38 protein-coding genes and 1 other RNA gene (1 of these 39 cut by a window edge) are annotated in these 57,671 nt (G+C 33.7%); 18 read left to right on the forward strand and 21 right to left on the reverse strand.

Features of this window, described 5'->3' with window-relative positions; translation table 11 throughout:
* The 3 genes from JOOMADRAFT_RS10310 to recR form a co-directional block, all read right to left on the reverse strand.
* Positions 1-221, reverse strand: the beginning of a protein-coding gene (locus tag JOOMADRAFT_RS10310) for a 3'-5' exonuclease (RefSeq protein ID WP_008613106.1). 559 nt of this gene lie to the left of the window's left edge; the window shows 221 of its 780 coding nt (coding positions 1-221); its start codon is at positions 219-221; its stop codon lies beyond the left edge, outside the window.
* Between the two features lie 87 nt (positions 222-308).
* Positions 309-1,682, reverse strand: a complete 1,374-nt coding sequence (locus JOOMADRAFT_RS10315) for a dihydrolipoamide acetyltransferase family protein (protein WP_008613108.1) — start codon at positions 1,680-1,682, stop codon at positions 309-311.
* A 100-nt stretch (positions 1,683-1,782) separates the two neighbouring features.
* Positions 1,783-2,403, reverse strand: a complete 621-nt coding sequence (gene recR, locus JOOMADRAFT_RS10320) for a recombination mediator RecR (RefSeq protein WP_008613111.1) — start codon at positions 2,401-2,403, stop codon at positions 1,783-1,785.
* 79 nt (positions 2,404-2,482) lie between these two features.
* Here recR and JOOMADRAFT_RS10325 point away from each other — a divergent pair, with 79 nt between their 5' ends.
* Positions 2,483-3,964, forward strand: coding sequence for a sodium:solute symporter (locus JOOMADRAFT_RS10325; RefSeq protein WP_008613113.1), 1,482 nt, complete (start codon positions 2,483-2,485; stop codon positions 3,962-3,964).
* Here the strand turns inward: JOOMADRAFT_RS10325 and JOOMADRAFT_RS10330 are convergent.
* A complete protein-coding gene (locus tag JOOMADRAFT_RS10330; protein ID WP_008613115.1) occupies positions 3,948-4,307 on the reverse strand; it encodes a CoA-binding protein in 360 nt (119 codons plus the stop codon). The two genes, JOOMADRAFT_RS10325 and JOOMADRAFT_RS10330, sit on opposite strands and share 17 nt — an antisense overlap.
* Before the next feature lie 115 nt (positions 4,308-4,422).
* Between JOOMADRAFT_RS10330 and JOOMADRAFT_RS10335 the strand changes: the two genes are divergently transcribed.
* On the forward strand, positions 4,423-6,891 hold the full coding sequence (locus JOOMADRAFT_RS10335; RefSeq protein WP_008613117.1) for a TonB-dependent receptor domain-containing protein: 2,469 nt from the start codon (positions 4,423-4,425) through the stop codon (positions 6,889-6,891).
* Between the two features lie 348 nt (positions 6,892-7,239).
* Here the strand turns inward: JOOMADRAFT_RS10335 and nagB are convergent, their stop codons facing one another.
* A complete protein-coding gene (gene nagB / locus JOOMADRAFT_RS10340; RefSeq protein ID WP_008613119.1) occupies positions 7,240-9,177 on the reverse strand; it encodes a glucosamine-6-phosphate deaminase in 1,938 nt (645 codons plus the stop codon).
* A 96-nt stretch (positions 9,178-9,273) separates the two neighbouring features.
* Positions 9,274-10,023 (reverse strand): DeoR/GlpR family DNA-binding transcription regulator, encoded by a 750-nt coding sequence (locus JOOMADRAFT_RS10345; RefSeq protein WP_008613120.1) that lies wholly within the window; start codon positions 10,021-10,023, stop codon positions 9,274-9,276.
* 164 nt (positions 10,024-10,187) lie between these two features.
* Between JOOMADRAFT_RS10345 and JOOMADRAFT_RS10350 the strand changes: the two genes are divergently transcribed.
* From JOOMADRAFT_RS10350 to JOOMADRAFT_RS10370, 5 genes are read left to right on the forward strand one after another with little or no spacing between them, the layout of a single operon-like run.
* A complete protein-coding gene (locus JOOMADRAFT_RS10350; protein WP_008613122.1) occupies positions 10,188-13,244 on the forward strand; it encodes a SusC/RagA family TonB-linked outer membrane protein in 3,057 nt (1,018 codons plus the stop codon).
* A 10-nt stretch (positions 13,245-13,254) separates the two neighbouring features.
* Positions 13,255-14,529 carry a RagB/SusD family nutrient uptake outer membrane protein gene (locus tag JOOMADRAFT_RS10355; RefSeq protein ID WP_008613124.1) on the forward strand — a complete coding sequence of 425 codons (1,275 nt, stop codon included), beginning with the start codon at positions 13,255-13,257 and terminating at the stop codon, positions 14,527-14,529.
* Positions 14,530-14,580: 51 nt separating this feature from the next.
* A complete protein-coding gene (locus JOOMADRAFT_RS10360) occupies positions 14,581-15,768 on the forward strand; it encodes an exo-beta-N-acetylmuramidase NamZ family protein (protein WP_008613127.1) in 1,188 nt (395 codons plus the stop codon).
* A gap of 6 nt (positions 15,769-15,774) precedes the next feature.
* Positions 15,775-17,244, forward strand: coding sequence for a sodium:solute symporter (locus JOOMADRAFT_RS10365; protein WP_008613128.1), 1,470 nt, complete (start codon positions 15,775-15,777; stop codon positions 17,242-17,244).
* Positions 17,222-18,034 (forward strand): N-acetylmuramic acid 6-phosphate etherase, encoded by an 813-nt coding sequence (locus JOOMADRAFT_RS10370; protein ID WP_008613130.1) that lies wholly within the window; start codon positions 17,222-17,224, stop codon positions 18,032-18,034. Before JOOMADRAFT_RS10365 ends, JOOMADRAFT_RS10370 begins: the two co-directional genes overlap by 23 nt.
* A gap of 191 nt (positions 18,035-18,225) precedes the next feature.
* Here JOOMADRAFT_RS10370 and JOOMADRAFT_RS10375 read toward each other — a convergent pair whose 3' ends face one another.
* Both JOOMADRAFT_RS10375 and JOOMADRAFT_RS10380 read right to left on the reverse strand, forming a co-directional pair.
* Positions 18,226-19,233 carry a 3-oxoacyl-ACP synthase III family protein gene (locus JOOMADRAFT_RS10375; RefSeq protein WP_008613134.1) on the reverse strand — a complete coding sequence of 336 codons (1,008 nt, stop codon included), beginning with the start codon at positions 19,231-19,233 and terminating at the stop codon, positions 18,226-18,228.
* A 241-nt stretch (positions 19,234-19,474) separates the two neighbouring features.
* A complete protein-coding gene (locus JOOMADRAFT_RS10380; RefSeq protein ID WP_008613136.1) occupies positions 19,475-20,680 on the reverse strand; it encodes an NAD(P)-dependent oxidoreductase in 1,206 nt (401 codons plus the stop codon).
* An 804-nt stretch (positions 20,681-21,484) separates the two neighbouring features.
* Between JOOMADRAFT_RS10380 and ssrA the strand changes: the two genes are divergently transcribed.
* The 3 genes from ssrA (at position 21,485) to JOOMADRAFT_RS20170 (ending at position 23,916) form a co-directional block, all read left to right on the forward strand.
* Positions 21,485-21,885: a transfer-messenger RNA gene (ssrA, locus tag JOOMADRAFT_RS19905) on the forward strand.
* Positions 21,886-22,245: 360 nt separating this feature from the next.
* Positions 22,246-22,893 (forward strand): HTH domain-containing protein, encoded by a 648-nt coding sequence (locus JOOMADRAFT_RS10390; RefSeq protein WP_008613137.1) that lies wholly within the window; start codon positions 22,246-22,248, stop codon positions 22,891-22,893.
* Between the two features lie 879 nt (positions 22,894-23,772).
* Positions 23,773-23,916, forward strand: a complete 144-nt coding sequence (locus tag JOOMADRAFT_RS20170) for a hypothetical protein (protein ID WP_008613139.1) — start codon at positions 23,773-23,775, stop codon at positions 23,914-23,916.
* Between the two features lie 1,346 nt (positions 23,917-25,262).
* Here the strand turns inward: JOOMADRAFT_RS20170 and JOOMADRAFT_RS10400 are convergent.
* Genes JOOMADRAFT_RS10400 through JOOMADRAFT_RS10410 form a run of 3 tightly spaced genes read right to left on the reverse strand, consistent with a single transcriptional unit; the run spans position 25,263 to position 31,236 of the window.
* Positions 25,263-27,356 (reverse strand): alpha-L-fucosidase, encoded by a 2,094-nt coding sequence (locus tag JOOMADRAFT_RS10400; protein ID WP_008613150.1) that lies wholly within the window; start codon positions 27,354-27,356, stop codon positions 25,263-25,265.
* 12 nt (positions 27,357-27,368) lie between these two features.
* Positions 27,369-28,907 carry a sulfatase gene (locus tag JOOMADRAFT_RS10405; protein ID WP_008613151.1) on the reverse strand — a complete coding sequence of 513 codons (1,539 nt, stop codon included), beginning with the start codon at positions 28,905-28,907 and terminating at the stop codon, positions 27,369-27,371.
* Positions 28,891-31,236 carry a glycoside hydrolase family 95 protein gene (locus tag JOOMADRAFT_RS10410; protein ID WP_050989689.1) on the reverse strand — a complete coding sequence of 782 codons (2,346 nt, stop codon included), beginning with the start codon at positions 31,234-31,236 and terminating at the stop codon, positions 28,891-28,893. The genes JOOMADRAFT_RS10405 and JOOMADRAFT_RS10410 overlap by 17 nt, the downstream gene beginning before the upstream one ends.
* A gap of 168 nt (positions 31,237-31,404) precedes the next feature.
* Here JOOMADRAFT_RS10410 and JOOMADRAFT_RS10415 point away from each other — a divergent pair, with 168 nt between their 5' ends.
* The 7 genes from JOOMADRAFT_RS10415 to JOOMADRAFT_RS10445 all read left to right on the forward strand — a co-directional run bounded on the left by JOOMADRAFT_RS10415 (position 31,405) and on the right by JOOMADRAFT_RS10445 (position 43,061).
* Positions 31,405-32,595 carry a glycoside hydrolase family 88 protein gene (locus JOOMADRAFT_RS10415; RefSeq protein WP_008613153.1) on the forward strand — a complete coding sequence of 397 codons (1,191 nt, stop codon included), beginning with the start codon at positions 31,405-31,407 and terminating at the stop codon, positions 32,593-32,595.
* A 371-nt stretch (positions 32,596-32,966) separates the two neighbouring features.
* Positions 32,967-33,530 (forward strand): RNA polymerase sigma-70 factor, encoded by a 564-nt coding sequence (locus JOOMADRAFT_RS10420; RefSeq protein ID WP_008613154.1) that lies wholly within the window; start codon positions 32,967-32,969, stop codon positions 33,528-33,530.
* Between the two features lie 122 nt (positions 33,531-33,652).
* Positions 33,653-34,609, forward strand: a complete 957-nt coding sequence (locus tag JOOMADRAFT_RS10425) for a FecR family protein (protein WP_008613155.1) — start codon at positions 33,653-33,655, stop codon at positions 34,607-34,609.
* 395 nt (positions 34,610-35,004) lie between these two features.
* Entirely contained in the window at positions 35,005-38,193 is a 3,189-nt protein-coding gene (locus JOOMADRAFT_RS10430; RefSeq protein ID WP_169313489.1) for a SusC/RagA family TonB-linked outer membrane protein, read from the forward strand.
* 19 nt (positions 38,194-38,212) lie between these two features.
* Positions 38,213-39,955, forward strand: coding sequence for a RagB/SusD family nutrient uptake outer membrane protein (locus JOOMADRAFT_RS10435; protein ID WP_008613157.1), 1,743 nt, complete (start codon positions 38,213-38,215; stop codon positions 39,953-39,955).
* A gap of 185 nt (positions 39,956-40,140) precedes the next feature.
* Positions 40,141-41,280, forward strand: a complete 1,140-nt coding sequence (locus JOOMADRAFT_RS10440; protein ID WP_040879676.1) for an alkaline phosphatase — start codon at positions 40,141-40,143, stop codon at positions 41,278-41,280.
* Positions 41,281-41,282: 2 nt separating this feature from the next.
* A complete protein-coding gene (locus tag JOOMADRAFT_RS10445) occupies positions 41,283-43,061 on the forward strand; it encodes an alkaline phosphatase (RefSeq protein WP_008613159.1) in 1,779 nt (592 codons plus the stop codon).
* A gap of 246 nt (positions 43,062-43,307) precedes the next feature.
* On the opposite strand, the gene JOOMADRAFT_RS10450 is transcribed toward JOOMADRAFT_RS10445, so the two are convergent.
* Positions 43,308-44,669 (reverse strand): Gfo/Idh/MocA family protein, encoded by a 1,362-nt coding sequence (locus JOOMADRAFT_RS10450; protein ID WP_008613161.1) that lies wholly within the window; start codon positions 44,667-44,669, stop codon positions 43,308-43,310.
* A 220-nt stretch (positions 44,670-44,889) separates the two neighbouring features.
* Positions 44,890-47,493 (reverse strand): alkaline phosphatase D family protein, encoded by a 2,604-nt coding sequence (locus tag JOOMADRAFT_RS10455; protein ID WP_008613166.1) that lies wholly within the window; start codon positions 47,491-47,493, stop codon positions 44,890-44,892.
* A gap of 210 nt (positions 47,494-47,703) precedes the next feature.
* On the opposite strand from JOOMADRAFT_RS10455, the gene agaR reads away from it, so the two are divergent.
* The gene (gene agaR / locus JOOMADRAFT_RS10460) at positions 47,704-48,468 is read left to right on the forward strand and encodes a transcriptional repressor AgaR (RefSeq protein ID WP_008613187.1); all 765 of its coding nucleotides are present in this window, start codon (positions 47,704-47,706) and stop codon (positions 48,466-48,468) included.
* 71 nt (positions 48,469-48,539) lie between these two features.
* Here agaR and JOOMADRAFT_RS10465 read toward each other — a convergent pair whose 3' ends face one another.
* The 8 genes from JOOMADRAFT_RS10465 to JOOMADRAFT_RS20530 form a co-directional block, all read right to left on the reverse strand.
* Positions 48,540-49,850, reverse strand: a complete 1,311-nt coding sequence (locus JOOMADRAFT_RS10465; protein ID WP_008613189.1) for a BatD family protein — start codon at positions 49,848-49,850, stop codon at positions 48,540-48,542.
* Positions 49,834-51,555, reverse strand: a complete 1,722-nt coding sequence (locus JOOMADRAFT_RS10470; protein WP_008613190.1) for a VWA domain-containing protein — start codon at positions 51,553-51,555, stop codon at positions 49,834-49,836. The genes JOOMADRAFT_RS10465 and JOOMADRAFT_RS10470 overlap by 17 nt, the downstream gene beginning before the upstream one ends.
* Positions 51,548-52,555 (reverse strand): VWA domain-containing protein, encoded by a 1,008-nt coding sequence (locus JOOMADRAFT_RS10475; protein WP_008613205.1) that lies wholly within the window; start codon positions 52,553-52,555, stop codon positions 51,548-51,550. The genes JOOMADRAFT_RS10470 and JOOMADRAFT_RS10475 overlap by 8 nt, the downstream gene beginning before the upstream one ends.
* Entirely contained in the window at positions 52,548-53,024 is a 477-nt protein-coding gene (locus JOOMADRAFT_RS19695) for a DUF4381 domain-containing protein (RefSeq protein ID WP_008613207.1), read from the reverse strand. Before JOOMADRAFT_RS19695 ends, JOOMADRAFT_RS10475 begins: the two co-directional genes overlap by 8 nt.
* Entirely contained in the window at positions 53,021-53,962 is a 942-nt protein-coding gene (locus JOOMADRAFT_RS10485) for a DUF58 domain-containing protein (protein ID WP_008613209.1), read from the reverse strand. Before JOOMADRAFT_RS10485 ends, JOOMADRAFT_RS19695 begins: the two co-directional genes overlap by 4 nt.
* 336 nt (positions 53,963-54,298) lie before the next feature.
* Complete coding sequence (locus tag JOOMADRAFT_RS10490) at positions 54,299-55,264, reverse strand: AAA family ATPase (RefSeq protein WP_008613210.1); 966 nt, start codon at positions 55,262-55,264, stop codon at positions 54,299-54,301.
* A gap of 242 nt (positions 55,265-55,506) precedes the next feature.
* A complete protein-coding gene (locus JOOMADRAFT_RS20525) occupies positions 55,507-56,424 on the reverse strand; it encodes a sulfatase-like hydrolase/transferase (RefSeq protein WP_245547668.1) in 918 nt (305 codons plus the stop codon).
* 56 nt (positions 56,425-56,480) lie between these two features.
* Positions 56,481-57,014 (reverse strand): sulfatase-like hydrolase/transferase, encoded by a 534-nt coding sequence (locus tag JOOMADRAFT_RS20530; RefSeq protein ID WP_245547669.1) that lies wholly within the window; start codon positions 57,012-57,014, stop codon positions 56,481-56,483.
* Between the last annotated feature and the right edge of the window lie 657 nt (positions 57,015-57,671).

The following is a 57,671-nucleotide window of genomic DNA, read 5'->3' on the forward strand; positions in this document are numbered from 1 at the left end:
AAAGTAGGCTCATTAGCTACCTTTTCATCGGTAATTCCATGAATTGCAGACGATGCTGGTGGAATTGGCATCTCTGGATTGACCAGCCAAGTTTTACTTTCTTTATTTCCGTTTGGAAATACTTTTAATATTGATATTTCTACGACTCTATCTCTAGCTACATCAATTCCTGTAGTTTCCAAATCGAAAAAACAGATAGGTTTAGATAAATTTAATTCCATGATTTTATTTTGAAATTATAAAATTAGGGATTGAAAAAATAAAACCCTGAGTTTTCAGGGTTTTATTTTTTCAAAAGTTTATTTTCTTTATATTTCTTTATCGCCATCCCAAGCTTCGAGATACTCAGCAACTCTTTGTATGAATTGTCCTCCTAAAGCTCCATTTACTACACGATGGTCGTAACTATGAGACAAGAACATTTTATGTCTTATTCCTATAAAATCGCCTTCTGGAGTTTCAATAACTGCTGGTACTTTTCTAATGGCACCCAACGCTAAAATAGCAACTTGAGGTTGATTAATAATAGGAGTTCCCATTACGCTTCCAAAAGTCCCAACATTGGTTACTGTATAAGTTCCACCTTGGATTTCGTCTGGCTTAAGCTGATTTACACGTGCACGCCCTGCAAGGTCGTTTACACGCTTTGCCATTCCAACTAAATTTAACTGGTCTGCATTCTTAATTACTGGAACAATTAAATTCCCGTCTGGAAGCGCAGCCGCCATTCCTAAATTAATATTTTTCTTTTTGATGATTTTATCGCCATCAACAGAAATATTAATTAGCGGAAAATCTTTGATGGTTTTAGCAATTATTTGCATAAAAATTGGCGTAAAAGTAAGCTTCTCTCCTTCTCTTTTCTGAAACTCATTTTTTACTTTGTTTCTCCAATTCCAAATATTTGTTACATCTACCTCAATAAAGCTCTGTACATGTGCAGAAGTTTGAACACTCTGCACCATATGATGCGAAATTAATTTCCCCATTCGAGTCATCTCAATTACCTCATCTTGCCCATTTACAGAAACTGGAGATGCTTGTACTGTTTGTCCTACTGGAGGTGTAGGCTTGCTTTGCGACTCTACTTTTTTAGTAGGTTCTGGAGCTACAGATACTGGTTTAGTACTTGAAGCTGAGCCTCTATTTTCTAAATACTTTAAAATATCGTCTTTAGTAACTCGCCCATCCTTTCCTGTACCGCTAATAGTTTCTAATTCTCCTAGACTTATATTTTCTTCTTTAGCAATATTTTTCACCAAAGGAGAATAAAATCTTTCAGAATCATTAAAATCTGCTACTGGTGCAGAAACACTTTCTTTTATTGCTGAAATATTGTCTTCTAATTCATTAACAGACGTTCCATTCACTTCTTCTTTTTCTGTTTCTACAGCTGTTGAAGCGCTTTCCTCTGAAGCTTCTTTAACATCTTCATTCTCTCCTTCTGTTTCAATAATAGCCAGGACATCTCCAACTTTCGCAACAGCATCTACTTCAAAAAACTTCTCTACTAAAACTCCATCTACTTCACTTGGAACTTCAGAATCTACTTTATCGGTTGCAATTTCTAGTACCGCCTCATCTGCTTCAATGGTATCACCTACTTCTTTTAACCAAGAAGTTACCGTTGCTTCTGCGACACTTTCCCCCATTTGTGGGAGTTTTAATTCAATTCTTGCCATATCAATAATTTGTAGCTATTTTAAGTTGCTTATTTTGCGAAAATAATAAAAAATAAGCTTTTTCGTTATTAATTTTTCTTTATAATATCATAATTCTACGTTAATCACTTTTTAAAGAATTTTCAAAAGGTATTCTATGTAAAATACTTCTTCCTAAAGTAACCTCATCTGCATATTCCAATTCATCTCCAACCGCAATACCTCGCGCAATTGTAGATGTTACCACTTTATAAGGTTCCAACTGTTTAAAGATATAAAAATTGGTAGTATCTCCCTCCATTGTCGAGCTTAAAGCAAAAATTATTTCATCTACTTTTCCTTCTTTTACTTTTTCCACAAGGGTAGCAATATTCAAATCTAAAGGACCAATTCCGTCCATTGGAGATATTTTACCTCCCAAAACATGATAAATTCCACGGTATTGCCCTGTATTTTCAATAGCCATAACATCTCGGATATCTTCTACCACACACACCAATTTTTCTTGTCGCTTTGGGTTGGCACAAATTTCACATAATTCTACATCAGAAATATTATGACAGCTCTTACAAAACTTTACTTCTGTTTTAAGGGTTAAAAGTGAGGATGCCAAATTGGTAGTCTGACTTTCGGGTTGGCGCAATAAATGCAGTACTAAGCGAAGCGCAGTACGCTTTCCTATGCCTGGAAGCTGAGAAACTTCATAAACGGCACTTTCTAATAATTTAGATGAAAATTCCATTGTTGCGAAATTACAATTTTAAGTGTCATAAATAAATTTTATAACATAGTTTTGTATATTCATTTCAGAAAAAAATTACATGAAGCCTATTTATATCCTCCTAATCATTGCTGCTTACTTCGGAATTTTAATCTTAGTCTCCTTCTTAACAAGCAAAGATGAAGAAAGTAATGATAACTTTTTTAAAGCAAACCGACAATCGCCTTGGTATATTGTAGCCTTTGGGATGATTGGCGCCTCTCTTAGTGGGGTTACTTTTATTTCTGTACCCGGCTGGGTTGAAGAGTCTAAGTTTGGTTATATGCAGGTTGTTTTTGGCTATATTGTTGGGTATCTAATTATTGGAACTGTATTATTACCCCTATATTATAAACTAAACCTCACCTCTATTTACACGTATCTAGAAAAGAGATTTGGAAATAATAGCTATAAAACCGGCGCTTCTTTCTTTTTACTTTCTAGAATTGTTGGAGCTAGCTTTAGATTATTCCTTGTAGCCAATGTCTTACAAGTAATTATTTTTAATGAAATGGGCGTGCCTTTTTGGGCTACCGTAACGCTAACCATTATACTTATTTGGCTTTATACTTTTAAAAGCGGCATCAAAACTATTGTTTGGACCGATACGCTGCAAACTCTTTTTATGTTGATAGCATTAGGGGTTGCCATTGTTACTGTTTACAACGATTTAAATATTAGTGGCGAGACCATGGCAAATTATATTGCCTCAAGCGACTTATCTAAAATGTTCTTTTTTGACGATTTTAAAAGCGGAAATTACTTCTGGAAACAGTTTATTTCTGGAGCATTTATTTCTGTAGTAATGACAGGACTTGACCAAGATATGATGCAAAAAAATCTTACTTGTCGTTCTCTTAAAGATGCTCAAAAAAATATGTTCTGGTTCACAATTGTACTAACAGTAGTAAATTTTATTTTTTTATGTTTAGGATTGTTAATGACCGTTTACGCGCAACAGCTAGGTATTGATGCTCATAAAGACGATTTATTTGCTGTACTTGCTAAAGACTATCTAGGAATTGGCGTGTTTATATTTTTCTTAATTGGACTTATTGCAGCGGCATACAGTAGCGCAGACAGTGCTCTTACCTCTCTTACCACTTCATTTAGTGTTGATATTTTAAATATTGAAAAAAAATACAATGCTAAGAAACAGATTAGAATCAGAAAAAATATCCATGTTCTGTTTTCATTGGTTTTAATTCTAGTAATCATTGCCTTTAAATATATTATAAAAGACGAAAGCGTTATTGCTAAACTCTTTGTTTTTACTGGTTATACCTACGGTCCACTCCTGGGACTTTATAGCTTTGGACTTTTCACAAAACTTAAAGCAAACGATAAATGGGTGCCTTTTATAGCTATTTTATCTCCAATTTTAGCTTATGTAATAAGCACCTGGAGTAATACTCAGTTTGGATTTGATTTTGGTTTTTTTGTATTAATTCTCAATGGAGCTCTAACTTTTATAGGATTACTTCTTATCTCTAGTAAACCAACTTCAGCAGAAAAAGAAATTCTATTTAATACTGCCCAATAGAAAGCAAAACTAACGTACAAGCCACCTCATAATCAATATTATTTTTACGAAGCATTGCGTAAAAATCGGGGTTTTCTGTACCTGGATTAAAAATAATTCGGCTTGGATTTAAACCAATTATATACTCGTAATACTGTTCTTGATTTTTTGGATTTAAGTATAACGTAACGGTATCAATATTTTTATATTTTAAAAGCGCTGTATCTATTTCCACTCCTGCCACTTCTCCTTTTCTTAAACCAAATGCAACAACCTCATTACCAGCCGAAACCAATCTGTTTATCGCAATATTACTATATCTACTAGGCTTTAAAGAAGCGCCCATTACTAGTGTTTTCTTCATTTGTTAAATAATGTTAAAGATTTAATAAAGCTGTAACAGCTTGCTTAAACAGTCGTCAATTAGGTAACAGCTTAAATGAAATTAAACAAAAATCATCAATCAAAAAAATCAATCAATGAAACAATTCATTCTATGTTGCATGATAGCCTTATCAACTATCTTAAATGCACAAAACAGCGCTCCCAATACAAATTTTGCTAAGCTTGGGAGCGTTTCAGGAACTGTAATCGACAAATCACTTCAACAACCAATTCCATATGCTACTGTAGTTATAAAAAAAGAAGGAAATACAATTGTTGGAGGCATTACAAACGACGATGGTACTTTTGAACTTTCCAATATTGAAGAAGGATCCTATTTATTTGAAGTACAATTTATAGGATACAACACTTTTAGTAAAGCAATAACAATTTCAAAAGAAAATAGAAAAGTAGCCCTTGGAACTATTACTCTTGAAGAAAATATTACTGAGCTTGAAGGCGTAGATGTGGTTGCAGAACGCTCTAGTATTGAACAGAAAATTGACCGTAAAGTTATTAATGTTGGAAAAGATTTAACCACACAAGGAGCTACCGCTAGTGATATTATGAATAATATTCCATCACTAAATGTGGATCAACAAACAGGCGATTTATCTATGCGAGGAAATTCTAATGTTCGGGTTATGGTAGACGGAAAATTATCCAACGTCCCTGTTGCACAATTATTAAAACAAATCCCGTCAACATCTATCAAAAAGATAGAATTAATTACAAATCCTTCAGCAAAATATAACCCTGAGGGGATGAGCGGACTTATTAATATTGTATTGTATAAAGATGCTAATATTGGTTTTAATGGAAATTTAAATCTAGGGTTGTCTTATCAAGAGGAAGCTAAATTTAATAGTTCTATAGATTTAAATTACCGACGTGGAAAATTTAACTTTTACGGGAATTACGGAAACAATATTGGGAAATATGTGAACGATGGAAGAATAGAACGTTTTGACGATGAAGCATCTGCTAATTTTAATGAAAACCAGATTCAAAATTTTAATTTTTTCAATAATAACAAATCGCATTTATACAAATTAGGAGTTGACTTTTTCTTAGATGACAACAATACTATTTCTGTTTTTACAAATCAGAATATCTACGATGGAAAAGGCTCTGGAGACACAAGAATTACAAATATAGACCCATCGGTTGGAGACACACAACAATTATTTATAAGCAATAATTCCAACCAAAACGAACAATATAATTTTGATTATAAAAGAGATTTTGAGAAAGAAGGTCACAATATTGAATTGGAAGTGGATTACAGTAATTTTTCAGATGAAGAAAATGCAGATTTCAACTATTCTGGCGCAACAACTCAACCCGATTATTTAGATTTTGTTGATACAAGAAGACAACAGACTATTGCCAATTTAGATTATGTAAATCCGCTTTCTGAAAAGTCTAAATTAGAACTTGGAGTTGAAACTCGTAATTTTGAAACCAATGTAGATTACAATTCAACAGGATTTACTTTTAACAGTGGCGGACAACTCGTGCCTACCCCAAGTACAGAATTTATCTACGGAATGGATATCTATTCTGGGTATGCTACTTTTGGTCAGAATTTCGAAAAATGGAGCTATCAAGTTGGAGCTCGCTACGAAAATGTATCGGTTAAGGCAGACACTAATAGCGTTCGTAGTTTCACCGACAATTATTCACAATTATATCCTTCGGCTTTTGTAACTTATTCTCCTTCAGAAAAAAATCAGTTTCAAGTTAGTTATAGTAAAAGAGTAGATAGACCAGGACTTACACAGGTAAATCCTATTAGAGAATGGAGTACCCCAATTATTTCTTCTTATGGAAATGAAAGTCTAAAACCGCAATTTACAAACTCCTTTGAAACAAATTACACACGTAGATTGGAACACGGGAGTATTACTTTAGGGGTGTATTACAGAGCCATAAAAGACGAAATTAACAGAGCTTTATATATAGACCGATTGGATGTTTCAAAGCAAGTGCTTACCTATGATAATTTTGACGACACTGAAGCCTTCGGTTTTGAAATTTCAACAAATTATAAACCATTAGAATGGTGGAGCATTAACGGAAGTTTCGATTTATACTCGCAAACCCAACGTGGATTAACCGAACAATTAAACCCAAGCGACACCCCATCTGTGGATGATATTGTGGAAGAAAAAATTAAAGTTGAGAATGTGGCGTATAACGCTCGTTTGAATAATAATTTTACGATTACAAAAAAGCTCTCCCTTTCTTTATTTGGATTTTATAGAGGAGAAAACAAAGGAATTCAAATGAATGCACAACCCATGTATTTTGTAAATACAGGAGCACGTTACAGCTTTGCGCAAGGCAAAGGAACCTTTAGTTTAAATTTCAACGATATTTTCAATACTATGCAATTTAGATTTGAAGGAGAGCGTCCATACATGCAAGAAGGTGCTTTTAATTGGGAAAGCAGAACCATATTTGCTGGATTATCTTATCGATTTGGCGGTGGAAAAAACAGAAAAGTAGCACGTAAAAATAGAGACAATAACACTAAAGAAAGTAGCGGAGGTGGTTTCTAAAAAACCAACTCCCTCGAGGCAAGCCTACGAGCTACTCAAAGGAAAATAATTTAATCTGTTTCAACGTAGAGCCCTTCGGTTAACTCCAGGACAGGCTCTAGAAAATGAAACCCTCAATGAGGGATTTAATAGCGACGCATATTCTCATATAGTTGATGGTTAGTGTTATCTGCCCGCTATTAATAAAAGAAGCTGTTTTAAAAAGTAATCATTAGTTGTCAAACTGAGCTTATCGAAGTTTTAAACAACTAACACTCAAGGGCATCCTTCAACAAGTTCAGGATGATTTTAGAGTTTAGATTCTTTTTAGACAGCTTCTTGATTTTTTACATAATTGAATTGAAAATTCTAATAATCAAAACGTTTAAAAGCCTCTATGGCTGCATAATCCGACAATCCTAACTTACGGTAATGTGCTGCCGTTTTTTTATTTCTATCTTCTGCTCTAACCCAAAATTCTCGTAAGTCTTCTCCTTGAAATAAAACCCCATCTTTTTGAGTCTGATGGAAGAAAATAGCTTTTCGCTTTCTCAACACTTGGTCTGGACTCATTGGAACCGCCATATCTATCTCATGGATTTCCCATTCGTGCCAAGCACCTCTATACAACCACAACCAGCAATCGTCCATATAAGATTCAGACTTCAATTCGGCCATCGCTTTAAATACAGCATCCAAACATACTTTGTGAGTTCCATGCGGATCTGCTAAATCTCCTGCTGCATATACTTGATGTGGTTTAACTTCTGCAATTAAATTTTTTACAATATCAATATCTGCTTGCCCTAACGGACTTTTCTTTACAGCCCCAGTTTCATAAAAAGGAAGATTTAAAAAGTGCACCTGCGCATCTGGAACCTCAAAATAACGGGTAGCCGCAATAGACTCTCTTTTACGTATTAACCCTTTTAATTCTCTCACCTGTATCGGGTCAATCTCATTTTCTTTCTTCTGATTAATCCCTTCTACTACTGCTTTTAATTTTTCTAATTCTTCCCCCTGCGGAAGGAAATCCATTGCCACTTCAGCAAACTTTAAAGCATCGGCATTAGAAACAGCTATATTTCCGGAGGTTTGATATGCAATATGCACTTCATGTCCTTGTTGTACCAATCGGTCAAATGTACCTCCCATTGAGATTACATCGTCATCTGGATGCGGACTAAAAATAATAACACGTTTCTTTTCTGGAGATTTTCGTTCTGGCCTATTAGAATCATCAGCATTTGGTTTTCCTCCTGGCCAACCAGTAATAGTATGCTGCAATTGGTTAAACATTTCGATATTTAATTCATACGAAGAACCTTTTTCAGCAATTAAAGAAGCTAATCCATGTTCGTTATAATCTTTATCTGTAAGTTTTAATATAGATTTTTCTACTTTATCACAAAGCCAAACCACTGCTCTTTTAATCATTGGCGCTGTCCACTCCACTGTATCTACCAACCAAGGCGACTCAAATCTAGTAAGCATAGAAGCCGCTTCGGTATCCAAAACAAAAGTAGTATTTGGATGATCCTGAAGATAGGTAGCAGGAATCTGAGCTGTTTCTTCCCCTTCAATAGTTTGTTTTATAATCTCTGCTTTTTTATGCCCCCATCCTAAAAGCACAATTCGTTTTGCATTGGTAACCGTACCAACCCCCATTGTAATTGCTTTTTTAGGCACATTTTCAATCCCTAAAAACGAACTTGCAGCATCTTCTCTTGTTAACTGATCTAGCGTTATACTTCTGGTAGCCGAATTATAATGAGATCCAGGCTCATTAAATCCTATATGGCCCGTTCTACCAATTCCCAAAAGTTGGAAATCCAAACCACCACATGCTGCTATTTTTTCTTCGTAAGCCGCACAATAATCATTTACCTCCTCCTGTGAAATAGTTCCATCTGGAATATGAATTTGCGCTTCGGGAATATCTATATGATTAAATAAATTCTCATGCATGAAGTAATGATAACTATGAATACTACTTGGATTCATAGGTAAATATTCATCCAAATTAAAGGTGATTACATTTTTAAAACTCAACCCCTCTTCTTTGTGCATTTTTATTAATTCTTCATACACTCGAATTGGCGATGAACCCGTAGCAAGTCCTAAAACGCACTTTTCCCCTTTACTGTTTTTAGAGCGAATTAAATCGGCTATTTCTTTGGCTACAAGGTAAGAGGCTTTAGAAGATTTTTTAAAAACCACATTATGGATTTTTTCAAATCTACTATACTCATACGTTCCTACCTTGACATACTTAACACTTTGTACTTCGTCAGCGTTTGTTTTCATTGTCTTTACTTTTCTCTGGATGTATTAAAAATACTATTAAATAATAATTTCTACAATTTTAATTTGGTCAGTTTATTAAACACTTTCAAAAATAATTTACATTATTAATATCCCTGCGTTTTTATATGGCTGCAAGATACTATCGTTAGCGTCTATTTCTGTTACCAAGGTATTAATTTCCTCTAAGCCACATACACTATAATTTTGCCTAATGTTTAATTTATTTGAAGTTGCCAAAGCCACTACTTTGTCTGAAGCAGCAATCATGGCTTTTTTTACTAAAGATACTTCATACCCCTCATCGGTCAAACCATTTAATTCATTAATACTACTAACTCCTATAAAACAAATATCTGCCATTACTTGAGAAAGCGATTGCACCACATCGATCCCTACAGTAACCATCGATTTTTTATTGATCTTCCCTCCTATAAAAATAACCTCTACAGTTGGATGATCAGATAATTGCATAGCAATTGGCAAACTATAGGTATATACTGTTGCTTTTAATGTTTCTGGTAGTTGCTTTGCAAACATTAAATTTGTAGTTCCGCCACTTATTATAATTACCATTCCATCTTTCAATAACACTCCAGCTTTTTTAGCTATTGTATCTTTTTTATCCCTATTAAAGATAACCTCTTCATTATAATGATATAGTTTTTGAATAGTCGACACCGCTCCTCCATGCACCTTCATTACCAACCCTTTTTTATCGAGCTCATTTAAATCTCTTCGAATAGTATCCTCAGAAACATTTAGTTTTTGAGCTAAGTAGGTTGAAGTAACATTTCTATTTACCCTAACCTCCTCTATAATAAGATCTTGTCTTTCCTTTTTTTGCATACAAATTATAAATAACACGCTTTATTCATGCAAAAATATACGCATTAAATTAGTTTAAGTCCAAATTTACAGCTATAAATGCATTAAATATGCATTATTTAGCATTTTTTTTGCTTATATGAAAAATAAACTATACATTACTACTCTATTTAAAGGTCATAAAAATGAACAAACACTATTTAACATTCTTATCAGTATTACTTCTGATTATAAATTTTGCTATGGCTCAAGAGCGAACAATTAGCGGAATTGTTATTTCAGAAGACGACAATCAACCGCTTCCAGGAGCTAATGTATTGTTTAAAGGCACTACTATTGGTGCTGTGACGGACTTTGACGGGAAATTCTCTATAACTATTAGTGGAGAAGAGAAAATATTAGTAGTAAGCTACATTGGTTACTCTTCTAAAGAAATTACAATTGCTTTAGATCAAAACACTATTGAAGTGTATTTAAACAGCAACTCAAATGCTTTAGAGGAAGTAGTCGTAATGGGGTCGAGTGTATCACAATCTAGAAAGAAAATTGGGAATGCTATTACCACATTAAAATCTAAAGACATTACCAGTTCTCCCACGCCTAGTGTAACTGCAGCTATTCAAGGAAAAATTCCAGGAGCTCAAATTACACAAAATTCGGGAGATCCAGCTGGTGGATTTTCTATAAGATTAAGAGGTCCGAGTACTATTAGCGGTTCATCAGAACCACTATATGTAATTGATGGGGTAATTACTAGTAACTTAACTACCAATGTTACCAATTTAAATGTAGACGCTGGAGCAGCGCAGCCAGGACAAAACCGAATGGCAGATATCAATCCAAATGACATTGCCAGTATTAATATCTTAAACGGTTCTGCAGCTGCTGCTATTTATGGATCTAGAGCCTCCAATGGTGTTGTTATTATTAATACCAAACAAGGGCTTATGGGGAATGAAGAACCTGAATTTTATTTCAAAACTTCCGTTAATGTAAATACAGTTCGTAAAAAAGTACCTACAAATTTACGTGGCGAACAATTTGAAAGTGGTTTAGGAGAACGTCTTTGGCCAATTTTCGGAAAAGATGAAAATGGCAATCTTACACCCTATCAAAATCTTTCTTCAGAAAAATTTGATGTAACTCGTTACGACTATCAAGATTTAATTTTTGATACAGGCTATGGAACAGATAATTATTTATCAATGAGAGGTGGAGCTCCAAACATTGGTTATAATGCTTCTGTTGGATATACTACAAATCAAGGTATTATAAAAAACACAGACTTTAAAAGGCTCTCTACCCGATTGGGATTTAACCATAAAGTTACCGATTGGCTGTCTTATGATGTAGGCGCTTATTTTGCAAATAGCCAATCTAATGAAAAGCCAGATGGAAATGTGTTTTGGAGTCCAATTAACTCTGTTAATATTTCAAATAATATTTATGATGCTACACGAAGAGATGAAAATGGTAATTTAATGGCCGTAGAACCTACCCGAGTTAATCCGTTATCTATTATTGAAGATTTTGATATTAGTCAAGAAATTAACCGTTTTATTCCAAATTTAAAGGTAGCCATAAAACCCTTTGATTTTTTAACCATCAATCAAACATATGGAGCAGATATGTACACGCAAGTTGGTCATATTTACATTCCTGCCTATCCATATCCTGATGTAAATCCATCCTACTTTGACAAAGGGTATTTGTCCGATACCGAAGCCAAAATATTTAATTGGAATTATGATGCTACGGCTACTTTTGACTTTGATTTTTCTGATGAATTAAGTTCCGAAACTATTATTGGATATAATTTTCAATCAAGTAAATTAACACTAAACGGAACTCAAGGAAGAGATCTTAATGCAAATAATATTCCTACAGTCCCTTTAGAAGACAAACTATCGGAAGATAGGTTAGACATTTTTGGTTTTTTCCTTCAGGAATCCTTGGCTTATAAAGACAGGTATTTTTTAACTGTAGCTGGAAGAGTAGACGGAGCCACCAATTTTGCTCCCGATAATCGCACAAATTTCTATCCAAAAATTTCAGGTTCATACCTATTATCTAACGAACCTTTCTGGGAAAACAGTAATTTAAGTAACATTTTTAACTCTGTAAGACTTCGTTCTTCTTATGGACATGCAGGAAACCTAACTGCAATTTCTCCTTATGAACGTTTTGGAAGCTATTCAAGAAATAATTTTTTCGGCGTACAGAACACCCTAGTACAAGACAGTAGATTAGGAAATTTAGACCTAAAACCAGAGCGTACAAAAGAATTTGAAATTGGTACGGATGTAAATATGTTTAATAACAGAGTTTCTTTCTTATTTACTTATTACAATCAGAATATCTCAGATTTAATTGTAAGACGGGTTTTATCTCCTTCTGAAGGCGGACTAACGCGAACAGAAAATGTAGGAAATATGAAGAATCACGGTTATGAAGCTTACCTAAATGTAAGTCCTATAAAAAATGAAGATTGGCAATGGGATTTAAACTTTAATTTCAGCACTAATAAAAATGAAGTTACCAATACTAGTGGAGGGCCTATTTCTATTGCTACCGTAAGTGGAGCTTTACCACAGGTAAGAGAAGGAGAACCATTAGGTGTTTTTTACGGAACCTATTACGCTCAAAACACAGATGGTAGTTTACTATTAACTCCAGATGGGCTTCCTCAAACAGAAAGAGGGAATATAACTACTGGATTACCTCAACGAGATGCAAACGGACAACCAGTTGGAGATCAATTAAAAAAAGTTATTGGCGACCCCAATGCTGATTATATTCTTGCTTTTGGAACCAATCTTACCTACAAAAAACTCTCTTTTTCCATGCTCTGGGAATCGGTTCAAGGGTTTGATGTTTTTGATGCCGATAAGCGTACTCGTCAAGGAGTTGGGGTAGGTAAAATGGCTGAACAAGAGCTTACTGGAGAATTACCTAGAGGTTATATTGCCTCTATATATCCTATTGAAGAATTCAGAATTGAAGACGGTTCCTTCATCAAACTAAGAGAAATTTCTTTAAGCTATAAACTGGGAAGTCTTGGAAATGCCCTCAATAATGTTCTAATTTCAGTACAAGGTAGAAATCTCTTTTCATTTGATGATTTCTTTAGTTATGACCCTGAAACTAATGCTGGAGGGCAATCAAATCTCCTCCGCTCCGTAAATTTTGGAAATGCACCTATCCCAAGAACGTTTTCCTTATCTGTAAGTGCTAACTTTTAAAATAATGATTATGAAATCTATTAAATATACCTTAATAATATGCAGTTTTATCGTTTTTATATCTTGCGATAAAGAATATTTGGATCCTTATTCTGTATTAGATCCAACGCTCACCTCTAGTGTTGATGAGCAAATAATGCTCCTTAACGGCATGCAACAACAATGGAGCACCAATAGACCCAGTCCCATGTATACTACAGTAACAGCAGCAGGACTAAATACTGGAGAATTGCGATTGCTAAACCCTGGGAATGTTGGAGAAAATGAATTAGTAATTGGAGGCTCTACCGTTTCTGGAGACAATGAAGTTCTAATCAATATGTGGGGGCAAATTATGTTAATTAAAAAAGAAGCTACCACTATTATTGACAATGCAAATACTGCTACAGAAGATTCTCAAATAGCTAATTCCTTAAAAGCATATGCTCTTTTCTACCGCGCTCTTGCTCACGGAACTTTAATTCAGTTTTTTGAAAGTCTACCGCTTTCTATTCAGAAAAACGCCCCATTCAATACACGCACAGAAGTATTAAATAGTGCTTTAACCGATTTATCTACTTCTTTAGAATATATAAATAATGGATTATCTACTTCTGTAACTTCAGAATTGTTTAATTCTATCGACCTTAAAAATTCTGTATACGCCTTAACAGCCAGATATCATTTAATGTTAGGTAATAATATTGATGCCATCTCTGCTGCAAACAATGTTAATCTAAACACGTCATCTACTTGGATTTTTGAAGAAGCAAATCCAAATCCGCTAGCATTTTGGTTCTCATCAAATAATGTAAGTCAGGCAAAAGACAAAAACTTTGGTTTGCCATCTAATTTAGCTCCCAGCACAAACGATGGTCGCATTGATTTTTATGTTGATGGTCAGGAACCTGATTATTTTGTCAAAGGTTTTTTTACTTCGAATACTGATAAAATTCCTGTATATCTTCCAGGTGAAATGTATTTAATACAAGCAGAAGCTTATGCTCGAGAAGATAGATTAGAAGAGGCTACAATAAAACTGAACAAAGTAATAACAAAAACTCCTGCGCAAGATATTTATGGCGTAGCCGCTATGCTTCCTGCATATTCTGGAGAAATGACCAAAGAAGCTATTTTAGATGAAATTTATAAAAACAGAAGAATAGAACTTTATTTAAGTGGCTTATCATTAGAAGATTCCAGAAGATTTAACAGACCTACTACAGAAAGAAACAGAAATTATTATCCTTATCCTAACTCCGAAAGAGATAACAACACCCAAACTCCTCCAAATCCACAAAATTAATTTATGAAATCTTAATAGAAAGAAAAAAATGCCTAACTTAAATTTGATCGTATGAAAACAAATACTGGTTTGGATCGGTTGGTAAATGATACCTCTATCCAATCAAAATATCAAGGAAACGTAGCGCTTTTGTGCCACAATGCTTCTGTTGATGGTAAATTAAATCATGCTGCATTACTATTTAAGAATATTTTTGGCGACAGATTTATAAAACTATTTGGACCACAACACGGATTTTCTACAGATGCGCAGGATAATATGATTGAAACAAATCATTTTATACACCCATATTTCAATATCCCCGTATACTCTCTTTACTCTGAAACTCGAATTCCTACTGATGAAATGTTGGAAAACATCAATTATCTATTTATCGACTTGCAAGATGTTGGATGCAGAATGTATACCTATATATATACTGTAACGCATATATTAAATAAATGCGCAGAAAGAGATATTGAGATTGTTATATTGGATCGTCCCAACCCAATAAATGGGATTGACATTGAAGGAAATATTTTAGATGAAAAATTTTCATCCTTTATAGGTTTACATCCATTACCCGTTAGACATGGACTTACCATTGCAGAAGTTGCTCTTATGCACCAAGAATATTGGGCAAACAAAAAATGTAATCTTTCCATAATTTCCATGAAAAATTGGAATCGTACAATGTACTATAAAGACACTGGACTCTCATGGTTATTGCCGTCTCCAAATTTACCACGGGCTATTAGCACTCTTACATTTCCTACGACTGTACTTTTTGAAGGAACAAAATTAAGTGAAGGGCGCGGCACTACACAATCATTAGAAATTGTTGGAAGCCCAAAAATTGAAGCCTTTGGTTACTATAAAAATCATTTGGAAAAATCTTTCGCTAAATCTGGACTAAAAGGAGTCGTTTTAAGACCTATTACATTTTTACCCACTTTTCAAAAGAATATGAATAGAATATGTGGTGGGTTTCAAATTCATGTTACAGATTCACAAACATTCAAACCATGGAGAACAGGACAATTTCTTATGAAAGAATTTTATCATTATTTAGGAAAAGATTTTGAATGGAAAGAACCTCCTTACGAGTATGATTATAAAAATATGCCTATTGATATTATTAACGGAACCGATAAATTAAGAAAATGGGTAACCACTAATGGCACTATGGAAGATTTAGAAAACTTTGAAAATTTAAAGGAATACAAAACACAAATAGCATCCATTTTACTCTATAAATAATAACACATGAATACCTCTCTTTTCTTTACTATTTTTCTAGTCTATTTTGTAGTTCTAGTTGCCATTTCCTACATAGTCTCTAGAAAATCGGGAGCAGACGCATACTACACTGGAGATAGACAATCTCCTTGGCCATTGGTGGCTTATGGAATGATTGGCGCAGCTATGTCTGGTGTTACCTTTGTTTCGATCCCAGGAATGGTTTCTAACAATTACCTATACTATTTCCAATTTGTTATAGGAAATGTAATTGGCTACAGTTTTATAGTTTTTGTGCTTATTCCAATTTATTATAAGTTTAAATTAATTTCAATTTACACCTATTTATCAACTCGCTTTGGGTTTTATTCATACAAAACTGGCTCTCTACTTTTTATAATCTCACAATCTTTTGGCGCTGCATTACGACTCCTACTAGCCGTTAAAGTACTAGATTATGCTATGTTTGCTCCCATAGGGATTCCTTTCCCAATAACCGTGCTAATTATTTTAATCCTTATTTGGGTTTACACTAATAAATCGGGAATAAAAACAATTGTATGGACAGATACGCTTCAAACTACCTTTTTAATTGTTGCGGCAATCGTTTCTATTTTCGCTATAAAAAATGCATTAAATTTTTCTATTTCAGAAACCATAGACACTGTAACATCACATAAGTATTTTAAGGTTTTTGACTGGGATTCTAAATCTGGAAATAATTTTTTCAAACAAATAGTTTCAGGTATTTTAATTGCTATAGCCATGATGGGACTCGATCAAAATATCATGCAAAAAACGCTCACTTGTAAATCTAAAAGTGAGGCTCAAAAAAACGCATTGGTTTTTAGCTTTATCCTAGCAATTACCCAATTTCTCTTTTTAGGTTTAGGTATTTTACTTTATGTTTTTGCAGAAAACAAAGGCATTACACTCCCTATAAAAGAGGGTACTTTTATTAATACAGATGACCTCTTCCCTAAACTATCATTAAATTATTTTGGAATTGCAGCCGCTATTACTTTTATTTTAGGAATTACTGCCGCCGCTTTTTCTAGTGTTGATTCTGCTTTAACTGCTTTAACAACCTCTTTTACCCACGATTTTTTAAATATAGATAAGAAAACCCCTACAGAAAGAAAAAAAGCTAAAAACTTAACGCTCTTCGGGTTTAACATTATTGTGTTTGCTATTATCATGGCATTTGCTAATAGCACAGGAGACATTATTACCAGTATTTTTAAAGTTGCTGGATATACTTATGGTCCCCTCCTAGGACTCTTTCTCTTTGGAATTTTCAGTAAAGTAAACATTATAGACAAACTCGTGCCATTTATATGCATTATCGCTCCTGTTCTAACCTATATTTTAAATTACGTATTAATATATTATTACAGTTTTGATCTAGGATTTATGAATATTTTTATAAACGCCCTAATCACAATAGTATTCCTAATCTTAATCAAACCAAAACATGAGTCAGCAATTAATCACTGAAAACACTTCAGAATATAACAATTTAGAAAAAATGAGCACTCAAAAATTGCTCATCAATATAAACACAGAAGACAAAACAGTTCCAAATGCTATTGAAAAAGCTCTTCCCGAAATAGAAAAATTGGTAAATGCTGTATATAAAAAAATGAAAAAAGGAGGACGCTTATTCTATCTTGGAGCAGGTACAAGTGGCAGATTAGGAGTTCTTGATGCCTCCGAACTTCCACCAACGTACGGAGTATCCAAAGAATTAGTTATTGCACTTATTGCGGGAGGTGACATGGCATTACGAAATGCAGTTGAAAATGAAGAAGATAATACTGAAAAAGCATGGATAGAAATGCAGGAACATCTCATTTCTGATAAAGATGCTGTAATTGGTATTGCTGCCTCTGGAACTACCCCTTATGTAATTGGAGGTGTGCAAAAAGCCAATGAGAATAATATTACAACTGGTTGTATTACCTGCAATATGAACACCCCATTAGCTGCAAATGTAACTTATCCTGTTGAAGTAATTCTAGGGCCTGAATTTGTTACCGGAAGCACACGGATGAAAGCAGGAACTGCTCAGAAATTAATTTTAAACATGATCTCCACCGCTTTGATGATTAAAATGGGAAAGGTAAAAGACAATAAAATGATCAACATGCAACTTTCCAACAAAAAATTAGTAAAGCGAGGTATTAAAATGCTTATGGAAGATTTAAAAATTGATGAAAAAAAAGCAAAAGCCCTTTTAATGGAGCATCAAAGTGTAAAAAAAGCAATAGCAAACTTTAAAGGGTAGTTATTAGTTATTAGTTATTAGTTATTAGTTATTAGTTATTAGTTATTAGTTATTAGTTATTAGTTATTAGTTATTAGTTATTAGTTATTAGTTATTAGTTATTAGTTAAAAAAAAGCTTTTCTAAAACATCACAACAATATAACTCGATAACTTATTAACTTTTTTACTTTATAACTTTCAACTTAAAAATCTACCATTTAATAATAGCACTTCCCCATGTAAAACCACTTCCAAAGGCTGCTAGTACAACTGTATCTCCTTCTTTAACTTTTCCTTGCTCCCAAGCTTCAGTTAAAGCAATTGGAATAGAAGCTGCGGTTGTATTACCATATTTCATTATATTGTTATACACCTGATCATCGCTTAATTTAAATTTCTGCTGAATAAACTGCGAAATTCTCAAATTTGCTTGATGAGGGACTAACATATCGATATCTGCAGGAGTTAAATTATTTGCTTTCAATCCTTCGTTTATTACCTCACTAAAACGAACCACTGCATTTTTAAACACAAACTGTCCGTTCATATGTGGTAAATAAGAAGTATCATCAGGATTATTATCTTCTATAATATCTGTAACCCAGCGTTTTCCCATCCCTGGAGCAATTAATGCCAATTCCTCAGCATGCTCTCCTTCTGAATGGAGATGTGTGGATAAAATTCCTTTAGAAGTATCTTCTTCTCTACTTAAAACTGCTGCCCCAGCACCATCTCCAAAAATTACAGAAACCCCACGACCGCGAGTTGTCATATCCAAACCTGTAGAATGCACTTCTGACCCTATAACCAAAATGTTTTTATACATTCCAGTTTTAATAAATTGATCGGCTACAGAAATTGCATAAACAAAACCAGAACACTGATTTCTAACATCCAAGGCTCCAACAGTTTTTAAACCCAAGTCTCTTTGTACTAAAACTCCAGGTCCAGGAAAGTAGTAATCTGGACTTAAAGTGGCAAAAACAATAAAATCAATATCATTTTTATCAACCCCAGAACGCTCTATAGCTATTTTAGCAGCTTTCACACCCATAGTTGTTGTAGTGTCTTCCCCCCTAACCACATGACGACGCTCTTGAATACCAGTACGCTCTTGAATCCAAGCATCATTAGTATCCATTATTTTAGATAAATCGTTATTGGTTACTACATTATCAGGTACATAATACCCTAAACCTGTTATTTTTGAATTATACATCTGCAAGACCTTTCTTTAAAATAATATAAAATAATCGTTTTCTTTTGCGACTTTAACAAAATTAAGCATCGCAAGTTACGCATTATTAGTAACTCTTTAAAAAACTGTCTCCTAAAAGTAGTGTAAAAAGCTAGAATGAATCCTAAAAAATGCTCTTAAGGAAAAATTAGAAGTCATTTTACCTCTCTCACTAATCCTAAAGCATAATAAATCTTTAATAAGCCCTTTTAAATTAAGCTATTTACTCTTTTCCATATACATAATCTTGAAGGTAGCTGTATCTATCTGTAAGTTTTCCTTTAAAAGTCATACGTCCTCTTTCTAAAACCCCATCTTTATCATTATTAAAAAAAGCAGGAATTACAGCTGCAATAAAATTCTCTCCAAAGCCATCACTAGCGTCGGCTGGAAGTTCACACGGTAAATTATCTACCGCCATTACTGCAATGGCGTCTGCATCTCTAAAATCGGTTTCAAGTTCCGACTTCGGGTTATACCCATAAATTGGATCGGCTATAGTAGACGACCGAATTGTAGTTGCTACAGGACCATCGATATCACAACTTATATCTGCCACTACTTTTATTTTAAAATCTGTTTTTTTTGCATCCTCACGTGTAAATAAATATGGAGCTCCATCTCCATAAAAATGTCCTGCGATATAGAAATCGGTTACCGCTGCAAATCGCATAAAATTAGACTCATATTCTGATGGATTTTTATAAAAATTTATTATTTCTGAAAAAGCCCCGTCCTTACGTTTGTTGTAATCCAACACATCTATTTGGCAATATACAGCAACATCAAAATTGCTATCCAAATATTCTTTTACTGAAACTTCTTTTACGCCTTTGGCGTCCAACATTTCTTTAGCTCCATTACCTACACGACCGCTTCCAGTAAGCAATATTTTTATTGGTGGAAGAGGAATTCGTTTTAAAGCATCTATTAATGCTTGTTGGTTGGGAAGTGTGGTAGCTTTGGGTAATTCAAATAAATTGTATTTAAGTCCGTATGTTCTAAATCCATTATAAGCCCCTACAATGCCTGCATAACGTCCAAAAGCTACTAACCTTTGTCCGTTGCTATTTGTTATTACTTCATGGTCATATAATTCGATATTTTTTTCTAGAACTGCTTGAAGTAACGCTCTATTATAAGGTTGCTTTTTTATAGTGTGTGAAAAGAAAAAATATTTTTTATTCGGAATTAACGCAGCAATAGGCACTTCTTTTACTCCAAGAAGCACATCACATTGTTCCATATTCTCGGAAATTTTAAAACCTGCACTTTGGTAGTCATTATCCTTGAAAACTCTAATTTCTGATGATTCTACAATAATTTCTGCTGAAGGAAATTGTGTTTTGACAGCTTGACAGGCTTTAGGCGACAAAACTACTCTTCGATCAGGAGGTGTTTTACGTTCTTTGATAATTCCGAACTTCATACTAATTTGGTATAAATTTTGTTCTAATTTACACGGAAGGATGGAAATGTACAAGTTTCTTATGGATTAATACGAGGGCAAACTCACACTTTGTAAAAATCCATTTGAATCCCTCAAAGAGGGTCTTATTACCCAGAGCCTGTACTGAGACCAAAGGACTCTACGTCAAATGAATTAAACTTGTTTTTATTTTCAACGAACTTGAATATTCTTAAAACTGAAAAAATGAATTAGTTTTTCACATAAAAATAGTAGAAATAAGGTTCTAGTTTAGAATTACGTTGATTATTTGTTGGCTCTAATATCAACCCAAATGCTAGTGATTTCGTGCTTTTCATTTCTTTTGCTCGCCCAAAAGAAACGAAACAAAGAAAAAGGCACCTTATCCAATGAATTTTTTTGACAACTGGGTCGAAAAACCGTGCCCGAAACTCTGCGTCGCTGCACTCCTGATCTCAGAGCCTTCGGTCACTATTCTAGGAATAAGGGTTTTAGCTGCGCTAGCCATTAACGCTCTTTTAACTAGAGCCGAATAAAAGTATACGTTTGCCCTATGGATTAATAGAAATTGTATTACATTTGCACCCCGCATTAGGGATAGTAGCGACATCCTTTTTTATAATTGTCCCTTCGACAAGCTCAGGGTGACAATTTCACAACAAGCTCAAGGTGACAATTGTAAAAAAGATATAGCGAATAGCCCGACCCGAGCTTTTTTTTTTGCGAGGGAAATGCCCAAAAAATACATCCTAAAATTGCGGATGTTATAGCGATGAAAATTGCATAAAATAGTTCTTTGAATATGGGGTCGACTGGTTTTGACAGCGAGTCTAATGAAAGTGTAAGCATGCAGAGCGCTGGGATACAGCTCTTTAATCTCATATTTCACATTTTTTTAAATGGCGAGAATAACTACGCTCTTGCTGCCTAATCTGAATTTATAGTAAGATTTTGGCCACGTTCCCGCAAGGCGGGAAGGCGAGATGTCTCTGGGTAGCCCTTGTTGATGGCGACGCGTTTTGAGACACCATAAAAGTCAACATAGAAATGGTGTAGCTTCGGCACTGTTTTAAACTTTAAGAAGCTAAGCGTGTAGTGGGCGGTTTTTGGTCAGCTGCACGTCGACAATTGAACAAAAACTAAGCATGTAGAAAGCATTTTGATTGCTTGTTTGGACGGGAGTTCGAATCTCCCCGACTCCACTTTTTGGACGACAATCCATATCACAAACCCTGTAATCGTTTGATTTACAGGGTTTTTCATTTTTTATCACTTCATATAATAGCAAATGATACGGCACTAAACGATACCTATATGGATACCCCCTAAGCCTCATCAAAAATAGGTATCGCTAAACCAACAAAACACTTATATTCAGTATTTTACATTTGTTAAAGTATTTTTACTTTATATGGAAATTCTTGCCAAACTGACCCATGTAATCCTGCGAAAGTGACCCACTGAATCCTATTTAAAGTGACCCGGGTATTCCTGTCTAAATTGACCCACCTCTAGAAAGAGCATGTATTAAATAACTTGTATGGTTATAATCAAGAAAAATAACCATGGCAAACACACATTTAGACATGCGAAAAATCAAACAACTATATCGTTTACATACTCAAGGAGTTAGTAAGCGGAGCATCAGTAAACAACTTGGTATATCCAGGAATACTGTTCGCAAATACATCGAATTATTACTAAAGAGCAAGCTTACAAGTGAAGAGGTTGATAAGCTTGGTTTTGAAGATTTACGTATATTATTGCATATTGATGAGACCCACATAACGACTCGTCATGAGTATGTTTTTAAGTTATACCCAGAGGTAAGCAAACGCCTTAAAAAGGTTGGAGTTACTCGTTACATGATCTGGGAGGACTATTATCAAAATAAAAAGGTATTTATCTCTTATTCTAGATTTTGTCATTTGTATAGAGTTTGGTCTCGTACTCAAAATCCAGTCATGCGATTTAACCATAAGGCTGGGGATAAAATGTTTGTGGACTTCACAGGAAAGAAATTAGCTATCATAGATCCCGCTACTGGTTTACTAAAAGAAATGGAAGTATTTATTGCTGTACTAGGAGCAAGCGGCTATACCTATGTAGAAGCTTGTCGTTCACAAAAACGAGAGGATTTTATTGGGTGCATAGTAGGTGCATTACATTCAAACGCACCTTCATATTCTTTTATAGGCTCTCTAAAAGAATGATACTGCATATTTTCTATAAGAAATAAAGCTGCTTTATATTTAAGACTATCAGCAGGATTCTTACTGTAATGTTCCAGCACCTCTACCAATTCAGATTTGTTTTCTCTTGCCTTTTTCAAAGCCTTCAAAACACCATCCGGGTATTTATTTGTGCAAGATGTTAAAAATACTATCAAGCACAAACAGCAAACAGCGTTTTTAATTAAAGGATACCTCATTCAGTTATTTTTAGTTTAAAAGTCGTTATAGATTAGAGCCATTGTTTATTCAAACATAATTTTTTAGGATATGAGAGGATATAAATTATAATTCTTTTCATATAAATTATAGCTCATTACAGTAAAAACTACGCATTACATGAGTTATTCATAATTTTCCTAATTGTACAAGTCATTTGTAGAAGTATAACACTTACACCTTATTACTAAGAATATCAATAGCTTTATATGATTCGTTTTTGAAATAACTATTAAATATATGAATGAATAAAACCAATCAAGTTAATCAATATTATATGTTTTTTTGGGTATAGTCACAAAAAAGAGAGGCGTTTGTTTAGTTGTAATATCTTCCACATATAAGAAATTCACTAATTTTATTCTTCTCCTTCAACCACTCCTCATATGGTTCAAAAAATTTATGTAAGGAACAAATCCAAGAAATAACTGCTAAACACTCGAAGAATTCAAAAAAACACCAAAGTAAATTATGGAAAACCACAATCTAAAAACAAGATGGGTAGGACTCATAACGAAGTTAGTAAGCTTCACTAAACCTCCAACCATTACATTTTATATCCTGTATATCTTCTATATAGAGTAATTTAAAATCAAATTAAATCCCCTTGACGGTAGAATGAATATTGGTCCTAAAATTCTTATGAATTCACCATCAATAATTATTTTAGATGGGTTTGAAATTACTGAAAATTTAAAAGACTTCTATTTACACAATGTAGATGAAGTATATTACGAGCATCAGGGAGTTAATAAAAATAATGGAGGAACAATTTATATATATTGATTTAATGGTAAAAGAGATAATCTAAAAAAAATAACATCTACTGCAATGCCAAAAATTGGTTTTTCTAATTTTGAAAGATTCGTAACACCCATTTATGATAAAAAAAATAAAGCATTTACTTCTTATGGTATAATATTTTGGTCTCCAGAACTGAAGTTTAATGAAGATGGTAATATAATATCCAAAGAATATTATGAAAATTTAAATAAATTGCACTTATATCTTGAACTTAGGATTTATATTTTCTTAAGAAAGACTCTATTTAAAAATGGAATGACTAATTGTAAAAACCGAAACTATTGGTATCTGTTCGCTCAATCATTCTACATAATATATTTTTAAAATCCCAAATTCTAATTGCAGCATGATACCAAAATTACTAGTTGTAAGTATTGGCGCATCATTGATTACATCTAAAATAAATGAAACTATGGTATTGAGTTTATATTCTGGTAACAACTCCACAAAAAAATCAATTATATTGGAAAAATTAAAACATAAAAGTTACGATATCATTTTTCTATAATTTTAGTGAATTTTTTAATTGATATGTGATAATCAAATAATAAAAATCTTAGCATTTAAAATCATAACTAATTAATGAATTTACCAGAAATAAAGCTTCTTAAATGTTAAAGTTTGTTAAAAATGTTAAAATGAGACTTTTATGGATACCCACTAAAATACAGAGTCTCCAGTACCCTATAAACACTAGGAAAATACAATTTTAGTCGTTCTCCCCGACTCCACTTTTTGGACGACAATCCATATCATAAACCCTGTAATGAATTGATTTACAGGGTTTTTTATTATTTATCACTTTATATAATAGCAAATGATACGGCACTAAACGATACCTATATGGATACCCCCTTAATTCTCCAAAAAAAAGGTCTCGCTTTAATTATAAAATATTAATTTTCAAATAATTACAAATATTAAAGCGTTTTTAATTTTTATGGCTTTTGAATAGTTTTAGTCAATAAACCAGATTAAAATTTTCAATTATGAGAACGGATTACCATGTACATTTTTATATTAGAAAGACAAAAATTAAAAAAATGGCGTAGTTCAAGTAGATTTTAAGTGATCTAAAAAAGGAATGGCGCTACAAACTAAGTTTATAACGCCATTAAGAATCTTTTACAAAGAGATTTTTATTCGCACCAAGTACTTTAATAGGTTTATACAAGTTAATCGGATGGAAGTAAATTGTACATAAAGGAATTGAGATTATTATCTATTAAATTTCCCTTCTGAAAACCCCATAAATACTATTAAACTTTGATTATTATCCCTCCATGAAGAGAATCTTTATCATTGCAATTATAGAGACTCTCTTTTTATTAATTCAAAATAACTCCTATTTCTCCTATGGTAGTTTCTTTACTTTCTCCTGTTGTTTTATTGGCAATTAGTTTTATCCATTTTGCCTTGGTAGGAGCAAATACAACTTCTTGCTTAATTCTATTATTAACAATATTTCCAAATTCTCCTTGAGAGGTTTTCTTCCAGTTTTTTCCATCTGTAGATACTAAAAAAGTATAGTTAGTAATTAAACCATACGGAAACCTAGCCTGCATTGGCGTATATGTAAATCCTTTAATTATAAGTTCCTCTCCTAAATTTATTACCGTTTCTTGAGTCTTATTTATATTTTTATCGGAGCTCCAAAATGTATTCGGATCATTATCTATTATTTTGGCCGCCGCTTTTTCCCCAGATGTTACTCTGTCTATTATCCACTTTTGCTTTGTATATTCTAACTGGATTTTCTTGACCTCCGTTTTTTCTCCCGTTTCTGTATTGACAGATACATACTGTAACACAGTAGGATTTTTAACCATAAAAGGAGCTGTATAATTAATGCCAGAAGTAGTTGGTTTGGAGCCATCCAATGTATAATACACTTCTATAGCACGATCTTGGATATGCATTGCAACCTCTCCCTGCTTATTGCGAGTAACTTTTGGTAATACCAACAAGTTTGGTGCTTTATACAATGCTACCTTGGACAACGTAATTGCTCCTTTTGCTTTTTTAATAGAAACTCTTACTTTGGATGCCTCTACAGCTTCAAATCTTAAAATTCTTTTATAACCAATGGTGGTCTCTTTAGCTACACTTTTCCATTTATTATTTACAAAAACAGCCACTGTAAACTCTTGAATTCTTTGCCCTAAAGGAATATATTCTTGTAATAAAATTCTATTTACTGTAGTTGGTTTTTTAAATGTAAAAAGCAATTCTGCACTGGTTACAGCATCATCTGTAGCCCAATAGGTTTCTGTATTTTGATCTATTACATTTGGCACATCAAAATTCTCATTCTCCCCCCTAACGTTAGATGCCTTTATCTTTGCATTTATTGCCAAATCTTCGGCAAAATCTTTATCTAACTGTGTACGAAGTAACATTAATTGCTGCTGATCTAATTGGTGTACCAATCCACGTTTATCTACTGGCAAGTTCAATAAAAGTGAGGCATTTCTACCAACAGATTTGTAATATATATCGATTAATTCTTCCAGTGTCTTAACTTGATGATCTTCTGAAGCATGGTAATACCAACCTGGTCTAATAGATACGTCTGCCTCTGCTGGCAACCAATGTGTTCCATCTTCATGTCCGCCTCTTAATTCTTTGTATCTAGGCCATCCTGGGTAAATTTCATCTCTCCGCATGATACTCCAATTAGTAGCATTTGCCTTTCCATTTTCATTCCCTACCCAACGGATATCTGGTCCGCCATCGCTAAATATAACCGCATTGGGTTGCAATTCTCTAACAATATTAACCGCTTTATCCCATTGGTAATACGTTTTATTATCAATTTTCCGTGTCTCATTTGTTCCTCCATAATATCCAGAACCTCCATTTGCTCCATCAAACCAAACCTCAAAAATAGGACCATAATTAGTTAATAATTCGCGAAGCTGCTCATGAAAAATAGAAACATATTTTGCATCTCCATAATGCTCATTATTTCTATCCCAAGGCGACAAATAAACGCCAAACTTTAATCCATACTCTTTACAAGCCTCAGAAAGTTCTTTAATAATATCTCCCTCTCCATTTTTATAAGGTGAATTTTTTATAGAGTGTTCGGTGGTTTTTGTTGGCCATAGGCAAAACCCGTCATGATGCTTTGCGGTAATTATAATAGCTTTCATTCCTGCTTCTTTTGCTACTCTTGCCCATTGCCTCGTATCTAAATTTGTTGGGTTGAATTGTTCAGGACGCTCGCCTCCTAATCCCCATTCCATATCTGTAAACGTATTCATGTTAAAGTGAATAAAAGCGTAATACTCCAACTTTTGCCACTCTAATTGTCGAGCAGATGGTGTTGGTTCTACGGGAACTGGAGCTACTACTTTAGGCTTACATGAAAGTATTGTTATTATTAAAAATAGTAATATGGTTGTATTGGCAGGTCTCATTAGTTTGTTTTTTTATAACGTTTCGGCTGGGTATTTTACAGTCTTCTTTGTTTTTTTATCTATTGGTAATTGTGCTTTTACCTGTTTTAAATAATTAGTTAGCTCGCTTGCAAGCTCGCTAACTACTTTACGCTCCTTATGCGATAAATTGTTCTCTTCTCCAATATCATTAGGAATGTTATACAACTCAAAATGCTGGTCTTTATAAAAATAGATAAGCTTCCAATCTCCTTTTCTTATCATGCTTGAGGTTCCTATTCCAGGGCCATTTCCTCCCCATCTATTTGGATAATGCCAAAACAGGGATCTATTATTGGATGTTTTATTTTTCTTTATTAGCGGAACAAAACTTTTTCCATCAACTTGTTGTATCGTTTCTACTTTTTCTATTCCAGCCATTTCTAGTATTGTTGGAAAAAAATCTTCAATAATTAAATACTCATTTGTAACAGATTCAGGTTTTATCACTCTAGGCCATTTAACAAGCATTGGTTCTCTAATTCCTCCTTCATACATAGAACCTTTTCCACTTGCTAAGGGTTTGTTGTGTGTATGCAACTCGCCTCCTCTTTTGTGTGCACTTAATCCTCCATTATCCGACATGAACAAAATAATAGTGTTTTCAGCTAAATCATTTTCATCTAAATAATTCATAATATCACCTAAGCTTTTATCCATCCCCTCCACCATCGATGCGTATTTTGCTTCCTCCTCATCAAGTCCTTTATCTATATATTTCTGCAAATACCGATTATCTCCATATAATGGAATATGCACTGCATAGTGAGCCATGTATAAAAAGAAAGGTTTGCTTTTTACACTATCTAAAGCAATCAAGGCTTCCCGAGTTAGAGCCTCTGTTAAAAATATATCTTTGCCATAATATTTTTCAAGACCTGGCACATCATTTAGGTGTTTTTTGTCTCCATTATTCCCAAAATCTTCAGTACCTAAATAACTATGTGGAGAACCTGCTGCGTGCCCTGCTATATTAATAGTAAATCCAAGATTTAAAGGGTTTTCGCCTGGAGTGTCTATTGCTCCAAAGTGAGCTTTCCCTACATGAATTGTTTGGTACCCGTTATCTTTTAAAATTTGAGGTAACGTAGTGGCTAGCACTGTTCTTCCCACTCCTTCTTCAGGAGAAATTCCGTTAACGTTCCAAGCGGGAAAACTCAAGTCTTCATCTTCATAATCGGTTGCTTTATTTTTTTCTAATGTCCAATTTGTCACGCGGTGTCTAGCGGCATTCATCCCTGTCATAAAACTTACTCTTGTTGGCGAACAAACAGGTGTTGCGTAAGCCTGTGTAAACTTCATGCCCTCTTTTGCTAATCGTTCCATATTTGGCGTTTTATAGAGTTGATTAAAAGGTGTTTTCTTGTTCCAGAACGGGACAGATGTATCTTGCCAACCTAAATCATCTACCATAAAAACAACGATATTTGGTGGGTTTTCTTCTGATGAGTATTTTTCTACCTCTTGAGCATTCAGTTTAAAAAAGGTAATACTCAGTAAAACTAATAGCAACATTCTATTCCAAATTCCCATTGAGTTCTGTTTTCTGATTAGCAACTAAAGTAACTAATTGTTTTTTATTGTTGTATACTACTTCTACGTCTTTATTTTTTACTGAAAGTAAATGTAAAGAAACTAATTTTCCGTTATTCCAAGTAATATCAACCTCTATATTTCCTCTTGCTTTAAGCCCAGAAATAGTTCCCGATTTCCATTGCTTTGGGAGGGTTGGTAATATTCTAATAAATCCTTCGTGCGATTGCAATAAAAGCTCTGCTATTCCAGCTGTATAACCAAAATTCCCATCTATTTGAAAGGGCGGATGCTCATCAAATAAGTTTGGTGCAATTGATTTTTCAAAAAATTTATTGATATTTTCTTCAGCGGACATAGCATCCAATAAACGCGCATTGAAATTAATCATCCATACCCTACTCCAACCAGTTCCTTCTCCTCCATGCTCCAATCTGTATTCTATAGATTTTTGTGCTGCTTTAAAAGCATCTGGAGTTTCTGGTGTAATTTTATTTCCAGGATATAATGCGTACATATGAGAAATATGCCTGTGCCCTTTTTCTGCTTCTTCATAATTTTTATCCCACTCTAACACCCTTCCATCTGCTCCAATTTGAACCCCTGGACGTAGGTTTTCGGCTTTCTTTTTCACTTCTTTAATCAACTCATCATCTATAGCTAATATTTCTGAAGCACTTATTATGTTTCTAAAAACCTCCCCTATAATTTGTTGCCCCATAGCAGTCCCTCTTGAAACAGCAGCTGGTTTTCCATCGTTGGCTATATATGAATTTTCTGGAGAAGTCTCTGGATACGAAAACCATTCTTTTGTGCTTTCATCATATTGAAGCCAGTCGAGATAAAAAGTAGCCACCTCTTTTAAATAAGGATACCCCTGCTCTTTTAAAAACACTTCATCTTCTGTAAACAAATAATATCCCCAATAATGCTGGGCTAACCAACCAGCACCATGAATCCAAGCTCCCCAATATGGTGTTCTTGCTCTCATAAAAGCTGGTCCCCATAAATCGGTTGCATGATGCGACATAGACCCTCTATTAATTCCGTACTGTTTAGCAGTTTCTTTACCACGTATAATTAAACGATTTCCAAAATCAAAAAGAGGAAGCTCACATTCAGCTAAATTAGTTATAGGAGCCAACCAATAATTCATTTGCAAATTAATATTTAAATGATAATCGGCATTCCAAGGTGCTGTAATATGATTATTCCATATGCCTTGTAAATTTGCTGGATTTGTACCCTTTCTTGAAGAAGAAATTAATAAATATCTTCCATAATTGAATAAAGTTTCTTGTAAACCAACATCAACCACACCAGCTTTATAACGCTCTAAACGCTTATCTGTAGGGAACTCCTTATTAGAATTGTCTGTTTCAATATGCAGAGAAACTCTATTATACAAGTTTTTAAAATCTTGAATATGATTATTCACTAAAGCTTTATAACCTTTAGATTCGGCATTTTCAATAACAAGCTCAGCTTTCTCTATATAATCGGGATGATAATAGGATGTCTCGGTAGCAATAAGCAACAACACTTCTTTGGCATTTCTAACAGTTAACCTGTTTCCATTAGAAGTGATTATCCCAGATTTACTTTTAACCTTTAAGCGAGTTTGAAATTTAACTCCATTTTTAATAGGTGTTGGAACACTCTCTACAACTCCTCCCATTTGTGTAACTTCTCCATTCATCAACATTAATTGCTTTTCTGGAAAAGTAGCAACCTTTACTGTTTCAACCCCTTCATCTTTTGGCCTTGACATTTCAATATCGAAATCCATTCCATTTCGATTAGAAGTTTCTAATTTAATGACCAATACATTATCTGGTTGCGATGAAAAAGCTGTTTCTTTAAAAGTATTTCCATCCACACTATAAGAAACATAACTAGTTGCTTTCTCAAAATCCAAGCTTCGTTTATAATTAGTTACTTCCCCTCTGTTTTTAAAATGCAAAAATAAATCGCCTGCCGTTTGATGAGAACGAACTATATCCTGTCTTGAGAATTTATCTATAATTAGCGAATCTGCTTCATGTACTTTTCCTTCATCAATTAATTTCCTTATCAGAGCTAAATCTTCTGCTGTTCCTTTCGCATTAGATAAGTTAGGGCTTCCTGGCCACATAGAATCTTCATTTAATTGAAAATGTTCTGTTTCAATACCCCCATAAATCATCGCTCCCATTCTCCCATTTCCAACTGGCAAAGCTTCCATCCAAGTATCAGCAGGCTGAGAATACCATACCCCTGAATTGCTTTGACCTACAGCATTTAACGACATAATCATTATTGAAGTAATAAAAAGTATTCGTAACATCATTATTTATTAATTTGTTTTGATTAATTTTCATTTAATATACATAAAATAAATAATAATTTTCGATAAAATATACAATCGATTGTAAATTTTTGTGCTTTTTATATATATTTGATTATTATAAAGCAATAATATTTCTCTTATTTCTAACTATAAAAATAAATACTAGCCATGATTAAATCCTTAAACACCCTAATTACATTAGTACTCGTTGTAATTTTGAGCGCATGTAAAGAACAAAAAAAAGAAACAGAAACTGTAAAAAAAATGGATCTTACTGAAACCATTACAGAACAGTATAACAAAGCATATCCAGAGGTAAACAAACATATTGAAGATAAAAAGTTTATTCCACGTGCCATAAAAGAAGATTCGATAAAATTTGTTGGCGTATACGACTGGACAAGTGCATTTTACCCAGGTACATTATGGCATTTATATAAAATTACAGGGGATGAAAAATGGAAAGAACGCGCTACCTTATACACAGAAAAATTAGACACCATTCAATACTGGCAAGATAACCACGACGTTGGTTTTATGATTGAATGTAGTTTTGGAAACGGAATAAAGTATGGTAACAAAAATTACGAAGATGTAATTGTACAAGCCGCAAAATCGCTCTCTACTAGATTTAATAAAAATACAGGAGTTATAAAGTCTTGGGAATGGAGTAAAAAATGGGAATATCCAGTTATTATAGATAACATGATGAATTTGGAGTTATTATTTAATGCTACTAAAATTTCTGGCGACTCTACCTATTACAACATTGCAATTACTCATGCTAATACAACAATGAAGAATCATTTTAGAGATAATTTTAGTTCATACCACGTAGTAGATTACAATCCAAAAAATGGTAAAATAATTAAAAAGAACACACATCAAGGAATTAGCGACGATTCTGCATGGGCTCGTGGCCAAGCGTGGGGGCTTTATGGTTTTACAATGTGTTATAAAGAAACTCATAATGAAGCATATTTAAATCAAGCCAAAAACATTGCAGCATTTATAAAGAACAATCCTAATCTCCCGCAGGATAAAATTCCGTATTGGGACTATAATGCTCCTGCAGGGAATAACACTCCTAGAGATGCATCTGCAGCTGCAATTACAGCTTCTGCTCTTTATGATTTAGCTACTTATGTAGATCAAAATGAAGCTAACGAGTATATTTCTTTTGCTGATGAAATTATGACTAGCTTAGCTTCTCCAGCTTATTTAGCTAAAATAGGAACTAATAGCGGGTTTATGTTGATGCATTCTGTTGGAAGTAAACCTCATGGAGAGGAAGTTGATTCTCCTTTAAACTATGCAGATTATTACTTTACAGAAGCATTGATTAGAAAAAACAAATAAGACGGACACTACATACATCTTAAAATAAAAAATAGCCTTTAGGAAAAGCCTAAAGGCTATTTTTATGCTAAAAACTAATCTAAATAAATTCTTAATCAACTACCTCGGGGTTAACCTACAAGGGATTCAAAGGAAACAAATTTAATTCATTTTGACGCGGAGTCCTTCGGTAAACTCAGCACAGGCTCTGGGGAATTATACCCTCTATGAGGGATTAAATTTCTTTCATTCTAAAAATCAAATAATCAATTTCAATACAAACTCTCTAATCAATTTAAAACAAGCTATAAAAATGAACCTCTAAAATAGATTCATGAGAATTTACAATACCGTAATGTTGGCGATTTTCTATTTTGCTAGATTTGCTTCTCATGAAGAAGTCAACTCTCGATAAAATTCCTTTAAAAAATCTTGCTGAACTGATCTCAAAATCAGATAAGGAAGCTTTCAATACTTTGTTTGATCTACTATGGGATCCAATGTATACCTATGCTACTTCTATAATAATGGACACGGCAATTGCAAAAGATTTAGTGCAAGAAGTATGGATTGATTATTGGCAACGAAGAGAATATGTAGAAGTTCAAAATATAAAATCTTATTTATACAAAGCCATTCGTTACCGTTGTTACAACAACCTCAGAAATTCTAAGTTTAATAAAATTCAAATAGAAACTGCTAGTTCTATTACGGTAAATCCTGATGTTGAATTAGATGAAAACGTAATTGCATTAGAAAATAAGATCTATCAATCTATTCAAGCACTTCCAGAGCGATGTCAGGAGATTTTTAGATTAAGTCGCGTTAATTTTATGAGCAATAAAGAAATTGCAAATCAATTAAATATCTCACAACGATCGGTTGAAAATCAAATTTCATTAGCATTGAGTAAACTCCGAAAAGATTTGTCCATTGTTAAGTTTCTGCTGTTTTAAACTCTTCAATTTTAACTAATAGTTAACAGAATATTAGAGAGGTTAAGAAATTATTAACCCTCACTTTTTTACTGTGCGTACATGTGTGTTTTTGGTACTTATAACTGAATACCAACAAAACAATGACAGAAAAAGAGATTAAAACCTTAATGAAGAAGTATCTCAACGGTACTATTTCCGACAAAGAGGAAACTTTACTAGAAGAATTTGATAGTAAGCTCATTCTAAAGAATAAAGACACTTTCCGTAATGAAGAAGATAAACAGCGGATTCGCCATGCTATTAGTAAGAATCCTAAAGGCAAACATAACAATTCTTCTTTTAGCAACTTGGCAAAAGTTGCAGCTTCTATAGTTGTACTTTTTGGTTTAGGATATCTCTTTTTTATGATTGCCCCAATAAATAATGCTAAAGAAATACCCGTAGAAGAAGTGGTACTTCAAACAGAATGGGGACAAAAAATGAATCTTACTCTGCCAGATGGTACTCAAGTTCATTTAAATTCTGGAACTACTATAAAATTTCCAAAAAAATTTAGTGCATACAGCAGAGAGGTCAAACTAGATGGTGAAGCTTTTTTTGAGGTCGCCAAAAATCCTAATAAACCTTTTATTATACAAACAGGAGAAGTAAATACCATGGTTCATGGAACTTCCTTCAATATAAATAATTATGACGATAAAGACCGTGTAGAAGTTACAGTAGCTACCGGAAAAGTAGAAGTAAGTTCCAACGAAGAAAAAGTATTTCTTACTCAAAATGACCAAGCAATATTTGATAGAACTACTAAAAACATTACAAAAGAGCACGTAAATGCAGCCGATTATTTGTATTGGAAAAAAGGGATTATCAATTTTAAAGATGCTCCTTTAGCTGAGGCTTTAGAAGCTTTAGAGCGCTGGTATGGAGTATCATTTATAGTTAAAAATGAAAAAGTGAAACGATGTCATATTACTGCTTCGTTTAATAATGAAATTTTAACCGTCGTTTTAGAAAGTATCATCTATGCAAAAAAAGGATTGCAATTTGAATATATAGAAGATAATAAAATCATGATAAAAGGAAAATGTACAGACTAAATCAACTCCCTAGAGACAAACCCATGAAGTAATCAACTACCTCGAGGCAAGCCTGCGAGGTATTCAAAGGAGAATAAAACCCTCAATGAGGGATTTAAATGAAACAATTATAAATCACTCAACGCATCGTTCTTAGATAAACTCAGAACAAGCTTTGAGAAATTAAACCATCATAAAAGGTTCAAATAAAAATCCATTATCAGCCTATGAAATAAAATCAACAATAAAACACAAAATAAAAAAGGCAGTCTGAGACACTTTGGCGAGCGGAAACAGACTACCTAAAGTTAACAATTACAAATAATAATCATTAAACGTTATGCTAAATTATGAATTCAATAACTATTAAACAATTAATCAAATTGACATTTCAATCATTTTGCTTTCTTATAATTATGTCACTCTTAAATCCTGTGCTAGCTGCAGATGCACGAGGACAAAAACTTGATCATTATAAAGTGGATTTCACTTTAAATAATGCATCAGTTGTAGAAGTTTTGCATCAAATTGAAAAGCAAACAGGCTTTAAGTTTGTGTATGATAGAAAAGTTAATCGTTTGCAAAACATTTACAATGTTTCTTACCACGACAGGTCCCTACGTACTGTTTTGGAGATTATGGCAAAAGAAGAAAACCTAACTTTTAGAAGAATCAATAAAACAATTTCTATCAATGTAAAACAAAAAGTTCCCGTTAGAGTTGTAGAAGTTGATTATAAAACCGTTACAGGATTAATTACCGACGAAAATGGAGTTCCATTGGCTGGAGCTACTGTTCTAGAAAAGGGAACTCTAAATGGTACTACTACAGATTTTGATGGAAATTTTTCATTAGAAGTAGAAGAGGGTGCTATATTAGAAGTTTCTTACATAGGCTACATAACAAAAGAAGTAGCCACAAATGTAAATGAAGATATTACGGTTCAATTAAGTCCAGATGAGACTCAATTAGAAGATGTAGTAGTGGTAGGTTACGGAACTCAGAAAAGAACAGACATTACAGGGTCTATTGGTTCTGTAAATAATGAAGATTTTAACAAAGGGCTGGTTACAAATCCAGGACAGTTATTGCAAGGAAAAGTAGCTGGTGTAAATGTTTCTGTTGTAAGCGGAGAGCCTGGTGCTACACAAGATGTTATTATTCGTGGTGTAGGAAGTTTACGTTCTGGCACTACTCCTCTCTATGTAATAGATGGTTTTGCATTAGATAATTCGGTTACAGGGGTAGCCACCAATCCATTAAACTTTATCAATTCTCAAGACATTGAAAAAATTGATGTTTTAAAAGACGCTTCGGCTACTGCTATTTATGGAGCTAGAGGAGCAAATGGAGTTATTGTAATTACTACAAAAAATGGTAAAGGCAATAAAGGACAAATGGATTTAAGTGTTGCATCTGGCTTTTCAACCCTTACCAACAAAGTGGATGTATTTAGCGCTAATGAATTTCGTGAGCAGGTTGTTGCTGCTGGTGGTAATTTACAAGATGGCGGAGCTAATACCGATTGGCAAGACGAATTAAGCAGAACTGCTTATTCTAAAAACATTAATTTCTCGTTAAGTAATTCCTCCGATAATTTTTCATACCGTGCTTCTTTAGGAGTAAATGACCAAGAAGGGGTTTTAAGAGGAAATGATTTACAACTGTATTCGGGGCGTTTAAATCTTACTCAAAAAGCATTTGATAACAAATTAACAGTAGAGTACAATTTAACGGCAAATAGAATTGAAAATTCAAGAGCAGATGCTCAAGCTATCGTTGGAGATATGTTACAGTTAAATCCTACGTTACCATTGTATACAGACGGAAAGCCAACGCTCTTAGAAAACAGATTAAATCCGTTAACAAGAGAAGAAATTTATAGCGATAAAGCTATAAATAATAGAATTTTGGCAAACATTGCTCCTTCTGTTAAAATAACAAAAGGATTAACCTATAAATTAAGTTTAGGGGTTGACTACTCTTCTACAAATAGAGATGTTCAATATAAACCATATACTTTATTAGAAGATTATGTAAATGGAACTTTAAACTCAATTTACACTTCTAATAAAAATACCTTAATTGAAAATACATTAACGTATAATCTTTTTAAAGAAAAACATAATTTAACGTTTTTAGCGGGGCATACGTATCAAGAAACCTTTGTAGAGCAAAAGAGTTTTGAGTTAGAAGGCTTTTCTGACAATGGTATCGATCCAAAATATCAAGATCAAATTAGCGGAGAAAGCACCCCAACATACATGAATACTTTTGCTGTTAAAAATGAATTACAGTCGTTCTTCGGAAGGGTAAACTACGCATTTGATGATAAGTATTTACTTACAGCAACTATGCGTGCCGATGGTTCTTCTAAATTTGGAGACAACAATAAGTACGGATATTTCCCTTCTGTTGCCGTTGGATGGAATTTAATGAACGAAGAATTTCTAGTAAATTCTACTACTGTTAGCAACCTTAAATTACGTGCTAGTTGGGGTAAAACTGGAAATCAGGAAATCCCTTCTAAAATAACAAAATTAAGTTACACAGACAGTAAAGGAGGGAACGATAGTTACCCAATAAACGGAAATGAAAATTCAATTGAAGATTATCCATATGGTACCATTTTTACAAGATTGGCTAATCCTGACATTCAATGGGAAGTTTCTACACAAACTGATGTTGGATTGGATTTTGGTTTTTTCAATAATAAATTAACAGGAGCCATAGACTACTTTAATAAAGTATCTGAAAATATCTTATTGGAGGTTACTCCTGCAGATCCTGTGCAGCCAACAGATAGATATTGGACTAATATTCCAGATATGGAAATTAAAAACAACGGAATTGAATTCACTATAGATTATAATGGAACTATAGGAAACGATTTTGAATTCAATCTAGGAGGTAATATAGCGTATACCGATAATAAAGTGGAAAACTCTCCATACAAAGTATTAACCACAGGAGCAGCACAAGGTGCAGGTCAAACCGATGCTACCATCAATGGTAATATCAATGGAGAGCCTATTGGTTCTTTTTACATGCAAGAATTTATGGGTATTGGAGCAGATGGATTAAGCATCTTATCAGATGATCGTAGGGTAGTAGGTAGTGCTTTACCAGATATTGTATATGCCTTTTATTTAAACCTAAATTATAAAAACTTTGATTTAGGAATTAATTTCAACGGAGTTTCTGGAAATAAGGTGTACAACCATACTGCTATGTCTTTGTTTGGAAAAGGACTTCTAGCATCTAATTTTAACACTACAGATTTAGCAACGCAATATCCTAATGAAGATACTACCAATTCAAATACAGTATCGACTCGTTATTTAGAAGATGGAGATTTCCTACGTTTAAATAATACTACTATTGGCTACAATTTAAAGCCAGAACTCATAGGAATGGGAGAATGGATTAAGAGCATTAGATTTTCTGTTACTGGTCAAAACTTATTTGTGATTTCCAAGTATAGTGGTTTTGATCCTGAAATTAACTCCAACCTAACATTAGATGGAATTCAAACTTTTGGTATTGATTATTTCAGTTACCCAAAAACAAGAACTCTTTTATTCGGTTTAAATGTATCATTCTAATCAAAAAAAATACTTGAAAATGAAGAATAGAATTATAATAGCACTTTTCGGAATCAGCTTATTTTCAAATATAAGTTGTACCGACCTTAACGAAGAAGTTATAGACGAGTCTTTAGACGGAAGCGGACAAGCAGAAGCTGTAAGTGGTGCAATAGCACCTGCTTATGGACAAATAGCATGGACTTGGAGGCATACAAATTATTACGGACTACAATTAATTCCTTCTGATGAAGCTATATTGCCATATCGAGGCGGAACAGATTGGTATGACAACGGTAAATTTTTAGATGCGCATACGCATGATATTTCCCCAAGTAATGATTTAGTAGGAAGTTCTTGGAATGAAGTTACCAAAAATATCTCTAGAACCCTTTCGGCAATTGAAGTTTTAAAACCTTTAGCAGAAGCTGGAGATGCAGAAGCCGAAGGAGCCTTGCATGAAATGATTGCGCTTCGAGCTTATTTAAACATGTTAACATTAGATAGCTGGGGAATTGCTTTCAAAAAAGAAACTTCAGAAGAACTTTCTGAAATTTTACGAGGACAAGAAGCTATAAACTATATCGAAAGTGAATTAATTTCAGTAGTAGACATTATTAATACAAATAAAGCGCCTGGGAGAATGTCTCAAGCCGCTGTTTGGGGACTTTTAGCTAGGTTATATCTTAATGCTGCGGTGTATAGAGATCCTTACGGAACTCCACAATTTTCGCAAGAAGATATGAAAATGGTTGTTCAGTATACAGATAATATTATTAACTCTGGAAAATTCTCTTTTTCACCAGAATATTTTGATTTATTTAATGATGACAATCATGATAACCCTGAACTAATATTTGCATTAGATCAACGTGGTGTTTTAAACAATGAACATAGCCGTTGGGCATATTGGTCGCTTGCAGGATCTTGGTTTCCTAGACCAGAGCATCCAAGTGCCGATGGTACAGATGGTCCAGCAATTACCTCAGATTTTTACCAAACTTGGGTAGATGCCTACGGAAATGTAGATCCAGCAGAGGCAGATGCTAGGTTTTATAAGAAAAATCAAGATATTCCTGTAGCACTTCAAGATTTAACTGGCTTATCTCCTTTAAATGATGAAGCTCATTATTATTGTATGGCAGCCGAAGATTTTGAAATCGATAGAGGAATTATTCGTGGCGTAATTTGGGGACCAAGAAAAGATGATAATGGGTCTTTTTATACGTGTGATGGAGGTTACAGAATTTATCCAGTTAAACAAACAAAAGGAAATGGACCAGATAAGGATGTTGCCTATGTAAACCATACCTTAAAAGTTGATTTTTCCAACCAAGGGCGTTTGCATGCAGCAGGATATAGAGCCTCAAAATATCAGTTTAGTCACACGTCTCCAAACGGAAACAATTACAGTAGTGTAGACCTTGTTTTAATGCGTTATGCGGAGATATATTTAATGAGAGCAGAAGCAAAATTAAGATTAGGAGATAATGCAGGGGCTTTGGCAGATGTAAACAAGGTAAGAACCTCTAGAACGGCACGTGCACCTATTCCAGCAGCTCTAGCAGCTATAGATTTGGAATCGTTATATAGAGAGCGTGGATTTGAATTATACTGGGAAGGCTTTAGACGTGGAGACCAAATTCGTTTTGGTCATTATGAAGATGCTTGGACAGAAAAAACAAGTAGCGATGTTCACCACCGTCTCTTTCCTATCCCGCAAGATGCTATTGATGGAGCTTCCAATATTTCTGGATACATAGAGCAAAATGCAGGATACTAAAAATAATAAATCAACTACCTCAGGGCAAGTTCAAGAGGTATTCAAAAGAAAATAATTTAATCCATTTGGATGTAGAGCCCTTCGGTAAACTTAGGGCAGGCTCTGGGGAATTAATCTATTTAATGAGAGCAACAAGTTGTATTAATAGCTTGTTGTTCTCATTCATTTTAAATCAATTAAAAAATATGAAATTTTCAATTCAAACAATAGTACTTCTACTAGTGTCTTTAAACACTATTGGTTGTGCAACAAAAGAAAATAAAAAAGAAGTTGAAAAAGAAAAAGTAGGTAACGAAATAGCTCAAACTCCTAATATCATACTAATGGTAGGCGATGGAATGGGGATTTCTCAAATATCTACAGCTTTTTACTTTGGTGAAAGTACTCCTAATTTTGAACAATTTTCGGAAATCGGCTTAATGAAGACTTCAAGTACAAGTCATACTATTACAGATTCTGCCGCTGGAGCTACTGCATTTGCAACAGGAGAACGCACCTACAATAGAGCTATTGGAGTTTCTAAAGATACTGTTGCTGTTCCTACAATTTTGGAACAATTAAAAGAGGAAAACTATCAAACTGGCTTAATTAGCTTAACATCTATTACCCATGCTACTCCAGCTAGCTTTTATGCGCATGTAAAAGATCGAGATATGCATGAGGAAATAGCAGAACAAATGACCAAAGGGAAGGTTGATTTTTTTGCTGGTGGAGGATTGGATTTTTTCACCAAACGAAAAGATGGAAAAAATTTGTATCAAGAAATGCAGCAAAATGGTTTTCAGATGGATTCTGTAAACCTAATCTCTTTTAATGCTGATAAAAAAAATGGATATCTGTTAGCTGCCGATGCTTTCCCATCTAAAACGCAAGGAAGAGAAGGTTTTCTTCAAGAAGCTACAAAATTATCTTTGGATTATTTTGACGCTAAAAAACAACCATTTTTTTTAATGGTAGAAGGTTCTTTTATAGACTGGGGAGGTCATGCTAAAGATGCTGATATGATGGTTCAAGAAGTATTGGATTTTGACAAAACATTGGGGATTGTATTAAACTATATAAAAGAAAATCCAAATACGTTATTAGTGGTAACAGCCGACCATGAAACTGGTGGAGCTAGTGTAGGAAAATATTATGATGTAGGTGCTAATGGAAAAAAAGTAGAAAATCCAGAAAAGGTAGCAGTTTCCTTTAATACCGATCAACATACGGGACAATTAATTCCAGTTTTTGCTAAAGGCATTGGAGCAGAAAATTTTCAAGGAATTTATCAGAATAATGAAATTTATCATAAAATGTTTCAAGCAATAAATAAAAAGAAATAGCTATGAATAAAATGATAAGATTAACAATTATCTGCCTATTATTTCACTTTTCCTTAAATGCTCAGGAGCAATATCTAGTACATTCTCATAACGATTACAAACAAGAACTTCCCTTTTGGTATGCATACAGTAATGGAGCTACCTCCATTGAAGTTGATGTTTTTCTGAAAGATCAAACGCTTTTTGTAACTCATAGCGAAGATGAAATTTCGGAAAGTGCAACGCTTGAGTCGGTCTATTTAGATAGATTAAATGCTTTGTTACTATCGGGAGAATTAAGAGAATTACAGCTACTTATAGATTTTAAATCGGAGGCTTATACAACCATCAATAAATTAGTTGACGTACTCAAGGAGTATCCAGCCCTTTTAAAATCTAATAAAATTCGTTTTGTTATTTCGGGCAACAAACCAAAGTCAGAGGACTACATTAAGTACCCTGATTATATAATGTTTGACCATCAAAACTTAAATAATTTAGAAGAAATAGATTTAAGTAAAGTAGCCTTAATAAGCGCTAATTATAAAGATTATTCGGTATGGAATGGTTATGGAAGAATGGTTGCTTCGGAAGCAAAACAGGTAAAAAACGTTATTGAAAAAGCACATAATATCTCTAAACCGATTCGTTTTTGGGCTACGCCTGATACCAAAACAGCTTGGTTGCGGTTATCTAATCTTGGGGTAAATTATATCAATACAGATAAACCTGCACTTGCTAATCAATATTTAAAAGCTATTGAAAAGAATACATACCATTTAGCTAACAAAGTTAAAACCTATCAGCCTAAGTATGATTATGATGAAGATGCACAACCTCAAAACATCATTTTAATGATAGGAGATGGAAACGGACTTGCGCAAATATCGGCAACTATGATTGCCAATCGTGGGGAGCTTACAGTTACTAAAATTAAAAACATAGGTTTGGTAAAAACAGCTTCAGAAGATAACTTAATAACCGATTCTGCTGCAGGTGCAACAGCTATGGCTACAGGGGTTAAAACTAATAATCGTGCTATAGGAGTAGATTCAGAAGGAAAAAAACTGAATAATTTAATAAACATTACCAAGGCTTCTAATTTTAATACCGCTATAGTTTCTACAGATGCTATTTATGGAGCTACCCCCTCATCTTTCTTTGCGCATCGAACAGAAAGAGACGACACCAAAGGGCTTGTTACTGATTTAAAAGGTAGTAAACTAGATTTTTTTATAGCTGGAGGAAGAAATCAGGAAAAAAATATAGAGAAGGAATTTAAAACTGAAAGGTTGGAGACTTTTTCAGATTTCGATGGACAAACAGCTATTTATATAGGAGAGGAAAAAGCGCCTACAATGAGTAAAGGAAGAGAGAATACTTTTCCTACAGCGCTAAAAAAGGCACTAAAAGTATTGGATAGCAAAGAAAAACCATTTTTTTTAATGGCTGAAGGAGCTCAGATTGATAATGGAGGACACTCCAATAACATCAAAGGAATTATAGAAGAAATGCTTGATTTTGATCAGGCAATAGCAGAAGCATTACGATTTGCAGATGCTAATAAAAACACATTAGTATTAATTACTGCGGATCATGAAACTTCTGGGTTAGGAATTGTTGGAGGTAATATAGAAGGTACGGTGCAAGCAGATTTTCTAACTGTAGACCATACTGGAATTATGGTTCCTTTGTTTGCTTATGGTCCACAAGCAGATAAGTTTACAGGTATTTATGAAAACACCATGATTTTTAAAAAAATATTGGAGGTTTTAGCCATTAAAACATTAATGTCCGAATAAACATGCAATTTATTGTTTAAGCAAACGAAGAAAAAAAACTAAAATAGAGAAATGATATCGCTTTTAAAGCTAGAAGGAGTTATATTAAATTTCATAAAAACATAGAGTCTTAAAAGGATTTAGAAGATTGATTGTCAGAAAAATATTCAATATTTTTCTGACAAATAAAAAAGCGAATGATGATTAATCATTCGCTTTTTTTAAGCTAACTGCACAATAAACTTCTAACAAAAAATAATCAATAAATTAGTACCTATATTCCTCTTTCATCCAATCAAAAGGTTTTCTTGCAATCCATTGCCCTCTTGTAAAATCTGGAAAATCTTGAGGCTCTCCATTATTTGCAATAGAAGCCTCAGAAAGTGGTGTAATAGCACTCCAAGCAGCTGCATCATACGCATCCATTGGCGGCGCAATATTATCTATTGCAGATTCCACAAAAGCTTTCATTACAAAATAATCCATTCCGCCATGTCCTGCTCCTGTTGCTATTTTACCATATTTTTTCCAGATTGGATGGTCGTATTTCTCTAACCATGCATCTGCCTCATCCCATTTATGCGGCTCAGATTTCCCTTCTATATAAATTCTATTTCCATCTACTTCCCACAAACCATTTACACCTTGCACTCTAAACCCTAAAGAATAAGGTCTTGGAGAATTAGTATCGTGAGTTATTATAATTGTCTCTCCATTAGCAGTTTCTACTGTTGAAGTAATAATATCTCCTTGCTTAAATTTTACACTAGCATTAGGATGATCTGCGCCTCCTTCATTAACTATATATCTATTTAAACCTCTTGCTTTGGTTGCATGAGAAGTTAAAGAAACAAATCTATTCCCTCTATTAATATCTGTCATTGCAGCAATAGGTCCAACACCATGTGTTGGATAGGTATCTCCATTTCTGGAAACCGAATGTTGTGTTCTCCATTTTGCTTCAGAAAGAGCCTTCTCTCCAAACTCTACACCGCCACCATATGGTTGCTTTCCGTTATTAAATTTTACAGCTCTTAAATCATGTTGATAGCCGCATCTAAAATGTAAAAGCTCTCCAAAAACATTCTGTTTTACCATATTTAATACCGCCAAAACATCCCGACGGTAATTTACATTTTCAAGAATCATTAAGTGAGAGCCTGTTTCTTCTGAAGTATTAACTAAATCCCAACATTCTTCAATGGTTTGCGCCGCAGAGACTTCAAGTCCTGTATACTTACCAGCTTTCATAGAATCTACCGCCATTTTAGTATGCCAAAGCCAAGGCGTAGCAATTATTACAGCATCTATGCTCTCCAATTGAAGCATATTACGATAATCGTAATCATCTTTTCCAAACACTTGTGGTTTCTTCTGTCCAGCTTCAGTAATTTTTTTTGTTGCAATATCTATTCTATTTGGATCTACATCACAAATAGCAACCACTTCAACATCGTCTCTTAATAATGCATTATTTAAATGATTAGTCCCTCGAAGTCCAACCCCGATAAATGCTAATTTTAATTTTTCGTTTTTGCTAGAAGCGTATCCAAAAGATAGGTTTGGAGCAAGAGAAATACCTGCGCCTACAACAGCTGATTTTCTTATAAAATCTCTTCTTGAATTCATAATTTAGGTTTTTTATAATATCACTTTACTTTTTTGAAGAACTTAATGCTTTTTTATTAAAATGAAGCTATAAGTAAATAATTTATTTTCATTTTGCTTCGACAATATAGAAAATTACTTTCTAAGATGAAAATAAAAAATAAATTTTAAGATTTTAATTAAAAATATTCAGCAACAAAAAACATTTATTCTATACCCTAGAGCCTATTATAACTTTCTATTATATTTTAACCGATGTTTTATTGATTACTAATGCTGTTAATAAATGTTCTTCTGTTTTATCTTCTTTTTCAAAATACAAAATCACCTTATGTACTCCTTCTTTAAAAGTCTTTAATTGAAACGTATTAGAATTTGGTTTATAGGCATATATCAATTCATCTGCATCATACAACTTTACTAACGGAATCTCTTTCTCAGATTCTACAATTAACTCTGGCAACAAATACTCGTTTTCTTTAGCATAGCAGTCGTATTGATTAATTGTTATTGGCCATCCTGGATATTGTTCTTCTCTATTTACTCTAACGTCAACAAATCTTGGCCAACATTCCGTTTTAATACTTCGCTCTTTTTTATTAAAAGTTACCATTCCATAACCAGTAGCTCTATTGTATAAAACTGCTGGTTTTAAATCTGTTTGATATGGATTTCCAGCTCCTAGCACGGACATTTTATTCCCAAAACCATCAATATGATTTCCTAAAAAAGCTGGCTTCTTATAGGTATGGTCTTTAACATTTTCTATTGGCGGCCAAAATCTTCTTGGCCAAATATTATTTAATGCAGGCCCTGCAAACGCATAACCACTGTCTCCAAATTCTTCCAATCCATATTTAACAAAACTCGCCATATGTTGATCTCCAGCAATATGAAAAGCAAAAGCTTTTCTAATAATGCGTACCGCTTTATCTCTTTTATTAGCTGGCCACCCATTAGAATCCATATCTGCAGTCATTGCATCTCCTAAAATATATTCTTCTTTTTGCGGAATTTTAAGCTCAGGAACAACAGCATCTGTTCTCGCTTCTTTCGGAAGTGTTGCTACAGTAGCCAAATTGGTTTGAGATAAAACTACTTTTATTTGCGTATCATCATTCCAATCTTGCACCCATTCTTCAAGAAAATCCTCTTGACGTTTCCCTAAAAGTTCAGCATCCAAATCTTTATACTTTTTGATATCAAAATTCTCATTCTGAATCCATCCATTCCAAATGTCAGCCTCTTTTGGCACAACATGCATGGGAGCCGATTTAAACTTTCTATCTTCTAAAATTGCAAAACTTAATCCTGCATATTTCCATTGGGTATAATACACGCCTATTCCTTGTTTTACAGAGCGGGCATCATAAGGGTCTGGTAAATGACTAGTTTGAGTAAATTGAATCATATTGATCCATTCTGGAGACATTTTATACCCTCCTGAATCTTGAGAAGATGCTCCAAAACCTTTAGAAGTATCTGCTACAGCACCTCCTTCTCCCCATACATTTCCATGATATACATCATGATCATCTGGAATTATAGCACAAGGTTTATGTCTAAAAAGTTCTCGATAAGACCACCCAAATAGTAGCCATTTCCGAAGATATTCAATACATAAATCATCAAAGTCTCCTTCATACATAACTCCATATCCTCCTGTGGCTTCATAGAATTGATCTCCTAAGAACAAGATAATATCTGGATCTAAATAAGAAACATTATTACATACATCCTGATCTGGAAAGCCATAATGAAAATTACAACTAAACACTCCTGCCTTAACTTCGTTTTTATCAAGAGGCTCTTTAGCTATAGTACCATCATAAAAATACTGATGAACTTGATTTCTAAGAGGTAACTCTACCAAAACTCTATATGGAATATCTTGCGTTTCCTTCCAATGTTCAATTATAAAATTATTAGCTCGTCCTGGGTTTGAGTTTGTTTGCGTCTCTACAGTTTGCCATTCCCCATCTCGCTTAAACTGCAATATTACTTTATGATTAGGGATCTTTTCAAAAGGAGTTAATTGAGTTGTCAACTTCAATTTTTCTTTATGCAAAGTATACTGAGCAAAGCATATAGGACCATACAATTGCTCTTCACTATAGTTTAACCCTGTAGAAGTTACTTTCCAATTAGAAAAGGAAGCGGTTTTATTTTTAACTGCTTTTTTATGTTGCGTGTGAACTACTAAAGAAAAATTTCCATTAACTTTTTCAGCTTCTACCATACTTTCTACGGAAGCGATTTCTATAGAGGAGCTATCTATAGCGCTTACATTTAGCTTATAATAGCCATTTTTGTAGGTTGCTTTGAGCTTTAATTTCAAACTATCTGGAATTTGAAGCAAATTTGTCTTAAAAACTTCCTCTCCAATAATAAAATCCCCGCCTCCTGTTAGTCCAACTGGCAGTCCTTTCCCAAATACTGAAGCAGATCTATAATCGTTGAACTGCCCTCTTACTCCAATTTTAAATCCAATAAAAGCTTTTGTATTTCCTTTTATCTCAGAAGACAATACATTAATCTCTACTTCTTGCTCAAAATTATCTGTATTATCTCCCTTCTGGATAGTTAATAAATTTAAATTCCTATCCGTTCCAGAAACTATACATACTGCCCTTCCATTTTCAATAACCCAATCCTGCATCCGGTTTGCCCAGTATTCTGGACCTACCCACTTCATATCAAACCAATTATTCCAATTACTTTTAAAATTGACTTCTTTTATTCCGCCAAAAAAATTCAAAACATTACTATTTAATGGTCTAGTCATTCCAATAGCAGGTAAAATAGCTCCTAATGAAAATGTTTTAAGATAGTTCCTTCTATTCATAATTAATATTAACTTCTTGAAGCTACTAATATAAAACAATCCTTAAAAAATAGCATATCAACAAAAAATATATTTCGAATTATTTCTTTTTAAATTCACTTACTTCATGAATCGAAAATATTAATTTACTTTTTCATTAACTTTTATTTCTTTTTTATGTAGAATTTATTGTTTATTTTTATTTTTGATAAAGTCATTAATACCATTACAGTGAAAAAAACAGCAGTTAGAAGATCCTTAATTCTAAAGGAATTAGATGAGTACGGTCAAGTAAGCGTAAACGACCTAAGCAAAGCTTTAGGTGTAAGTGAAGTTACTATTAGAAACGATCTCGATAGATTAGAAAAAAACAAACTTCTTATCCGTGCACATGGAGGAGCTTTTAAAACAAGTAATATTGCTTTAACCGTTAGTGAAAAAAAGAAAATTAATCTTGATGTAAAAAGGTTGATTGGAAAAAAAGCAGTAAGCCTTATTGGAGATGATGAAAGTATAATTCTAGATTCTGGAACTACCACATTTGAAATCTCCAACAACCTTGCAGAAATTCAAAACTTAACTGTAATTAGTAACGCACTAGACATTGTAAATAATCTTTCGCAATATAAAAACTTACAAGTTTTTATGCCAGGGGGGTATTTAAAAGAGTTTTCCATGTCGTTGGTGGGACCAATGGCAGAAAGAAACTTAAAGCAACTGTATTGTAATAAGCTTTTTCTAGGGGTTGACGGAATCAAACCAAACTTAGGTGTTTTTACACATCATGTGGAAGAAGCGTACCTCAACCAATTAATGATTGAAATTTCTGATGAAGTTATTGTTGTGGCAGATTCCTCTAAATTTAAAAGAAGCGGACTTGCATTTATTTCTAATTTTGATAAAATCGATAAAATTATAACCGACTCCAATATTGACGAAAGTCATATTAAAGAACTTGAAAACCATAATGTAGAAGTCATTCTTGCAGATAAATAAAAAATATTTAAGCAAATCCTCTCAAACAAAAAGAGGATTTGCTTAAATATTTCCTTCCCACATCAATAATATTAAGGATTAATCCATTTCTTATCCAGCGATATTGTATTTCTATTCAAGTAATTTTTTCTGATATTTTTTAATTTATGAACACTTAAAGACGAGGCTATATTGGCTACATCTACTTCGTTTTTAACATCATATTTTTGAAGCAAATATTGAGCACTCGGCTCTTCTATATCTATTTCGTCAATCCAACGATACAGCGCATTCATAACCTTAGTTTTATCATTACTTCCAACCGTCCTTTTCAATTTATTAAAATAATATAACTCTGAATTCTTATATGCTTTTCTGCGCTTAATTATGTACTTAATGATTCTTCTTAGTAGAAAAACAACAACTAACAAACTTATTATCAAAATAATACACGCTATAATAAATTCTTTTATAGAGAGCCCTAAAATTGTATAAGGTCTCTCTTCTGAAACTTCTTCAGAAATTTGTACCTCTTGAAGTTTTAAAGAATCTCTCACACTATCCAACATTCCTAAATCTGGATTTGCTGCTACTTCAATAGTTACAGCTTTCAATGTTTTTTTATAAAGCTTTTTTTGGAATGGATGGTACCATGTAAATACCTTTTCTGGAATGGTTATTGTCCCTTCTTTTTCAAACAAATAGCGTACAGATTCTGTACGTTGCGCACTTATATATGTTTTAGACTTATAGTTATCTATAGTTCCACGCCCAGGGTACATACTAACATTTGGAAGGGTATCCCATACTGCTGGCGGAATTAATTCTGCAACAGTACCTCCTGCCTTTCTGGTAATTGTACGCTCCAAAACATCGCCCACTTTTGCTTTTTTTGTATTTCCAAACCAATGTTCAGAAACCGTTAAACTGGAGGCTACTAACCAATCCGAATGCTTAAAATTTGGTGGAATTGGCTTTACTTTAATCAATTTTTCTGAGGTCTTTACCACATGTTTTATCCCTTTATACCCCCCAGGAGCAGGCGATTCAACTTCAATCTCCAAAGCAGGAAATGTAACATTGTCTTCACTAAAAGGGAAAACATTATAGATAAGCTCCACCCCAGCAAAATTCTTCCCATTCCTCTGAAAAGATTTACTAACAGGTCGAAAGTATACCGAAAAAGCACCATTTACTTTTATATTTCCTAAATCTAGTCCCTTAGTAAACCAAGTAGATGTATATACGGTAACACTAACTTGTACAGGCTCTCCTACATATACACTGGATTTATTTAAACGTGCTTCTCCCCATATTTGCTGCGCAGTTAAACTTTGTAAACTAAGTACCACAAACAGCAAGAAAAGTAATTTTTTTACTAACATACTACCACACTTCTTCATTGGATTTTGGTTTTATGTTATACTTTTTTACCTGATATTTAAATTTTCGCTGTAAAAACAATGTAGGATCATCGTCTACTTTACGCATCAAAATTTTACTATCGTCCTGCGGGATTGATGCTTTAATATCATCCGGAACTTCATCTAATTCTTTTCCTTTATGAATATTTGAATTTACTGTTTCTTCCTGACGCTCTTTTTTCATATCCTCCTTACTAGCTTCTTGCCCACCTCCACTTAAATCTTCAGGACTCTTATTCTGAGTATTCTTAGGATTCTTTTCATCTTTTGATTCCTGAGCATTTTCAACAGACAATTGGTCTTCTTCAGGAAGAACTTGCATCAATTTTTGTCGGTTTACTTTTGCGGCTTCCAAAGAGGGATCTTTTTCAACCGCTATATTAAAAGCCAATTCTGCGGCGGCATAATCGCCATTTTTAAAATATGAAAGTCCTAAATTATAAGCCCCCATAGCGGTGGTATCTTTTGAAAAAGAATTAATAGCAGCTTCATAATCTCCTGCTTTAAAATAAGCAACTCCTTTCCTCAAGGGGTCTTTATACACATCTGCGGCTTCTTTAAAATCCCCTTTATTGCTCAAGCGTTGTCCTTGATAGTCTTTAGTATACCATAAGTCAGAAAAATTAGAAGTATCATCGTTACACGAAACCAAGAGCAAAAATGTAAGAGAATACAGCACCCATCCTTTTCTAAACCATAACAATAACAATACAGCCATTGGAATAATAAACAATAATCCTACATCTCGCCAATCATTATCTTTTTCTTCATTTTTCTCTGTAAACTCTAAGTTTTTACTGATGTTTTTTGCAATTAACTCCACATCACTATCGTCCAGCGTTAATTGTTGAACTGTAATTCCTTCTATTTCATTCAAACTAGCCATCAATGTAGCATCTAGACTTGACCGAACTGTTTTACCATCTTTTCCTTTTATGAAACCTTTACCTCTGGCTGAAGGAATTTCGGCTCCTCCAGGAGTGCTCATCGGAAGTATTACAATTTTATTTTTAGAATTCTTCGCAAAATTGCTTAAAACACCTCTTTCCTTTTCCCGAAAATCATCTGAAAACACAACAATTGTACCTGGCGCTTTTGTAACCTTTGTTAAAGAATCGCCTAAAATTAAAGCGGCTTCCAAATCTGAACCTGGAAAAGGCATTGTGGAAGGTTTTAACCCTTCAATATGACTGTTTATAATTTCATAATCCTTTGTAAGCGGTACAATAGTATGAGCAGTTCCAGCAAATCCTACGAGCGCCATTCGGGCTCTAGGATTGTATTTTATTAAATCTTTTATTTTAAATTTTGCTCGTTCTAATCTGTTGGGTTGAATATCATCGGCCATCATGCTTTGAGAGATATCTAACAACACTACCATTGGAGTTTCTAATTTCTGACCTGGCACTTCAATTTTTTTCCACGTAGGCCCCGAAAGTCCTAATATTCCACTAGCAAATGCAAGCAACAACACTAAATGCATAAACACTTTTACAGCATTACTTCCTTTAGAAATTACATAAGGTCTTAAATGAGGTGCAATTATTCTTTTCCACTTTAATTCTTGTTGCATGGATAGCAAACTAATAACCATTAAAACAACAACAGGCAGTAACAACCACAAAAATTGAGGTCGTAAAAAGTGAAAATCACTCCAGTTTATAGGAAGCAAATCTTTATACATAACTTTCCTTTTTATGAGTGAGCTGACGAATAACTTTTGCAATAGTAAGCACCAACATCATAAACAGCAATAATCCTATAGCTACTCCTAATGGATACATATACAGAAGCGTTACGGGTTTATTTTGCTCCTCTTCATACGCTATTGGTTCTAATTTATCAAGTTCGGTATAAATTTGCGCTAGGCGCTTTTCGTCTTTTGCTCTAAAATATTGCCCATTGGTAAGCTCAGCAATATCTTGTAGTGTTTTCTCATCCAAATCGGTTCCAGCTCCCCCCGGATCTCCAATACCAATAGTATAAATTTTAACTGTGTCTTTTTGAGCAAGGTCGGCTGCATCTAGTGGTAAAATATCTGTTCCTGCATCCACACCATCTGTTAAAAGCAACATTACTTTTGTTTTGATGGTATCTTTTTTAAACATCCCAACCCCCTTTGTAATTGCTTTTCCTATATGTGTCATTTGTCCAGCCATTCCTACATCTGCTTCTTCTAACATCTGATCTACAACTGCTAAATCTGGAGTAAAAGGTGCTTGAATATAGGAACTCGACCCAAAAAATATGAGCCCCATTCGGTCGCCTTCTCGTTTTTTTATAAAATCGTGCATTAAATTTTTAACAGCATCCCATCTTCTCGATTGCTTGCCGTTAATTGTCCAATCTCGTTGCGCCATACTAAAAGAAATATCCGCAGCTATTAAAAAGTTACGAGACGTTTTTACTTTCATTTCTGGCTCTCCTACAATTTGAGGAGAAGATAAAGCGACTAATAAACAAGCCCAACAAACAAAAAGACCTAGCCATACCAAAAAATTACGCCTTTTTATAAAAGCAGATTTTCTAGGCTTTTGGTGGGTATATTTCACTGCATTACTAAATCCTGGAAAAAATAATGACGCACTTTTTATTCGTAATGATGGAAAAAGTGCATACACTATAAAAGGAAGTGGTAATAAAAAGAATATCCACAAATATGCTATTTCAAAATTATCAGGCATGTGATTTTATCCATTTTTTAGAATTTATCAAAATCTCTTGTTTTACTTGAGCGTCTACATCTATATTTTTATAAATTGAATTTTGAATTTCTGTTTCCAAAGGAATAAACCGAACGTCTTTTCCTGTTTTATCTAAAAACTCCAACCAAGGTTTTCCGTACAAACGCCCTACTTCTTCACGTCCAAACGACTGTAATGCAACCATTTTTAAAACAACAAGTACTTCTGAAACCGTTGTATTATTAGTAAGTTTCTTTATTGCTTCCCTTCTGTAAGCGTTCTTTATGTAATTTCTAATAAATACATAACTTGCTATTATTAAACCAAGTAAAATAACAGCTCCCAATAGTTTCCACCCAATAGTTTCAAAAGTAAATGCTACGGGCTGGGGCTCATAAATTTCTTCAAGCTGAAGATTTTTTATGTTATCTGGAATAGAATCTTGTATCGTAGTAGGTATTATTTTCATCTTCTTGCATTCATTTTTCCAAATACTTCTGTTAACTGAAGATCTAAATCTGTTACAGTATCAATATTAAAAATTGGAATTTGATATTTTTTCATTTCATCTTTAAAGGCATAGAAATCGCCTTCAAAACCTTCTTTAAAGGCTTTCTTTATACTTTTATTTTTTCCATCTACTACAATTTGATGGGTTTGATTACTAGCTACAAACTTAGTATCTGGTATGGCATACTCCATAGGGTCTGAAATTTTAGCCAAAATTAAATCGTTATGCATTGATATCCCCGAAATTGCTTTTATAACTGCTGGAGAATATCTTAAAAAATCGCTAATAATAACTACCAAATAATCATGGGTTACTATATTATGGACTCTGGGAATTACAGCATTTAAGGTTTCGTCATGAGCATCTGCCTTTGAAACTATCAAGTCATGATTCCGTTTTACAATTTTCTCTAAAAAATGAATGATATTTTTCCGACTCCGTTTCGGAGCTACAACATCAAAACCTTCATCGGCAAATATTACTCCTCCAACTCTATCTCCTTCTTTAAATACTCTAAAAGCAGTAACAGCCGCTAATTCTGCTGCAACTACAGCTTTTGTTTTATGTACCGACCCAAAGAACATGGATTTGGATTGGTCTACTACAATAAGGACAGGTTTTTCTTTCTCTTCTGTATAAACTCTAGTATGTGTTTTTTGAGTTCGGGCAGTAACTTTCCAATCAATATTCCTTATATCATCTCCTTTTACATAATTGCGCACTTCTTCAAAGTCTAAACCACGACCTCTAAGTTTTGAGGCATGTTTTCCAGATAAAATACTGTTAACTTTATGTTTTCGAGCTAGCAATGTAAAACTATGAGCGGTATGCTCCTTTTTAAGCAAATCGGTCAAGGATACAAATACATTTTCTGGATATTCTACTTTTTTAGACATTGATTTCTATATATAATTTTATTGTTGTCCGATAAAAGCAGACAGCGTTTATTGCATTCCACATATATCAAGGGTTAATAGAGGTTTTTAAAAATAGCCCTCTTGCTATTAAGAAAAATGAATAAAAAGAGGAGTTTATTAATGTTATTTCTTTAAACTACTCATTTTATAATAGTTAATGTTTAGTCTTTGTTCTTTTCTCTTACAGCGAAGCGGTCTTGTATTTTATTCGGACATTAATGATATAATTTATGTCTTTCGCTAAAAATTTTCAATAATTATTTCCCCTAAACAACTTATAAAAAACCGACTATTTGGGTTCTAGGCATTAATTATTTAAGCAACTACAGCAACCTGTTTTAAAATTTCATCTAATACTTGATCTGCTGAAACAGCATCGGCATTGGCCTCATAACTTAACATAATTCGGTGACGAAGACAGTCGTGAACTACCGCTCGAATATCATCTGGAGACACAAAATCTTTCCCTTCCATCCAAGCGTGCACTCTACAAGCGCGATCTATAGCAATAGACCCTCTCGGACTCGCTCCAAAATCTAACCACTTATCTAGTTGTTCATTATATTTTGAAGGGTACCTTGTAGCAGAAATAATATCAACTATATATTTTTCCATGGCTTCTGAAATAGTAACTTTTGCTATTTCTTTGCGTGCATCAAAAATTACACTAGGCTCTAAAAGCTCATGTTTCTCTTCTTTAGTATGTTTTTGCTCTGCTCTATTAAGGCGTAAAATAGCTAATTCTGAAGCATCATCTGGATAGCCTATTGTTACATGCATTAAAAAACGATCCATTTGCGCCTCAGGTAAAGGATACGTTCCTTCCTGCTCCACAGGGTTTTGTGTAGCCATAACCATAAAAAGAGGTTCCATGGCATATGTTTTTCCAGCAACCGACACTTGTCGTTCTTCCATCGCTTCTAATAAGGCAGCTTGAACCTTTGCTGGGGAACGGTTAATCTCATCTGCAAGAATTAAATTACTAAAAATAGGTCCTTGTTGAAATACAAATTTATCTTTTAGTTCCGGCTGATAAATTTCGGTCCCTGTAATATCTGATGGCAATAAATCTGGCGTAAACTGAATCCTACTCAACCCACAATTTAACTCTTTTGCCAAAGTCTTAATAGCACGTGTTTTTGCTAAACCTGGCAATCCTTCTAACAACATATTTCCATCGGCTAGGAGCACTAAAATAATTCTTTCAATTAAGGTGTCTTGACCAATAATAGCTGTAGACATCCTTGACTTAAGCGACGTAATAGCTTCATGTGCTGTCATAATTTTTTAAAATATTAATTTATTATTCTTCAACTAAAAATTTATAGAGAACTAAATTTTCGGTTGTTCATGTGTGTAATTAAAAGTGGCTGTCTAAAAAGTATCCAAACTCTAAGTGCCTTCCTGAGCTTGTCGAAGGACACTTTTGAGTATCAGTTGTTTAAAACTTCGACGAGCTCAGTTTGACAACTACAAATTACTTTTTAGATAGCCACTTTTCTAATTTCTTTACAAGGAAACTTTTAGTTTCTTGCTGGAGTAGTCATTTGTTTTACTACCTCATCTATAGACAATGAAGACCCCTGTACAGGAGGATATTTCTTAAAGGTTGCTAAAAATTGAGCAGCTCTTTGTTGTGCTGGAACAAATAACCACATATTTTCTGCATACCATCTAATATACATCCCAGAATCTGGAGAAACCTCATAAGGATCTGCTCTCAAATTAATTGCCAATGGCCAAGCTGGTTGCTTTCTATAAGCTGTACTAATATTACCTTCTAAAATAGTAAAGTGTAATTTCCAGTCTTGATAACGAATTGCATTTAAGTTTCCACCTTGGTCAAAATAGAAGATTTCTTCTCTAGGCGATTTATCCACCTCTCCTTTAAAAAATGGCAATAAATTATACCCATCTAAATGTGCATTGAAATTTTTACCATTAGCACTGTAACCATTTAGCATTTTCTTTACTAAATCTGGCTCTCCGGCAGCGGCAGCCAAAGTTGGCATCATATCTTCATGAGAGAAAATATCATTATAAACTGTTCCTGGCTCAATTACCCCAGGCCAACGTATAGCACAAGGCACACGGAATCCACCTTCCCAAGTAGTTCCTTTCTCTCCTTTAAATGGCGTACTACCTCCATCTGGCCATGAGATTTTCTCAGCACCATTATCTGTAGAATACATAATAATGGTATTATCCATAATACCTAATTCTTCTAGTTTAGCTAAAACACGCCCTACTGCTTTATCGTGTTCAACCATACCATCTGGATACAAACCTATCCCAGTAACTCCATCACTCTCTTCACTTAGGTGTGTCCAAACATGCATTCTTGTTGAATTTAACCAAACAAAGAAAGGTTTTCCATCTGCATGTGTTTTTTCAATAAATTTAATGGCTGCATCTGTAAACTCCTTATCTATAGTTTCCATTCTAGTAGAAGTAAGTGGCCCTGTATCTTCAACCTTTCCATCAGAATAAGAATGTATTACCCCACGAGGCCCATATTTTTTCTAAACTCAGGACTTTTTGGATAATAATATCCTTCTGGTTCTTCTTCTGCATTTAAGTGATATAAATTTCCGTAGAATTCATCAAAACCATGATTTGTAGGTAAATGCTCATCTTGATCTCCTAAATGGTTTTTACCAAATTGCCCCGACACATATCCGTGTGGTTTTAAAACTTCTGCAATTGTAGGCTGATTGTCTTTTATTCCCTGCTTAGATCCAGGCATCCCAATAGTTAATAATCCTGTTCTAAAAGGATGTTGTCCTAAAATAAAAGCTGCACGCCCAGCAGTACAAGACTGTTGTGCATACCAGTCTGTAAACATAGCCCCTTCTTTAGCGATACGGTCTATGTTAGGGGTTTCGTACCCCATCATACCATGGTTATATGCGCTCACATTCCCCCAACCTATATCATCTCCCCATAAAACGAGGATATTAGGCTTGTCTTGCGCCACAAGAAAATTAACCAATAGCATTGCTAATGATAAAAAAATAGAATTCTTCTTCATAATAAGATAATAATTAATAGTTTAAACTTAAATCTATAGCGATATCTATAGTAATGTATAGGATGTGGAGGAATATAAATGTAAGAAATAATTTCAAATAAAAACAGCTTTACCTTAAATTATAGTTAAGATAATTATTTATTAAAAGTGAACTATAGCTATAAATCCCAACACTATGAGAATGAATTTATTATTGAAAACCAATAATTTAACTTAAATTAATAAAAAATTAAATCTTCAAAAATCACAATAAATTTAGAAGTGAAAACTGAAGAAATTCGCCTTCATTTTATTTAAAAAAAAGCGTAAAAAGAAATTAGGAGCATAAAATTAGTATGTTCCTGAAATTCTAAAACGTATTTAAAAAGGTTGTTATCCTATGATACCGATAAAACTAAAAATAGCTGAAATAAAAACCCAAGATAAAACAGCTATTAATATCAAAACAACAGCTTTTAATGCGTAAATAAGAATTGAAGATTCGTTGTGTAAAGATTGCCCCATGTTTATACATTTAAAGAATTAATAGTTATTGAAATGGGGCTAGCTCAATAACCTAAAGTTACAAAAAAAAATTATATTAAACTGATTTATAGATAGATAAATTACTACCTCAGATTCCCTATGAAGCATTTAAATGAAATAAATTTATCTAAT

Origin of the sequence: Galbibacter orientalis DSM 19592 (assembly GCF_000260115.1) — a bacterium.
Classification (GTDB): domain Bacteria; phylum Bacteroidota; class Bacteroidia; order Flavobacteriales; family Flavobacteriaceae; genus Galbibacter; species Galbibacter orientalis.

What these genes read in the sequence shown, in the direction of transcription:
- JOOMADRAFT_RS10360 (WP_008613127.1), top strand. Translation starts at nt 14,581, where the DNA reads ATGAAAACAAATACTGGTTTGGATCGGTTGGTAAATGATACCTCTATC.
- JOOMADRAFT_RS10415 (WP_008613153.1), top strand. Translation starts at nt 31,405, where the DNA reads ATGATTAAATCCTTAAACACCCTAATTACATTAGTACTCGTTGTAATT.
- JOOMADRAFT_RS10315 (WP_008613108.1), bottom strand. Translation starts at nt 1,682, where the DNA reads ATGGCAAGAATTGAATTAAAACTCCCACAAATGGGGGAAAGTGTCGCA.
- JOOMADRAFT_RS10425 (WP_008613155.1), top strand. Translation starts at nt 33,653, where the DNA reads ATGACAGAAAAAGAGATTAAAACCTTAATGAAGAAGTATCTCAACGGT.
- JOOMADRAFT_RS10330 (WP_008613115.1), bottom strand. Translation starts at nt 4,307, where the DNA reads ATGAAGAAAACACTAGTAATGGGCGCTTCTTTAAAGCCTAGTAGATAT.
- JOOMADRAFT_RS10450 (WP_008613161.1), bottom strand. Translation starts at nt 44,669, where the DNA reads ATGAATTCAAGAAGAGATTTTATAAGAAAATCAGCTGTTGTAGGCGCA.
- JOOMADRAFT_RS10380 (WP_008613136.1), bottom strand. Translation starts at nt 20,680, where the DNA reads ATGAAGTTCGGAATTATCAAAGAACGTAAAACACCTCCTGATCGAAGA.
- JOOMADRAFT_RS10355 (WP_008613124.1), top strand. Translation starts at nt 13,255, where the DNA reads ATGAAATCTATTAAATATACCTTAATAATATGCAGTTTTATCGTTTTT.
- JOOMADRAFT_RS10485 (WP_008613209.1), bottom strand. Translation starts at nt 53,962, where the DNA reads ATGTCTAAAAAAGTAGAATATCCAGAAAATGTATTTGTATCCTTGACC.
- nagB (WP_008613119.1), bottom strand. Translation starts at nt 9,177, where the DNA reads ATGAAAACAAACGCTGACGAAGTACAAAGTGTTAAGTATGTCAAGGTA.
- JOOMADRAFT_RS10420 (WP_008613154.1), top strand. Translation starts at nt 32,967, where the DNA reads ATGAAGAAGTCAACTCTCGATAAAATTCCTTTAAAAAATCTTGCTGAA.
- JOOMADRAFT_RS10400 (WP_008613150.1), bottom strand. Translation starts at nt 27,356, where the DNA reads ATGAGACCTGCCAATACAACCATATTACTATTTTTAATAATAACAATA.
- JOOMADRAFT_RS10350 (WP_008613122.1), top strand. Translation starts at nt 10,188, where the DNA reads ATGAACAAACACTATTTAACATTCTTATCAGTATTACTTCTGATTATA.
- JOOMADRAFT_RS20170 (WP_008613139.1), top strand. Translation starts at nt 23,773, where the DNA reads ATGAATTCACCATCAATAATTATTTTAGATGGGTTTGAAATTACTGAA.
- JOOMADRAFT_RS10435 (WP_008613157.1), top strand. Translation starts at nt 38,213, where the DNA reads ATGAAGAATAGAATTATAATAGCACTTTTCGGAATCAGCTTATTTTCA.
- JOOMADRAFT_RS10490 (WP_008613210.1), bottom strand. Translation starts at nt 55,264, where the DNA reads ATGACAGCACATGAAGCTATTACGTCGCTTAAGTCAAGGATGTCTACA.
- JOOMADRAFT_RS10365 (WP_008613128.1), top strand. Translation starts at nt 15,775, where the DNA reads ATGAATACCTCTCTTTTCTTTACTATTTTTCTAGTCTATTTTGTAGTT.
- JOOMADRAFT_RS10430 (WP_169313489.1), top strand. Translation starts at nt 35,005, where the DNA reads ATGTCACTCTTAAATCCTGTGCTAGCTGCAGATGCACGAGGACAAAAA.
- recR (WP_008613111.1), bottom strand. Translation starts at nt 2,403, where the DNA reads ATGGAATTTTCATCTAAATTATTAGAAAGTGCCGTTTATGAAGTTTCT.
- JOOMADRAFT_RS10335 (WP_008613117.1), top strand. Translation starts at nt 4,423, where the DNA reads ATGAAACAATTCATTCTATGTTGCATGATAGCCTTATCAACTATCTTA.
- JOOMADRAFT_RS10410 (WP_050989689.1), bottom strand. Translation starts at nt 31,236, where the DNA reads ATGATGTTACGAATACTTTTTATTACTTCAATAATGATTATGTCGTTA.
- JOOMADRAFT_RS10375 (WP_008613134.1), bottom strand. Translation starts at nt 19,233, where the DNA reads ATGTATAATTCAAAAATAACAGGTTTAGGGTATTATGTACCTGATAAT.
- JOOMADRAFT_RS10440 (WP_040879676.1), top strand. Translation starts at nt 40,141, where the DNA reads ATGAAATTTTCAATTCAAACAATAGTACTTCTACTAGTGTCTTTAAAC.
- JOOMADRAFT_RS10325 (WP_008613113.1), top strand. Translation starts at nt 2,483, where the DNA reads ATGAAGCCTATTTATATCCTCCTAATCATTGCTGCTTACTTCGGAATT.
- JOOMADRAFT_RS19695 (WP_008613207.1), bottom strand. Translation starts at nt 53,024, where the DNA reads ATGAAAATAATACCTACTACGATACAAGATTCTATTCCAGATAACATA.
- JOOMADRAFT_RS10390 (WP_008613137.1), top strand. Translation starts at nt 22,246, where the DNA reads ATGGCAAACACACATTTAGACATGCGAAAAATCAAACAACTATATCGT.
- JOOMADRAFT_RS10475 (WP_008613205.1), bottom strand. Translation starts at nt 52,555, where the DNA reads ATGCCTGATAATTTTGAAATAGCATATTTGTGGATATTCTTTTTATTA.
- JOOMADRAFT_RS10465 (WP_008613189.1), bottom strand. Translation starts at nt 49,850, where the DNA reads ATGAAGAAGTGTGGTAGTATGTTAGTAAAAAAATTACTTTTCTTGCTG.
- JOOMADRAFT_RS10470 (WP_008613190.1), bottom strand. Translation starts at nt 51,555, where the DNA reads ATGTATAAAGATTTGCTTCCTATAAACTGGAGTGATTTTCACTTTTTA.
- JOOMADRAFT_RS10370 (WP_008613130.1), top strand. Translation starts at nt 17,222, where the DNA reads ATGAGTCAGCAATTAATCACTGAAAACACTTCAGAATATAACAATTTA.
- JOOMADRAFT_RS10455 (WP_008613166.1), bottom strand. Translation starts at nt 47,493, where the DNA reads ATGAATAGAAGGAACTATCTTAAAACATTTTCATTAGGAGCTATTTTA.
- JOOMADRAFT_RS20525 (WP_245547668.1), bottom strand. Translation starts at nt 56,424, where the DNA reads ATGGAAACTATAGATAAGGAGTTTACAGATGCAGCCATTAAATTTATT.
- JOOMADRAFT_RS10445 (WP_008613159.1), top strand. Translation starts at nt 41,283, where the DNA reads ATGAATAAAATGATAAGATTAACAATTATCTGCCTATTATTTCACTTT.
- JOOMADRAFT_RS10345 (WP_008613120.1), bottom strand. Translation starts at nt 10,023, where the DNA reads ATGCAAAAAAAGGAAAGACAAGATCTTATTATAGAGGAGGTTAGGGTA.
- JOOMADRAFT_RS10405 (WP_008613151.1), bottom strand. Translation starts at nt 28,907, where the DNA reads ATGGGAATTTGGAATAGAATGTTGCTATTAGTTTTACTGAGTATTACC.
- JOOMADRAFT_RS20530 (WP_245547669.1), bottom strand. Translation starts at nt 57,014, where the DNA reads ATGAAGAAGAATTCTATTTTTTTATCATTAGCAATGCTATTGGTTAAT.